Origin of the sequence: Daejeonella sp., from assembly GCF_030695525.1 — a bacterium.
Classification (GTDB): Bacteria; Bacteroidota; Bacteroidia; order Sphingobacteriales; family Sphingobacteriaceae; genus Daejeonella.
The window spans coordinates 1-48,126 of sequence record NZ_JAUYSS010000045.1 but is presented as its reverse complement, the minus strand read 5'-3'; the positions used below and the strand labels follow the sequence as shown (position 1 = coordinate 48,126).

The window sequence follows — 48,126 nt, the reverse complement described above, 5'->3', positions numbered from 1 at the left end:
AGGAAAAGTAGAGAGAAAATTATGAGATTTGATTTTTAATCTTACGATTTCAATTTCCCCGGACACTAGTGATTATCAACTCTTCATTCTCAACTGTCAACCCGATAGCTATCGTGTGTCAATTATCAATTATCAACTGACTAACCACATTCTCACACATCTCATGAGTAAGTAAGGCATCCTGCATACTGAATTGAGGGTTTGTTCCTTTCTCGAGTACCTGAAGAAAATCCTGAATAATATTTTCAAAACCTCGTTTCGACAAGGTCGATTCCCAGTCGTTAATCCCGCTTGAAATTTCGGTCTTTTGACGCATGGTACTTAGATTAGTCATATTAACAACGGTTTTCTTCACCTCGCTACTGAACACTTCTACTTTCTCCTCAAGAGTGCCCGAATCCCTGTTCATAATTCCAATTGCCGTGGCCCCATTCTCAGCAATCAGTTGAAGCACAGCATGAATCAATAATCCATCCCTTTTCATACCACTCACCAAAATTTCCTTAATTGGCACAGCAAAAAGGTAGCGCATGGTATCAATAACATGGATAAAATCATCGAAAACGAAGGTTCTTATATCACCCGGCAGAGAATGCCGATTCTTTTGAAGAATGATCATATTGGGGTTTTCAATCCGCTTCAGTTCCTGATATGCCGGAGCATACCTCCTGTTAAAGCCCGCCATCAAATTCAATCCCCTTTTTTCTGCGAGATCAAGGAGCCTTTTTGAAGAAGCATAATCATAAGTGATAGGCTTATCCACATATACATGAATATTATGCATAAGTAGCTGCACAATGATACTCTCATGTGATTCGGTAGCGGTATGTACAAAAGCTCCATTAATTCCGCTCCTAAGGATAGATTCAAGGCTGGAATGAAGATTTGAGATTCTGTATTGCCTTCCGATCCTTGCAAGACTTTCCTGATTACGGGTAAAAAGATGAATTTCAAGGTCTTTACTGCATAATATCGGCAGATATGCCTTTTGAGCTATATCTCCCAGTCCGATGATACCAATTTTTAACATGCAGGAAATTATCTTATCAATGATACAAAGAATAATGAAATTTCTGAAAGCAGGGAAACAAAAACGGATATTAATATTGCTAAAAGCTCTACCTTTATGAGAATACATAATAAAATTAAGAGTAAATGGAAATAACCAAAGATCTTAGGCTAGCAGTTCTCATAGATGCTGACAATGTCCCCTATGCGAATGTGAAACCCATGTTTCAGGAAATTGCAAAATATGGCACTCCAACATTTAAAAGAATTTACGCCGACTGGACAAAACCAACTGTATCAGGCTGGAAAAAGGTTTTACTGGAGAATGCCATCACCCCAATTCAGCAATACAGCTATTCAACGGGCAAAAATGCGAGCGACAGTGCGATGATCATTGATGCGATGGATATTTTATATTCGGGAAAGGTGGATGGATTTTGTATTGTTTCAAGCGACAGTGATTTTACCAGGCTTGCTACCCGCTTAAGGGAAGCTGGTATGATGGTTATTGGAATTGGAGAAAAGAAAACCTTGATACCTTTTATCACAGCATGTGATAAATTTATCTATATCGAGATCCTGAGTGCAGAAGAAAGCATAACAGAGGATCATGCATCAGATGAAACACCTTTGGCGAAACAATCAAAAAAAATCGTAAAGAAAAAAAATGCCCCACTGAGCAATATTGATAAAGAGCTAATCAAACTAATCAGCGACAGTATTTCTGATCTCGAAGATGAGAATGGATGGGCTTACCTGGGGAACCTTGGGAATTTACTACTGAAAAAGAAACCTGATTTCGACTCCAGAAATTATAATTATCCCAAGCTGCTTCCCCTGATCAAAAACCTGAATAAATTTGAATTTGATGAAAGGGTATCCGGTAAAGGGAATATCAAACACGTTTATATAAGGTTGAAAGGCGCAAATTGATAAATTAGCAAATGAGTAATGTGCAAATTAGTAAATTAGCAAATGAGCAAATTACCAGTAGTCAATTGTCAACTGTCAACTGTCAACTCAATTAATTTTTTCACCGACATTTTTACGACATTCACCGAGAAGAGCAGTAAACTCGCCTAATATGTATTTTACATCCGATCATAAGACCTTAGTTTTGAATCAAATAATATAGCCATGCAGAATTTTAACAGCTCAAATCAAAAATCAGGCAAAGCCTTAGTCGGCTTAGTTTTACTTGGACTGGGGTTCATACTTTTATTGCGCACTTTAGACATTTTCTTTATTCCATCATGGATTTTCAGCTGGCCTGTATTTCTGATACTGATAGGTGTTTTCATAGGATCTCGTCAGGGATATGATCGTCCCTCAGCGTTTATGCCTATTGCGATCGGTGCATTATTCCTGAGCAATAAGATTATTCCCGATATGGAACTTAGCAGATTTTTCTGGCCCTTTCTAATTATCGGACTTGGAACCTGGTTGGTATTTGGCCGAAAGAAGGGCTCTCATGCTGAAAATTTTATGAGTTGGGATAAAAGAGTAGACCCTGAAAATTCTGAAACAAACTTTACCGGCGAATCTCATGAGAGACCTGCTTCCGGCCCATTAACTGAAGACAAAATTGAATCCGTCTCCATTTTTGGGGGAGTAAAAAAGAATATAGTCTCTAAAGACTTCCAGGGCGGGGAAATAGTAAATTTCTTTGGAGGCTGTGAGATCAATTTGATGCAGGCTGACATCAAAGGCAGGGTAAAAATAGAAGTAGTACAGGTATTTGGAGGCACTAAAATTATTGTCCCTGCAAACTGGACCATACATTCAGAGATGGTCGCAGTTTTCGGGGGGATTGAAGACAAACGTCCTCCTCAGCTTAATGCAATACCGGATAAGATCCTTATAATAGAGGGTACATCCATATTTGGAGGAATAGATATTAAGAGCTTTTAGACTAGCAGAAGGATTTTCTGTTAAAAAAACATCTATTAACCTATAAATTATATACCTATGAACTGGTATGTCGCTAAACTTATTTTTGAACTGAGTCATCAAAAAGCACTATTGATCGGCCAAAATCAACAAACAGGTGTCACAACAACAATCTAATAGAAACCCCCATAACGGGGTTTTGTCAAGAAACAAGATCCTGCTGGTCATTGTCCAATGTATTGTTGCGAGTATTTTATCCCAATCGGCAATACTTTTATGGTTTGGATTCAGTTTTCAAACTTCATTATTGGACAGTACTGTCAGTATTTTACTGCTTGCAATCGCCTGCTATCTGATCGGAAACAATCTGAAATATTACCGGCCGGAGAAAAACAGGTATCTGCTCATGCTGATGTATTGCTCGATTCTTGCATCCCTTTGGCTGCTGGTCAATAATTGGGTACTTGACAGCATCATTTTAAATGACCCGCATTATAATGAGTTTTTATACAATTCATTACCTGTTCGATTTTTCATCGGACTCCTCATTATAGGTCTGATGGCCATGGTTAGTGTGGTATGGTATACACAGGAAGATCAGAAAGAGACAGAAAAAAGAAAACTTGAAGCTGAAACCCTGGCCAGAGATGCAGAACTCTATAACCTGAGACAGCAATTACAACCACACTTTCTATTTAACAGTCTAAACTCTATTACTGCATTAATCGGTAGCAGGCCTGAAGAAGCCAGAAAAATGATCCATCAATTATCAGATTTTCTTCGGGGAACGCTAAAAAAGGAAGATCAGCAGCCGGTTTCACTTATTGATGAACTGGAACATTTGCAATTATATCTTGACATAGAAAAAGTCAGATTTGGGCATCGTCTATCTACTGAAATATCATATAACGAGGCTTGCAAATCGAAATTACTTCCACCAATGCTGCTTCAGCCTATTGTAGAAAATGCAATAAAATTTGGTCTTTATGACACAACAGGTGTAGTTACCATCAGTATTTTTGCCGAATGCCTTGACAATGAGCTGCAAATCACCGTTCAAAACCCTTATGACCCGGATACTACACGTCCTAAACATGGAACCGGGTTCGGACTTAGCGGAGTGAAACGGAGATTGCATTTATTATTTGGAAGGACCGACCTATTGGAAACAACATCATATAGCCATATATTTACAACTATTGTAAAAATCCCTCAGGTATAAATATGCGAGTAGTTTTAATTGACGACGAGCCTCTGGCACGTTCTGTAGTGATTGAGTATCTTCAATCCTGGCCGGATCTTGAGATTGTTCAGGAATGCAGTGATGGTTTTGAAGGAGTAAAAGCAATTGCACAACATGAACCGGACCTTATTTTTCTGGATATTCAGATGCCTAAGATTAACGGATTTGAGATGCTCGAACTTATTGAACAGCCCCCTTCTGTAATATTTACAACTGCTTTTGATGAATATGCCATTAAGGCCTTTGAGGAGCATGCCGTTGATTATCTCCTGAAACCTTTTACCAAGGAACGCTTCAATAAAGCCGTTCAAAAATGGATGGATCAGCGGCAGGTAGCTGAGCCAAAGCAAAACACAAAACAACTCCTCGACAATATTCAAAACTCCAGCCTTAGAAATGAGCGTGTAGTAGTTAAAACTGGAACCAAGATCAAGATCATCCCGGTTAATGATATTCTTTTCCTGGCTGCGGATGATGATTATGTAAAAATTCATACGCCCGAGGGCTCATTTCTAAAAAACAAAACCATGGCCTATTTCGAAAAGCTATTGGGAGAAGAAGATTTCGTCAGGGTACACCGCTCTTATATTGTCAGGATTAATGAAATTACCAGAATTGACCCCTATGAAAAAGAGTCCCATCTCGCAATTCTGAAATCAGGGGAAAAGATTCCGGTTAGTAAAACGGGATACCCGAAATTGAGGCAGGTTTTGGGACTTTAATATAGTTGACAATTGATAGTTGACAATTACGAGATTACAGGCAACCTACAACAGATTTTCTTCAAACAGCAGCTTTCAAACTGTCAATTGTCCACTGTCAATTAATCAAAAGTACCTTCCAGGCCTTACTCACCTCCTTGGATTCAAGCAATTTTCTTGCATACTGATGGAGTTCCCTTTCCCTCGTTTTTGAATCACCGATTGTAGCATCAAGAATATTCCTAAGCTCCGGATCTTTCCTGTATGCATCAATTTCTTCATCAGATGGCAGGCTTTCTACATTGCCAAGTTGCCCCAGATTATTTCCGGTCAAAATTTCTGAGTTTCGGATAGAGGCAGGCAGGGAATCTACTCCAATACCGATTGTACGAACCGGTTTTGTGACCTCAAATAAATTGTCAATACCAACCCTGCAATACCAATCCCCTCCCAATCTAGCAACAAGATCAATTTTGGCCTGATCAATCTTACCGGATTCATCCAGAATATCTTCCTTAATGTGTATTCGTTTGATCTCCGCCAGAACCAGGTTACCGGCACCTGCATTTTCACCCAAAGGAATCACCTGCCTGATCAAACACTCCATTTGCACAGGAGACTCTGCAACACGGGGTGGCTTTACCAGTTCAGAAGGAAGCTGTGTAAATCCTGCTTTAACAAACTCATTTACACCTTTTGGGTACTCCACACTGGCCAGAGAAGTTTGCTGTACCATATCATAATTCACGATATTGATCACACATTCAGGCACTTCAAGAATATTTTCAAGACTATGTTTTGTGGTATTATCCCTTACCCGGCGTGAAGGTGAAAACACGCATATCGGGGGATTAATGCTGAAAATATTAAAGAAACTGAAGGGACTTAAATTAACATTCCCTAGTTGGTCAATCGTCGAAACAAAACAAATCGGCCTTGGTGCGACTGCATATTGCAGATAATTCTGAAGTTCAGCCGGCTTTAGATCGGCGGTGTTTATTGTCAGCATATATTTAACTACTAGTATGTCTTTGCGAGGAGGCCCGACGATCAGTATGGGGATTGCTTCTCTACACTCGCAATGACACCATGACTGTCATTGCGAGGAGGCCCGCCTGACCGGACGAGCAGGTACGACGAAGCAATCTTATGATATCCGCTCCTGACAGCTATGGTACGGTGACAACACCGACCACAGGGTAATGGTACGGTGACAACACCGACCACAGGGAAATCTATACTCACTATGAACTTTTCTTCTTTAATTTCAAAATAGACCAGTCTGTATTTGCTTTTCTGATTGTATTGGTTAAACGTCCTAATCCGGTAATTTCCATTTCAACAATATCCCCCGGCTGCAACCATTGCGTTTTATAGTCCGGGTCATTTAGCAAACCAGTACCATTCAATTCAAGAAAACATCCGGTTCCAACAGTTCCTGATCCGATTACATCCCCGGGCAGAATATCTACCCCATAAGAACAACGTTCAATGATCTCGGCAAAAGTCCAGTCCATATCCCCCATCGACCCCGAAGATACTTCTATCCCGTTTACCCAGCATTTCATCTCCAGCGCATAAGCATTCCCTGTATGCCCGGGTTTTGCAGGCGTTTTATATTGCTCCAATTCATCGGGAGTAACCAGCCAGGGGCCAATTACTGTCGAAAAATCCTTGCCCTTGGCAGGACCCAGATTGAGCAGCATCTCTTCCATCTGTAAGGTGCGGGCACTCAAATCGTTCATAATCATATATCCGGCGATATAAGAATCGGCTTCAGATGCACGGATATTCCGCCCCTTTTTGCCAATAACAATGGCTGCCTCCAGTTCAAAATCAAGTTTTTCAAAATGATCAGGCATACATTCAACATCACCCATTCCCTGGATAGAATTATGATTTGTAAAATAAAAAATTGGATACTGATCAAATTCAGGAATCATCTCAACCCGCCTGTTCTTTCTTGCAGAGGCAACATGCTGTCTGAAAGCATAAGCATCACGACAGGAACTGGGATGTGGTACCGGAGCCAATACTTCAAAAAATATTTCTTCCTTTGCTTTCTGTTTACCCGATTTAATTTCTTCATTTACCTTTTTGGCCCGCTCCATTAATTCCTCACCCCCACTCAAAAACTCATTCATATTGTCGGGGATAAGTTTATCGCAGGAATTCAGATTGTAAATATGTCCGTTAATGAACAAGCCAAGGTGTTCACGATCTTCAGTTTTATAGGTAATTAATTTCATGAAAGATATAATTAGGTTAGCAGCTATTCAAAACTAATGAATTTTGCTTAGCCTTTATTAATTCACCAAAAAAACAAGGAAAGATGCCATCATAAACATATTTCAGTTTCCAATAAAGAAACGCTTACTTTGTATTACCAATTATTTATACAATAAATTCTAATCTATGCCTGTTTATCATACATTAGGATCTATTCCTCATAAGCGTCATACTGCCTTCCGCAAACCAAATGGTGTGTTGTATGCTGAGGAATTGGTCTCTACTGAGGGATTTTCCAGTCTGTATTCCCTGGTTTATCATTGCCATCCTCCAACAATAGTAAAGGAACTGGGTGAACCTTATTCAGTTGAACCGAAGATTGCAAGAGCAAAACATCTTCGCCATACCAGCCTGGTTGGCTTTAAGATCAAACCCGAAGATGATTATCTGCAGAGCCGTAAGCCGGTGCTGGTGAACAGCGACCTTCATATTTCGCTTGCAGCTCCCCGCCATTCAATGACGGACTATTATTATAAGAATAGCCAGGCTGATGAGGTTATTTTCATCCACGAGGGCAGCGGAACATTGAAAACCGGTTTCGGAAAAATACCATTTCAATATGGAGACTATCTTGTGGTTCCCCGGGGTACGATTTACCAGATGGAATTCAATACTGAAGACAACAGGCTGTTTATAATCGAAAGTTTTAGTCCGATACGTACTCCAAAACGCTACCGAAATGAATGGGGACAGCTAATGGAACATTCCCCTTTTTGTGAGCGTGATATCAAACGCCCGGCCGGTCTTGAAACTCATGACGAAGCTGGAGATTTTAAAATACTGATTAAAAAACAAGGCCTGATCTATCCCTATACTTATGGTACACATCCTTTTGACTTTATAGGTTGGGATGGTTTTCATTATCCATGGGCATTTTCAATTCACGATTTTGAACCAATTACCGGAAGAATTCATCAACCGCCACCTGTTCATCAGACTTTCGAGGGACATAATTTCGTGATCTGCTCATTTTGTCCGCGAAAATATGATTATCACCCCGATGCAATTCCTGCTCCGTACAATCATAGTAATGTTGACAGTGACGAAGTGCTCTATTATGTGGATGGCGATTTTATGAGTCGTAAAAGTGTTGTTAAGGGACAGATAACCCTTCATCCCGGAGGAATTCCTCATGGTCCGCATCCGGGCACGGTTGAAAAATCAATTGGAAAAGAAAGAACTGAAGAATTGGCAGTAATGATCGATCCTTTTAAACCTTTAATGCTCACAGATTACGCACTAAGTATTGAGGATGAAGATTATCATAAAAGCTGGCAGGAGAATGTAGAGTAAGTTCAATTGGATGATTTGAAGATTTGAAGATTTGAAGATTTCAAAATTAGGTAAACAATAATTAATACCAGAAAAATGAAAACAGGAACTATAGCAGCAGATATACAGACAACAGATTTTCTTCCCCTGAAAGGAACTGATTATATAGAATTATATGTTGGAAATGCTAAACAGGCGGCACATTTTTATAAGACAGCCTTCGGTTTTCAAAGTCTGGCCTATGCCGGCCCGGAAACTGGTGTAAAAGATCGTGCATCTTACGTTCTTGTTCAAAACAAGATCAGACTGGTTCTGACCACTCCATTATTCCCCGATCATCCCATTTCTGAACAACTGACCCGCCATGGTGATGGGGTTAAAATTATTGCCCTATGGGTTGATGATGCCTATGATGCACACTATCAAACCACATCCCGGGGGGCTGAAACTTACCTTGATCCTCAAACGCTGGAAGATGATTACGGACAAGTTAGAATGAGCGGTATTTATACCTATGGCGAGACTGTACACATGTTTGTTGAACGAAAAAACTACAATGGCCTGTTCATGCCCGGATATGAAAAATGGGAAAGCACTTATAATCCGGAACCGACCGGACTGCTTTATGTGGACCATTGTGTAGGCAATGTGGGATGGAATCAGATGGATAAATGGGTAAAATTCTATGAGGATGTAATGGGCTTCAAAAATATCCTGACTTTTGATGATAAGCAGATCTCCACAGAATATTCAGCTTTAATGAGCAAAGTGATGAGTAACGGAAATGGCTATGTGAAATTTCCGATCAATGAACCTGCAGAAGGTAAAAAACGTTCACAGGTTGAAGAATATCTGGATTTTTATGGTGATGAAGGAGTTCAGCATATTGCTATTGCAACCAATGACATCGTAGACACCGTAAGCAAATTAGAGGACCGGGGGGTAGAGTTTTTAAAGGTCCCTGCAATTTACTATGATGATCTGGAAGCAAGGGTAGGTAAAATAGAAGAAGATATTGAGCCGCTTAAAAACTTAGGAATTCTGGTCGACCGGGATGAAGAAGGCTATTTACTCCAGATTTTTACGAAACCTGTTGAGGATCGGCCCACCTTATTTTTTGAGATCATTCAGCGCAAAGGAGCGAAATCATTCGGAGCCGGAAATTTCAAAGCACTTTTCGAAGCTTTGGAGAGAGAACAGGAAGCGAGGGGGAACCTTTAAGGGATTTGATGATTTGAAGATGGGATGATTTGAAGATGGGGGCAATCTAAGATTTGTCTATTGATTGTTTTTAATTACCTAATCCACCTAATCGACAACTCTCCATCATTTGCTAATTTTCAAATTTGCTAATTTGCTAATTCCTCACATGGACAAATTGACAAATTGTCTCAGATCATTTCCATAAAACCCTCAAAATAATATCTTTGTTAAAAATAAAACAATCTTGAAGAAACGTATCGCAATTTTCGCATCCGGGTCAGGGTCAAATGCTCAAAAGATTATGGAGCATTTCAAAAAACACATAGATGCTGAAGTTGTTATTGTTCTGACCAACAATCCTGAAGCTTACGTATTGCAGCGTGCCGATAATTTTGAGATTCCATCGCATATATTCGATAAGCATGAATTCTACAAAACAAACAATGTAGTTGATATTTTAAAAAACCTGCAAATAGACCTGATTGTTTTGGCAGGTTTTATGTGGCTCATTCCAGAGAACCTTTTAAAAGCATTTCCGAATAAGATTATCAATATTCACCCTGCACTGCTTCCTAAATATGGCGGAAAAGGCATGTACGGTGAGCGCGTACACCGGGCAATTCTTGAAGCCCATGAGGAAGAATCGGGTATTACCATACACTTTGTTAATGAACATTTTGATGAAGGTGAAATTATTCATCAGTCACGTTTCAGAATTGAACCAGGTGATGATCTGGAAATGGTCAAGTTCAAGGGTCAGCAACTGGAGCATTTACACTATCCGAAAGTGGTGGAGCAATTGTTAAAAAAGATGAAGTCTTAGTATACTTTCTTCAGTAATTATTCATACTCAGCTTAGATTTTTCAGCAAAATTTTCACATCAAACCAATCAAAAAAACTATCTTTGCGGCTTCAAGTATTAAATATCCATGAGCCATCCTGTCAAGATCAAAAACGCTTTAATTTCAGTCTACTATAAAGATAATTTAGAACCGCTAATTCGCCAGTTACATGAACAGGGGGTCGTTTTTTATTCGACCGGGGGTACCGAAAAATTCATTTCTGAACTTGGTATAAATGTGATTGCGGTTGAAGATCTGACTGGATACCCATCAATCTTGGGCGGACGGGTGAAAACCTTGCATCCAAAAGTTTTCGGAGGCATCCTGAACCGTCGGGAAAATAAAGAAGATAAGGCTCAGATTGGTCAATATGAAATTCCGGAAATTGATCTTGTTATTGTAGACCTCTACCCTTTTGAGGAGACCGTCAGTTCAGGAGCTTCAGATGATGATATCATCGAGAAAATTGATATTGGAGGAATATCCCTGATACGTGCTGCAGCCAAGAATTTTAATGATGTGGTTATTATTGCTTCTAAAGATGATTATAAAACTTTAGGTGATATTTTAGCTGAAAACGGAGGCTATACCACACTTAGTCACCGTAAGGCTTTTGCACGTCAGGCATTTAACGTTTCATCGCACTATGATACTGCGATTTTTAAATATTTTAATCAGGAAGATCCTTTAAAAGTTTTTAAATACAGTGAACAAAAGTCCAGTACGCTTCGATATGGCGAAAATCCACATCAGAATGGTGTTTTCTATGGAGATTTGGATAAAATGTTCAACAAGCTAAATGGTAAAGAACTCTCTTATAATAATCTAGTTGATGTAGACGCTGCAGTTGCCCTGATTGATGAGTTTGATGAACCTACTTTTGCAATACTTAAGCATACCAATGCCTGTGGAATTGCAAGTAAGGAATCTATACTTGAGTCATGGAAAGCAGCACTAGCCTGTGATCCCGTTTCTGCTTTTGGTGGAGTTTTGATCTGCAATAGGGAAATTGATGAAGAAACAGCTACTGAAATCAACAATCTGTTTTTTGAAGTGCTTATTGCCCCTTCATTTGCAGAGCACGCGAAACAAATATTAACTACGAAGAAGAATCGAATCCTACTTAAAAGAAATGATGTTAAACTTCCTTCTAAACAATTTAAAACATTGTTGAACGGAGTAATTGAACAGGATAAAGATATGCTGATGGAAACCACAGCAGAGATGAAACCTGTAACTGACCGTAAACCAACAGAACAACAATTAAAAGACCTGGTGTTTGCTAATAAGATTGTAAAACATACCAAATCAAATACGATTGTACTTGCCAGAAATGCTTGTCTGATTGCAAGTGGTGTTGGCCAGACCTCCCGTGTTGATGCACTTCAGCAAGCAATTGTGAAGGCAAAGGCCTTTCATTTTGATCTAGAAGGAAGTGTCATGGCTTCTGATGCCTTTTTCCCTTTCCCTGACTGTGTTGAAATTGCTGCTGACGCAGGAGTTGTGATGATTTTACAGCCCGGAGGATCAATTAAAGATCAGGAATCCATTGATATGGCGAATGCCAAGGGAGTGGGCATGGTTACAACAGGCATCAGACACTTTAAACATTAATAAAACGCTTTCGATAAAATCATATGGTTTTATACTACCATGATTGATAAAAGAGTTTAACTTAGTAAATACATTTTCAACACGATAAGAAATAAAATGGGATTATTTAATTGGTTTACACAAGAGATTGCAATTGACCTGGGTACAGCAAATACTCTGATAATACATAACGATAAAGTTGTAGTTGATGAGCCTTCAATTGTGGCTTTTGACCGTACTACAAATAAAGTTATTGCTATCGGGCGACAGGCTATGCAGATGGAGGGTAAAACCCATGATAATATCCGTACAGTTCGACCATTAAAAGACGGAGTAATTGCCGACTTTAATGCCGCAGAATATATGATCAGGGGGATGATTAAAATGATTAACAATGGCAAAGGCTGGTTTTTCCCATCCCTTCGAATGGTAATTTGTATTCCCTCAGGCATTACTGAAGTTGAAAAACGCGCGGTTCGCGATTCTGCCGAGATTGCGGGGGCTAAAGAAGTTTACCTGATCCATGAGCCGATGGCAGCAGCGGTGGGTATTGGTATTGATGTGGAAGAACCGATGGGAAATATGATCATCGATATTGGTGGCGGAACTACCGAGATTGCGGTTATTGCACTTTCCGGAATTGTTTGCGACCAGTCTATCCGTGTAGCCGGGGATAATTTTGACAGTGATATTGTTCAATACATCCGGAGACAGCATAATATCATGATCGGTGACCGTACAGCAGAGAAGATTAAAATTGAAGTAGGTGCCGCACTACCTGAACTTAGCGATCCACCTGCAGACTATGCAGTACAGGGTCGTGATCTGATGACCGGTGTTCCTAAACAAATTACAGTTTCATATACTGAAATCGCTCATTGCCTTGACAAATCGATTTCGAAAATCGAGGAAGCGATATTGAAAGCATTAGAGATCACTCCACCTGAACTTTCTGCAGATATTTATCAGACTGGTATTTATTTAACAGGCGGCGGTGCATTATTGCGTGGATTGGATAAGCGTATTGGTGCAAAAACCAAACTTCCAGTTCACGTAGCTGAAGATCCTTTGCGTGCAGTAGTCAGGGGAACCGGTATCGCTCTGAAGAATATCGGGAATTTTAAATTTTTAATGCAATAAGTGGTAAGTAATATGTTATAAATTGTAAGTTATAGGTTTAGTTTATTTCTACAATTACTAATACAATACATATTAATGTTAACCTTTCCATTAAAATGACCCCAAATTTTAGCTATTTAGTTTGAAGTATGAATGAATTTCCATTTAAAACTTACGACTTAATACTTATAACTTATAACTTGGAGTATGCGTAACCTCTGGCTTTTCATCAGTAAGTACAACGCATTTTTTTTGCTGGTAATCTTCTTCACTATTTCCTTAATCCTGCTGGTCAATAATAATTCATACCAGCGTGCCAGTGTGTGGAATTCATCTAATCAGTTAGCAGGTGCTGCATATGAACGGGTAAATGAGTTTAGCAGCTACCTTGTTCTGGGGAAGACCAACGATAGCCTGGCGGCAGAGAATGCCCGACTCAGAAACCTGCTCAAATCATCCTTTTATAGTGACAGTATCAGCCAGAAAACAGTTCAGGATAGCCTACTTAAACAACAATACACCTATACCGTTGCCAGGGTAATCAATAATTCGGTACACCAAAAGAATAATTATTTAACAATCAACAGGGGCAGCAGGCATGGGATAAAGAAAGGAATGGGTGTTATTGCGTCCAGCGGCGTTGTTGGCATTATTTTAAATGTTTCCGCGAATTTTTCAACTGTGCGTTCCCTGCTGCACACTGAAACAAAAATCAGTGCAAGTGTAGAAGGAAATATTGGCTCTCTGGTCTGGGGAGAAGGGAATTATGATTCGCGATTTGCCCTTCTGAAAGATATCCAAAGCCATTTGACTATTAAAAAAGGGGCAAGGGTAATCACTTCGGAGTTCTCGCTTTTCCCGCCGGGCACCAATGTTGGTTATGTAACCGAGTCGGATACAAGGGATGGAAATAGTGCCCTGAACATTCAGGTAAAACTGGATACCGATTTTGCAAAATTACAATACGTTTATGTAATCATTAATCTGCTTTCAGAAGAACAGTTGAATTTGGAAGCCCAAAATAAAGTTGAATAATGGGACGGGCACTGATCATAAATAGTATCCGTTTTATTGTGCTCATTGCAGCTCAGGTATTTCTGTTTAAAAATCTTGGTTATTATAATCTGAGTATTCCTTATCTCTATATCCTGTTTATTCTCCTCCTCCCATTCGGAATACCAAATACACTGCTATTTATGCTGGCCTTCTTTGCAGGCATTACTGTTGATGTGTTTTACGATACTCTTGGTCTGAATGCAATTGCCTGTACGGTAATGGCATTTGTCAGAATTGTATTTATTTCTGTAACCGTACAGCGCGATGGTTTTGATAATGAACCTGAACCCAGTCTGGGGATAATGGGATTCAGATGGTTTGTCTTTTACGCAATTATCCTAACCTTTTTTCATCATCTGATCTTATTCAGTTTTGAAACCTTTAAATTTTCGGAACTGGGTTTCACCCTGCTTCGCGTTATTCTGAGTACTTTTTTTACCGTGTTCCTGATTCTGATCACTGAATTTGCCTTTTTCCGTAAGAAGGTTAGGTAATTTATTTGAATTTCTTGATTCCTTATCGGTAAAATAAGGGGAATATTGACTAAAGCCGGATTTCATGATGCTGCAGAATTAGAATTTTTACCTGAAGTTAATCTGCAGGAACAAGTATAAATAATTAGAAAGGGCTTATGCCTCCAGTATAAATTCTTTCTTACTTTTACGGTTTAATATAAACAGCTAAAAAGAAAATTTTCCGGGTATTTGGTTTATTGAAATTATGCTATTGAGAAGGAAAAAATCTTTATTTGATCAGAATTAATGAATAGTTTTTTTGCGAGAAAGTTTGTGGTTCAGGGAATTTTTATTTCCATAACCATTATACTGCTCATGCGTCTGTTTTATATTCAGGTAATCAGCGATGAGTACATTCTCTCTGCAGAGAACAATGTGATCAGAAGATTACCTATTTATCCCGCACGTGGGGTTATCCTTGACAGAAATAAAAATATATTGGTACAAAATGAGCCGGTCTATGATCTGATGGTTATTCCCAGGGAAGTGAAGCCATTCGATACGATTGAATTCTGCAATCTTATCGGGATTGATAAAACAGGATTTGACAGAAGATTTAAAAGAGCCAGTTCCTATTCACCATACAAAGCCTCTATTTTTGAAAAACAGCTTTCTGTACAGGTATACGCCTCGTTTCAGGAGAAGCTTAGCAATTTTTCCGGATTTTTTGTGCAAAACAGAACTGTAAGAAGGTACCCCGATAGTATTGCTGCCCATTTTCTCGGTTATATCGGGGAGGTCAATCAAAAGGTTATAGAAAACTCCAAAGGCTTTTACACACAAGGAGACTATCACGGAATTACAGGTGTAGAACGATCTTATGAAGAATTATTAAGAGGTCAGCGGGGAGTACAAAACCTAATGGTAGATGCGTTAAACCGTCCGAAAGGGAACTATGCAGACGGAAAATATGATACGGTTGCAGTTGCGGGTGAACATATGATTTCCTCGCTTGATAAGGATTTGCAAAAACTGGGAGAGCAATTGATGAAGAACAAGATCGGCAGTATTGTTGCCATCGAACCTTCCACAGGCGAGATATTATCATTCGTCAGCAGCCCGGGTTATGATCCAAACCTGATGGTTGGCCGTCAGCGTGGCAATAATTATATGGCTTTGCTCAATGATACGTACAAACCAATGTTTGTTCGCCCGATACAGGCAGAATATCCTCCCGGCTCAATTTTTAAGGTTGTCAATGCCCTTGTCGCCCAGCAGTTCGGATCAATTAATGAGAATACTTATTTCTTTTGCCCGGGTGGCTACCGTTATGGACGCCAGGGTTTTATGGGCTGCACGCATGTTCATGGTTCAATTGGGCTAAAAGGTTCAATTACAGAATCATGCAATACCTACTATGGCTATACTTATGCCAGAATGATTGACCAGGCAGGTATGCGACCTGTAAATGCCTATAAAAAATGGCGTACAGCCGTTTCAGCATTTGGCATCGGGACTGCCCTGGGAATTGACTTGCCAGGAGAACGCAATGGACTCCTGCCTGAGGCCGAATACTATACCAAACGCTTCAAGAACGACAAATGGGGTTCTCCATTTACGATATCCTTGTCTATTGGTCAGGGAGAATTGGGAATAACCCCGCTACAAATGGCAAATGTGATGGCTATTGTAGCTAACCGCGGCTTTTTTTATAAGCCACACCTGATTAAGGCAATCGGGGATAAAAATGTAATCAAAGAAGAATACCTGAAAAAGAACAGTGCCGGCATCGATCCCCAATATTTTGATGTGATTATAGATGGGATGAGTGCCGTGGTAAACCAGCCAAGCGGTACAGCCTGGTATTCAAGAATTCCGGAAATTGAAATGTGCGGTAAAACAGGTACAGTTCAAAATCCGCATGGAAAGGATCACTCTGTTTTTGTTGCATTTGCACCCCGGGAGAATCCTAAAATAGCCATTGCTGTAGTTGTTGAGAATGCTGGGTTCGGATCAACCTGGTCGGCACCAATTGCGAGCCTGATGGTTGAAAAATACATTAATAAAAAAATCAACAGACCAAAAGCCTATATGGATCGGCTAATGGACGCAAACCTGCTGCCGGGTTCAGCCAAAGTGATCAGGAAACCTGATAAAGACAGTACCAACAATAAAACGGTTTTAACAGAAGCAAAGGTGAAATCAAATGAATAATCAACGCAGCCTCTTTTTTAATGTAGACTGGTTTATCATATTAACCTATGTGACCTTGTGCATTATTGGTTGGTTCAACATCCATGCAGCTGTTTATGACCCAATGAATCCAAGTATAATTGATCTGGATACCAATTATGGCAAACAACTGATCTTCATTATTTCAGCATTCATAATTGGCTTTGCTATCCTGCTGTTTGACAACAAGTTTTTCAATACCTTTTCTCCGGTCTTCTATGGCATTACCATTTTGCTTCTTATCCTAGTTCTGATCATCGGTCGTAATGTGGGAGGAAATCAGGCCTGGATCCCTATCGGCAGTTTCAGGCTTCAACCATCAGAATTTGCCAAATTTGCCACCTGTTTATTACTGGCAAGATATCTAAGCTCTGGTACAATTAAGGTGCAGGATATCAGAACACAGATAACTGCGGCATTCATTATTCTATTGCCTACAGCACTTATTTTGTTGCAGCCTGATGCCGGTTCCGCATTGACCTTCAGTTCCCTGATTCTGGTATTATATCGGGAGGGGCTTTCAGGCTATTTTCTCATCATCGAAGGGCTCTCTATCCTACTCTTTATACTGACGGTTTTATACAATAAATACATTGTACTTGTTGGTGTTATTGCACTGGCAGGTATCCTGATTTATTTTTATCGCAAAAGCAGGAAATCCTTAACCATCATTGGTTCAGGATTTCTTTTTTCTGTTTTATTTATATTTTCTGTTGATTTTGCCTATAACAAGATCCTGAAACCCCATCAAAAGAACCGGATTGATGTCATCCTGGGAAAGGTAAATGACCCACGTGGAATAGGATATAATTTAAATCAATCCAAAATTGCTATCGGCTCAGGTGGCTTATGGGGTAAGGGATATCTTCAGGGTACACAAACCAAATATAACTTCGTTCCTGAACAAAGTACCGACTTCATTTTCTGTACGGTTGGTGAAGAATGGGGCTTTGCAGGTTGTTTCCTTGTGATCTGCTTATACCTCTTCCTGTTAATTAGAATTGTAAATATTGCAGAACGACAGCGATCCTCTTTTGCGAGAATCTATGGTTATGGAGTAGCTTCGATCTTGTTCTTCCACATTTTCATAAATATTGGGATGACCATTGGATTAATTCCGGTGATTGGCATCCCTCTCCCCTTCTTAAGTTATGGCGGGTCTTCCCTGTGGAGTTTTACGATCCTGCTATTTATACTGCTTAAATTTGATTCTAACCGAATGGGAATTATTTAGAAAAGCGTTTGTTCAAAATTTCATAGAATTTATCGGCAACGATCTGTTTTTCAGCCCAATTATTCTTCGAAGAATAGTTTTGCTTCAGAAAATTATCAGCAGACTCAAAACTTTCAAAGCGATTCAAAATTTCTATAGCTTCACTATAGGCAAGACTGTAGCCATTGAAAAGATCCCTTACAAATAATAATTTATCATTCAGATTAATCAGACTTTTAAGGTCTTTTACCTGGCGGTGGACAAACTGGCTGGAAACCGTACCTTGAGAAGATTGAGAGGCAAGTATCTCATTAATTGTGCGGGGCTTTTCTTCAGCTTCAGACCCTGCGGTACTGGTGGCCGGTTCTTCCAAATTATTTTCTTCAAAGATTTTAAACTCCGGACTTAATTCTGTCTTGGAAAACTCTTCTTTAACCGGTTCAGGCTCTATTGATTCCTCAATTTTCATTTCAAAATCACTTCCAGTCTGAGCTTTCAACTGCGTTTTCTGCTCGATTACCTCTATTTCTTCGACTGTGAGCGGCCGATCAAATAAATCCTGCGCAGCCTTCTCTTCAAAGTCGAATGATTGTATAGATTCATCCTTAATCTCAAATTTCCATTCAGGAATAGTATTCACTGATTCTTCTTCAATTATAAGGTTTTCAGCAGGTTTCTCCTGTATTCGTGTCTCCGGGCTTATGGTCACAGGAGGAATAGAAGGCTCTGGTTCCAGGCTATGCGGTTTCGAGTTCTGATTAAGCTTCCGAAGAATTGTAATATGATCACATAAAAAATCTGCATTGGCAGCAAAAAGCTCAAGTTCAAGTTCATTCAGATTTTCGGGATCCTGGGATAGATAATCATATTGCTCATTCAATTCTGCAATAATTCCGGCAACTTTCTTAAAGATTTCTTTCTTATTCATTCTAGTTCGAATATGGGGGCTGTGTAGGTTGAATCAGCCCGAAAATAGCAACAAGGCAAAAAGCCACACCCAAATATAAGCACATTTATCAAATGTATTGACTAAATAGTGATCAGTGCTTAGCTTTTCTATACTCTTAAATCCATTAAAAATCGGATATTAGTACCCAGAAAAAAGAGGAAGGATCGAGCAGAATGTTATTCAGCGAACACAACTTTAAACGAAGGAAAGAGCTTAGCGGAAGTATCGAAGTCATCTGCGGATCAATGTTTTCAGGCAAAACAGAAGAACTGATCAGAAGACTTCGAAGAGCCCAGATTGCTAAACTGAACGTCGAAATATTTAAACCCAAAACAGATACCCGGTATGATGAAAACTCAGTGGTTTCACATGACCTGAACTCCATCCAATCTACCCCGGTTGAAAATGCAGCGTCGATCCTGCTCTTGAGTTCAAATACAGAAGTTGTTGGAATAGATGAAGCGCAGTTCTTTGATGATCAATTGCCGGACGTATGCAATACGCTGGCTAACAGAGGGATACGGGTGATTATTGCTGGGTTGGATATGGACTTTCAGGGTAAACCTTTTGGACCAATGCCCGAACTTATGTCCATTGCAGAAGTAGTCAATAAGGTTCATGCCGTTTGTTTACAATGTGGCGGACCTGCAAGTTATTCATACCGTACTGTTCCAAACGAATCGAAGATTTTACTGGGTGAAAAAGAAAGTTATGAACCCCGTTGCAGGATTTGCTACAATTCCTAATCCTTTTTTCTCCTGAGCTATTTCCTTCATTAATAATTCTCACATCCCAAAAGCTTCTTCCCGGAAGATTAGATATTATAAATCAGACTTATGAAGGCTTATTTCTTAACAGATTTTTTGAGGCTATTTTGTAACCAGTAATTTCAAGGTCTTTTCTTTGCCTTCAAATTGCATCTTGTAAAGGTAAATACCGGACTGAAGATCAGAAAGATCAACATTAATTCGGTAAGTGCCCCTTGCAAGGTTATCTCTGATTAACTCCCTTACCGCTTGCCCGGCTGCATTATATAAGATCAAATTGGTCAGACCGGGCCGGGTCAGGCTAAAATCAATAACAGTTTGATCGAGTCCAGGATTAGGAAAATTTTGACTGAGCACAAATCCGTCTTCAATATCCGTATTTTCGTATTTAATTAATTCATCATACTTTTTTTGAGCTGCTACAGCGCTGGCTTGCAGATCACTCAGGGAATCTCCTCCAATTAATGCAAAAGCTACTTTAACAATTCCATTTATCGGGATAGTAAATGGCCCATAACCACTCACCAGTAATATATCGTAACCATCAGCAGAATTTTCACCCAAACCTGCGGATTTAACTCCGGCAGAGAGTGTTTGATATTTTTCTGCTAAACTAAACTCCGAATCAGCAAAAATTGGATCTGCGGAAACCTGATTGGCCAGGGGATAGTAAACAGCCTGCCCGGTCCTGCTGAGCAGCTTAACACCTGCAAAATAGGTACCACCATGCCTGCCATATACATAAGCCATTCTGTTGATAGGATCATACTTTGTCACATCGCGGCCAATCGGATCAATATCCCAATCAGTAAATAAGCCTGCATAGACACCGCTTAAAGCGGATAGTCCGTCATTACGGATCTCATATTCCGAAATAATATACTTATCGTCAGGCCCGGTTGAATAGGCGGTCTGGCTATGCTTGACATACAGATTCAAAGGATTTGGATTTCCTGAATCATCAAATTCTGAACGACCCAGGAATGCGGCCTGGGTATCGTCATCATTAAATACCCTCAGCTTTTTAACGAAATGTTCATCCGATGTTCCAAAACCCGACCTGGTGTTATTTGAAACCCGGGAAGCAGAGTTTCCGATCATCAAAGATGCCTCAACCAGTAAAGGATCAGATTTATAAATAAATCCCAAACCATCATCTCCACTGCTATTGGCATAGCCGATACGGCCATTACTGCTTATAGTAGAACTTACCTGATTCACAGTAATATTCATAAAATCACGGGCAACTCGTACCTGAAATTGTTCTGTACTCTTATAATTGCTACCTGAGGCATAATGTATGCTGAAATTGACAGTTTCATTATCTGGTGTACCAGCCCTGACATATACCCGAAAAGGACCAATCAAAGTCTTTATTTCCATAGTGCCGATGTTGTTAAGTATATATTGCGGATTAATTATCTGAATATTCGGATTGCTGGTCTGCAGGTTGATCGCAAGTCCGGAGGCCGGTGATAAAAAATTCTTAATATCCAAAAAAATAGCTAGGGTATCACCGGCAGGTATTGATCCATCACCTTTATCGTTAAGTGTAATCTTCTGATATTTAATGGATGGTAATGTCTCGGTTAAGGCTCTGAACACATTTAAGCGTCCATGTCCCAGCTGACCTGAAAAGCCAGGATTAAGCTGATCAATATTATCTGAGCTAACTTTCAATTGCTCAGCTACCTGGAACATATCAAAAGCCGGGAATCTCGCCCTGACCAATGCTGCTGCACTTGATACCATTGGAGTTGAAAAAGAAGTTCCTGCAACCCATCCATATTTATTGGCATTTTTGGTAGAATAAACCAATCCGGGGGCCGAGAGTGAGATATGGCCGCCATAACTGGAAAAATCATTCTTCTTATCATTCAGATCCACTGCTGATACAGCTAGCACACCTTTATAAGCTGCCGGGTATTCGGGTGCAGAACTATTTGAATTCCCTGCACAAGCAATAATCAGGCTCCCCTTAGCTATGGCATAGTTCACAATATCCTGGCCAAATGAAGAAGCCATTGGCCCGCTGAAGGAACAATTAATAATATGAGCACCGTTATCAGCGGCATATTTAATCCCTTCGTAGCCCTTATAAATAAGTGAGGCATTATTATCGGCACATGCCTTAACAATCATTAATTTTGCATTATAAGCGATACTGGCTATTCCAAGTCCATTATCAGAAACAGCCGAAGCAATGCCGCTAACACTAACCCCATGATCTGTGGAATCACTTGTAACATCGGGATCGTAATCGACCTTCGGGTTTAAACCACTAAGCCCGACAAGGTCTATCCCTGGAAGCATAATATTTGCTTTCAGATCAACATGATCCATATCAGTCCCTGTATCAACAATAGCAATGATGGTATTGGAAGAATTTCTGATCAGATCCCAGGATTCCTCTGCCTTCACCTGTTTAAGCTGGCTTTGAAAACCCAGGTAAAGCGGATCATTGGGTGTATAGGAAACATAATGAACGTAGCTTGGCTCAGCATAATCAATATTGGGATTTCTTAACAATTCATTAATTACTTTCTCAATTCCTTGCTTTGAGCTGAACCTCAATTCATAAATCCTGTCAATCCCAATGGTATCTTTGATAGCCATTCGCTGAATAGCCTCAACACTGCTTGCTTTTAGTGAGTTTTTGAAAAGCTGATTTAGATTAAGATCTGATTCCTTAATATTAAGGTTCCTTAAGCTTGAAGCAGAACTTGCTGAACGTATCTGAGCTGCAGTACTCCCCTTTCTGAACTTAACAATAATCACATCCGGTAAATAGTCTTTTTGACTTATTCCCTGAGGCAACTTAAATGACGTCCTTCTATCAATTACAGAACCATTCTGTCCATACGCTGTAAAAGCGATGAAACACCAAAACATCAATAACAGTCTCTTCATAGATAGGGTTTACCAAAAATAGCAAAATCAGTAAAGAATGAACCTAAGGGTATCAATTATTATGTTCAGTTATATGTGAGACCCAACAAATGGAGTAAAGTATCAACATATATGAAACTTTCCCCTGTACAATTACGTAAACTAAAGCAGAATATTTAAATATTTTAGAATATGCCTAACACACAATTAAAAAAAGTCCTTTGTATCAATGATAATGAAGTTACATTGTGGATTCAAAAGCAGATTCTGAATAAATCGAAATTTTCGGAAGAGGTTATCACCGCGACAAATGGTTCTGAAGGCCTCGAATACTTTTATAAACTGATTAATGAAAATTCAAGTATTCAGAATGACTTTCCAGGCCTGATTCTGCTTGATTTGCATATGCCGGTTATGGACGGATGGGCGTTTCTTGACAGATTTTCCTCAGAAATATATCCATATTGTAAGAACACCAAGATCGTCATTACTTCCTATTCGGTTGATGAAATAGATTCAGAGCGGGCTAAGAAATATCCATTCGTTGTTGACTTCCTTACAACCTTACTAACTGTTGATTATCTTGAAAGTCTGCCCAGGTCAGTATTATCGGATGAGTTGGTTTAAGCTATCAAATCTGTAATTGTTTAGTCTGAAAAATATCTTTTCCATTAACCTGAAACAATTAACACAACCTGATTTGCAAATACATTATCGAAAATAAATTATTGTTTGATTAATACGATAATTATTTTCTATTAACGTAAATGATTGTAAAATTATAATTAGGGAAACATTTGCGTCTATTTTTCGTAAAACAATGTTTTTAGTAAACACTTAGGTATTGTTTCATGAAATTGCAATCGCAAAATGATACAAATTTTACGAAGATTATTATTTTTTCTTTTAATCTCATTTGGAGGGTATTCAAAACTATTCGGTCAGTGTGAACCGAACAATATTGAATTTAAGGGAGTAGATAAAATCTACAATACGGCATGTGGAGATGTAAGTTATCAGGATATTCGTGCTACTACACCATCGGGTTACGGCCTTACTTATTTTTGGGAGGTATCTTTTAAAGGAGAGAATTATACAGTTGTCAGAAATGGAATTAGCCCAATTGTAACTGCGGAATTAGCTAAAAGTGATATTACCAATCATATTATAGTCCCAAATTCCAATGCCTCCGGTGATTATAGAATCCGAAGAGTGGTTAGTAGCACTTCCGGATGTTCAAATTCTTCGGAACCTGTGTATTTATATTATGCACAAAACGCTGCCAGTTTATCGGGAGGAACAATTAGCGGAACCACGGTAACTTGTATTTCTACCAGCGGTACTTTGAGCTTAAGTGGTCATACAGGCCCTATTTTGAGATGGGAGCGTGCTCCGGTTAGCACCGGAATATGGGAGATTATAGATAATACCACAAGTGCCTATACCTACACAAATCTTTCCGAATCATATTGTTACAGAGCACTGGTAGATAATATCTGTGATAAAAATGGAACAGATCTATATTCAAGTGTCCTATGTGTAACCGCAAATTCCACACCGATTGTTACCACGGCTCCTCAAAGTCAATCTGTTTGTATAGGTTCATCCTTAAATTTGAGTGTTACAGCTTCAAGTGTCCTGGCGCCTTCTTATCAATGGAGAAGGAACGGAATTAATATTAATGGTGCGACCCTGGCTTCCTTAAACATCCCTACTGTAGATGATACTGATGCCGGATCATATGATGTAGTAGTAAACAATGATTGCGGATCTGCTACTTCAGCAGCTGCAGTAATTACGATCAGTCCTTTGCCTACAGCAACCGTGCCAGGCAATTCTACTTTATGTGCAGGCGCTTCAACAGCCGAAACATCCTTTAGCAGCAGTCCGACCGGAGCCACGTATAACTGGACAAACTCGAATACGGGAATTGGTTTGGCAGCCAGCGGAACTGGAAATGTACCAGCCTTTACTGCCCTGAATTCAGGAAGTACAACTATCAGCTCAACGATAACTGTTACTCCTGTATTGAATGGATGTGCGGGGCCTTCATCCTCGTATATAATTACTGTCAAACCACTGCCTGTAGCTATTGTTCCAGGTAGTTTTAGTGTATGTTCAGGCGCCACCGTTTCATCATCCAGCTTTAGCAGCCTTCCGGCAGGAGCAACATACACCTGGACCAATTCAAATACTTCTATAGGACTAGCTGCATCAGGCAACAATAATGTACCCAGTTTTACGGCTGTTAATAATACCGCTTCACCTGTTTCTGCAACAATATCTATAACACCGACTTTAAATGGATGTACAGGAACTCCCAGCACTTATACTATCACAGTAAATCCGCTTCCGGTTATAACTTCCGCTACCCCACAAAACGAAAGCAACTGTGACTTGAGTGACGGTAAAATTACCATTGTGGCAAGCGGCGAAGCACCACTTCAATATTCAATTGATGGAGGAGCGACGTTCAGTAACGGAAATTTATTTGAGAATTTAGAGGCAGGCAGTTATACTGTTGCGGTAAGAAGTGGGTATGGCTGTATAGTATTAGGGCAAACTGTAACTGTAGCAAGTCCGGGAGCACCCGCCCCACCTGTTATCAATGACTTTCTTTACCCAGTTTGTGAAAGTTCAAACCTGGTACTGAGTGTACAGAATGCAGATGAGTCACTGGTATATACCTGGACAGGGCCATCCCAGTTTTCAGCGACAGGCCCTATAGTTACTATACCAAATGTCACTCCTTCCAATGCAGGTAGCTATGCAGTAACTGCAACCAGCGGTGCATGTGTAGGTACCGCGCAAGTTTTTGAAGTAGCAGTTTCCCCTCTACCAACCGTTACCGTTCCCCCAAATTTGACTTTCTGTGAAGGATCCACAATTCCCGAAGGTGTTTTTTTAAGTACTCCGGCCGGGGCAACATATACCTGGACTAACTCGAATACGGCGATAGGTCTGGTTTCATCCGGGATGAACAACATACCATCATTTACGGCTACTAATAATACAAATGCACCAATAACAGCAACAATAACCGTAATACCAACTTTAAACAACTGCCCCGGTCCTGCGGCATCTTTTACAATTACTGTTAATCCCAGGCCTGCTGTAATCTTGCCTGCAGATTTCGCGGTTTGTAGTGGAGTTTCTGTACCAATTAGTAACTTCAGCAATAATATTTCAGGAGCTACCTATAGCTGGACAAACTCGAATTCCTCTATTGGCCTGGCATCAAACGGAAATGGCAATTTACCTGCATTCTCCGCAGTTAATAACAGCAATTCCCCCATTTCTTCAACCATTACTGTAACTCCTTATTTTGATGGTTGTGCCGGAACATCCTCAAGTTTTACAATCACAGTCAACCCTTTGCCCAATGTTAATGTACCGGCCAATTCTATAGTATGTTCAGGAACAAGTACTCCCGCCTCCAGTTTCAGCAGCGGTCTGCCGGGAACTACTTTTAACTGGACAAATTCAAACACTTCAATTGGTCTGTCTGCCAGTGGAAGTGGAACTGTGCCGGCATTCATAGCTACCAATGCCAGCTCAGAAATTATTACAGCAAACATCACTGTGACTCCTATTCTAAATGGGTGTGCCGGCCCAAGTTCGGTTTATTCGATAACAGTGAGACCATTACCCGTCATTACTGTTCCTGCCAATATCATTGCATGTTCGGGAACCACTATCCCGGCTTCGATATTTAGCAGCATCCCGGCTGGCAGTACTTATACATGGACCAATTCAAATACCGCTATCGGACTCGCGGGAAGCGGGATTGGGAACATTTCAGCTTTTACCGCAATAAACAACACCCAATCTCCTATTACTTCCACCATTACTGTTACACCTACAAACAATGTCTGTACCGGACCCGTTTCAAGCTTTACCATTACAGTCAATCCATTGCCTGTAATGGCTCAACCGGCAGATTTGATAGTTTGTGCGGGAGTAACGATAGCTGCAAGTAATTTTTCCAGTAATGTTTCAGGTACAACATATAGTTGGACAAATTCAAACCCAGATATCGGACTTGCAGCCATTGGGAACGGAAATATCCCAAGCTTTGCAGCAATAAACTCTACCATATCAGCTATTTCAGCTACAATTACAGTAATTCCTATTTCAAATGGTTGCCCTGGTCAGCCGATAATCTTTACCATAACGGTTAATCCCCTACCGGTGATTTTATCGGCAATAGCAACCCCCGAATCACAATGTAATATCGATGATGGAACAATTACAATAACGGCCAGTGGTCTTCAGCCCTTAGAATACTCGATCAATGGCGGAAACACATTTGTTCAGAATAATGGGAACTTCACAAACCTGGCAGCAGGAAGCTACTCAATAGTCGTCCGCAATTCAAGCGGCTGCATCATTACAGGGCCAGTCCTATCTGTAACCAGTCCCAGCGCACCTCCACAACCTGAGATTAATGCCTATGTAAGTCCTGTCTGCGAGGGAGAACCTTTAATTCTCTCCATTATGAACCCAAACCCAATGGCAACCTACACCTGGACTGGTCCATCGGGATTTACTGCAAGCGGTGCATCAATAATCCGCTCAAATTCAGATCCTTCCATGTCCGGAACCTATGCTGTAACTGCTACTGTTAACTCGTGTGTCAGCGCTTCTAAGACCTTTAATATTCAGGTTGACCCGAAGCCAACATTAATTGCTCCCATGAATCAAAATTATTGCAAAGGCAATGTTGTTCCTGAGCATATTTTTAACAGTACTCCACCGGGAGCCACCATTAGCTGGACAAATTCAAATCCCGCAATCGGTCTTCCAGCTAGCGGAACCGGGAATATTGCTTCATTTACAGCAGCCAATAATACAAATACTGCCATCACAGCAAGTATTAGTGTAACTCCAAGTCTGAACGGGTGTCCCGGTCAGACATATACGTATACAATTACAGTTAATCCATTACCATTAGTTACCGGTCCCGGAAATTCTGTTGTGTGTGCAGGAGAAACTATTTCGGCAGGAAATTTAATAAGCAATATACCTGGAACAAGTTATAGCTGGACCAATTCAAATACCGCTATTGGACTTCCGGCGAGTGGAACAGGAAATATTCCGAGTTTCATCGCAACAAATTCATCCGGCACTACTATTTCAGCTACAATTACCATAATACCATCAATGAATGGATGTGTGGGCAACACAATAAGTTACACAATCATAGTTCAGCCCTTGCCGGTAATTACAGCAGCTTTAGCCACAAATGAAACAGCTTGTAATCTAAGTAACGGAATAATCACAATTACAGCAGTTGGGACACAACCCCTTGAATACTCTATTAATGGAGGAATTACCTTTGTACAAAACGGAGGTAATTTCACAGGTGTAAGAGCAGGAAGTTATTCTGTTGTGGTAAAAAATGCCAATGGATGTCTATTTATAGGACCCACATTGTCGGTATCAAGTCCGGGGGCTCCCCCTCAACCGGATATAAATCCCTATGTGAGTCCGGTTTGCCAGGGCGAACCATTAATTCTTTCCATTCTCAATCCTGATCCTCTTTTCACCTATACATGGACTGGGCCAATGGGTTTTACCGAAACCGGTCAATCTGTAACCCGTTCAAATTCAAACCTTTCCATGTCAGGAACTTATGCTGTAACGGCTACCCTTAACTCCTGTGTCAGCGTATCAAAAATCTTTGAACTGAAAATAAACCAACTGCCCCTATTAGTAGTACCAGAGAATCAAATTTATTGTAAAGGGCTTACGGTGCCGCAAAGTATTTTTAACAGTACTCCACCCGGTGCCACAATAAGCTGGACAAATTCAAATCCAGCAATCGGATTAGCCGCCAGCGGAAGTGGCAATGTACCCGCTTTTACTGCTGTAAATAATACCACAGAACCTATCACTGCTACAATCACTGTGATTCTAAGTTTAAACGGATGTATTGGGCTACCCAATACCTATACGATAACTATCAACCCTGAACCCATTGTAACTGTACCATTAAGCTTTACCATATGTTCCGGAACACTGGTTTCTGCTACTTCATTTGGAGCAAATATTGCAGGTGTAACTTATAAATGGACTAATTCAAATCCATCAATCGGACTAGCAGCCAGCGGAAATGGGAATGTTCCTTCATTTACGGCTATTAATAACACCAGTTCAGCAATTCAGGCATTGATTACTGTATTTCCAACATTAAACGGTTGCGCCGCACCTTCTTCAAGTTATATTATTACCATAAAGCCACTTCCTAAGCTTAGCAATTCATCTTTGACCCAAATGTTATGTACCCAATCCAGTTCAAAAGTGGTCGAACTTACTTCCAATATTCCCGGAACTACTTTCACCTGGACGGCGAGCGCCCCGGCTTCAGTTTCAGGATACGCCACGAGCGGCACAAATATTATCCCTGTTCAATTTCTTACCAACAGCAGCTCAACACCAGAGTTTGTAACCTATACGATTATTCCAGGTAATAATGGTTGTACCGGGCCTGAAAGTAAATACACCATTATTGTAAACCCGCTTCCCACGGCAACACTTAGTGGAGGAAAAATGGCCTGTTTTGGTGCGATTAGTACATTGAGTGTCAAACTGACGGGAAAAGCTCCCTGGACAATAAGCTACACTGATGGATTTAACTCAAACACAATTAGTGGAATTGGAAGTAGTAATTATACATTCAACGTCAGTTCTGATACCACCAGAACTTATAGAATTACCTCAGTAAGTGATGCAAATTCATGTTCGAATTCAGGTAGTGGAGGTGCTATAATTATTCAGCCTCTGGCAGCCATAAAAGCCAGTGCATCAATTATTAATGTCAACTGCTATGGTTCGAACACAGGATCTATTCAGATTGAAACTGTTTCAGGGGGCTTCGGAACCTATGAATACAGTATAAATCGAGGAATCAGCTGGCAAAGCGGTAAAATATTTAACGGCCTTTTAGCAGGAAGCTACCAATTATATGTAAGGGATGCCGGAAGTCCGGAATGTATTACTGTAATATCTCCTGACTATACTATTTCACAGCCTGCAGCACCTCTGGGCTTAAGCTTCATCCGGACTGATGTTTCATGTTTTGCAGGAAACAACGGGTCACTTAAAGTTACAGCAAGCGGAGGAACCGCTCCATACATCTATCGCTGGCAAGGTGGACAGATCACAAAAGACTTAAATGGGCTCATTGCAGGTTCTTACTCCATCACAATTACAGACTCAAAAGGATGTGAATACACTGAATCTATACCCATCAGGCAACCTGCCGCACCTCTCAAGATTAATTTTACTAAGATTGATGCAAGCTGCTTTGGAGCAAGGGATGGCAGTATAGACGTAAGTGTTTCAGGAGGAACCTCACCATATACTTATAAATGGTCTAATAATGAAAGTACAAAAAATCTGCAGAACCTAGCACCAAATATCAATTATTCTCTTTCGGTGATTGATGCGAGCGGATGTTCTGAAACAATTAGTATTCCGATATCTGAACCTGAAATCCTTAAGGCAGCACTCACTGTAAAAAACACGGTTTGTAAAACTTCAATTGATGGGATGATTTCAGCGACAATCACTGGCGGTACAAAACCATATGATCTGACCTGGAAAGGTAGCCCCATTAAAAATGATATCTTGGATAATCTTGCACCCGGAATCTATGAGCTTTTTATAAAAGATGCCAGAGGATGCACCCTGATGGTTTCAGCTGAAGTGCTGCGCGGAAGTTGTCCTCCGATCGCGATAGATGATAGTTTCAAAACCGATGAAGAAATACCTGTTTCTGGCAGTGTTGCACTGAATGATTATGACCGTCAGGGAGAAAATATTAGTTTTTCACTTACATCAGCTGCAAAAAATGGGACAATTACTTTTAGTCCTGATGGAAAATTCAACTATACCCCCAATGTTGGATTCTGGGGACTGGAAATCATAACCTACCGGGTGTGCAATACTTCGGGAATGTGTGCCACTGCCTCATTAATTATTGAAGTTATCCCTTTTACAATTGTTAGTCTGGCACCAGCAATAAGCCATGTTTCGGAAGGCAAGAAAACAGCTGTTACTGCCAGACTTATGAGACCATTCAGGGATGATGTAACTATCAGGATCAATTATCAGGGCAGGGCAAAGAATGACCTTGATTATATACTTCTCGATCAATATCTCGATATCAAAATCCCACGCGGGAAAACCTTTACTACTCAAAAGGTTACATTGGCTGCTTTAACAGATGATGAACAGGAAGGTGATGAAGATGTTATTCTTAGTATCTTATCAACATCCGACCCTTTGGTAAGAATTGGTAACGGTGCTACGGTGATCATTAATGATATCTATCCACCCTCACCTACTATTCCAATAACCACAAAAAATGACCCTCCTTTAAACCCGGATATCATCCCCGATCCTTTGGTATCCCCTAATAATGATGGATTGGGTAACGAATTTTTTAGAGTAGAGAACATAGTATCTTTCCCGGATAACGAGGTTTTGATCTTCAATCGCTGGGGGAATGAAGTCTTTCGAATGAATGGATATAATGAAAGTGACCGGGTATTTTCGGGGTTCGCCAATACCGGATTACTTTCAAATATCAACTCACCGCTGAGTGATGGTGTTTATTACTACCTGATCACTACACACCGGACATTAAGGGGGCAGAGAGTTTCAGCACTAAATAAAGGTTACCTGATCCTGAAGCGATAAATCTGATTTATATTAGCTTAAATCTCAGCTGTTTATCATCTTCCCAGAAACAAATTGCTTTCCCATTGTCCAGAGTGTAAACTTTCGGAGAAACACCGGAGCCAAGCACGGTAACCTTTTTTGTATTCAAATTCATTACACTCACAATTTTTTTATCCTGCCAGGCGATATATGTTTCTTTATTATTTTGAGCCATACTAACATCCCGGCCTGAATCAAGTTTGATTTCCGCCTGATTTTCCGACCAGTAATAAACATCTCCGTTTCTTCTCCAGGCCGCTGAAACCATTCCCGAAGAATTAACCGCTAAACTACCTCCATCCATTGGACAGGCATTTAACTTCCATGTTCCTGTTCCTGATTTTTGAGCGGCAGAAAAGGATTTCCCCTTATCATTGGAAACTGTATAATAAATATCCCTTGAACCCATTAACCAGTTACGGAATCCAATGACAATTTTTCGATTGGCTACGACAATATTTGGCTTACAGCATTCGCAAACATGCTTATCCGGTGATTTATAAACCAGGGAATTAGCGTTCCATTTAACAGATTTACCATTGATTGAAGAAAAATATACATTATTTGTCTTCCCCTCCCTGATGTCAAGCCACGTAGCGTAAAAATTATCCTCTTTATCGGCAGCGATTGCCATTAACCCTTCGGGAGCCGAAGCTTTTTTGTCATTAATTTCTGTCACCAGTATCCATTTTCCTATTGAATGGTTTAATCTGTAAGAATGGATATTTCCTCCCTTATCCATCGCACTAATCATGGAAAAATTTTTAGAAGAGGCAATTTGGGGGCCTCTGGTATTCCCTAAATGCATACCGGGAAGTTCAGCCACCAGTACTGCAGAAGAAAAACTAATTCCATTATTGGTTGAAGTTAAACAATAGATCTTTTCACCGTTCCCGTATGTGACGCGAATAACTCCTTTAGTATCAATTGAAAGATTTGGTTGCTGCCCCTGAATTGTTGTTTCAGGAAGGAGTGAATAACATGGAATCGAAATACTAAAAAATACAAATAAAAAAAACACTTTCATATCCTGAGTTCATTCTTAATGAATCACAAGATATGGAAGTGTTCAGTATAAACCTGAAAGGTTTATAAAACTATTATAATTGCACTATAATATTTACATCAGAATCAAGCCTGTTCCGGGTTAAAGCCAATTGATTTTCGAGATCTGTTACATTATTCTGAAGATCCAGAATAAGTCCTTCACGGCGTTGAACTTCCTGAGTACTAAGATTTACCCTGCTGGTATTCAGATTTGTTTTTACTCCTAAAAGTTTCTCCATTGCATACTTTAAAAGTGCTTCACTATAAGACATAGTCTCATAGGTTTGTTCATAGTTAGTATAAACAGTCTCACGTGATTGGATGTATTTTGAAGACCAGCGATCTGAATAATTAGTTGTACAATTCCCAATGATATCACCATGGTTTAAATGTGCCTGAACTGCATTTTCGGAGATATTGATAGTTACCGAATTGCCCGAATCATTACCGGCTGGATTATGGCAGATGCTAACTTTCTTTTGATTTTTCGGATGTTTACGCTGTGCCCAATTATTAATTCCCCAGTCAATATCGATATCCCTTTTGCCATTCATCACTTTACTATTTCCCTTACCTCTTTTAATCTCCCAATTTCCGCCATCAGTATTTCCTTTGTTTTTGCCGGACTTGCCCTTATCGTCATTATACTTCTCATTCTTTCCCTGCTCTCTCTTATCACCACGATCATCATTATCCTGTCTTTGGTTTTTATCATCCCGGTAGTCCTTATCCTTTTTGTCATCCTTTCCCTGGTTTTTATCAGACTGGTTCTTTCCCTTGTCTTTTCCATTTGCATCGTTTTCTTTACCTTCTGATTTTCCCTGTCCGTTATTACCCTTTTGCGGATCTGCCAGGGCCAATAGTGTTATGACAATAAATGGAAGGATGCTGATCCTTAAAATGTTATTTCTTTTCATAATATCTTTTATTTAGCGGTTTCAAATTCTTTGTCAACTGTTTCTAAGGAAGCCTCAAGTTTTGCATTTTTATCTTCAAGCTCTTTGGTAGCTTGTTCAAGATCCTTTGAAACAGAATCCATTACAAATACTTCTGACTCATCAGATTTTGTAGCGTTATTAGTACAAGAGCCCATTGAGAAAAGCCCGAAGGCCAATAAAGGAACAGCTGCATAGTTAATTAATCTTTTCATATTGATTTTCATTTAGTTACGATCTATACAACATAAATCAAGCCAGTTTATCTCCAAATACAAAATGGAGTGGCACGGCAATTGGTTTACAATGAATATCTAGTAAACACCTAAAAAAATATATCATGAAAAAATTAATGATCATTGGCTGTATAGGCCTTGCAATAGGATTGACAGCCTGTAAGAAGAACAATGAAGACGGGATGACCAGAATGAATGTTAAGATCACTGATAGCCCCGGTGCTTATGAAGCAATATATTTAAGTGTTAAGGAAATTCAGATTCTTACATCTGATGGAACAAGCACGCTTGCGGTTGGTCCTACCCCTTTCAATATTCTTAATTTCAGAATGGGTAAGGATACCCTTATTGCTTCTCAGGATATCCCTTCAGGAAAGATACAGGAAATTAGACTTGTATTAAACACCACAGGAAATCAGGTTAAGATTAATGGAGTGACTTATCCTCTGACCACACCAAGCGGACAGAGTTCAGGTGTGAAATTAAAGGTACAGGAAACTCTTGAAGCAGGCATTGCATATACCCTTTTGCTTGACTTTGATGCAGCAAAATCTGTTGTTCAGACAGGAAATGACAAATACATCTTAAAACCTGTAATCAGAGCTATTCCTAATTCAGTTTCAGGAGCCATTACAGGTATAATTACACCTTCAGCTTCTAATCCTAAGATCTATGCAATTGCAGGAACTGATACTCTGGGGACTATTAGTGATGCGACCGGTAAATTTTGGTTCCCTGGTGTAGCTGCCGGAACTTATAAAGTTGAAATTCAACCTGTAAGTCCGTACATAAATAAAACTATTGAGAATGTTGCTGTAGTTACAGGCTCCGTAAAAGATCTGGGAACGATCACAATTTCCCAATAAATTCCTTCTAAATATTAAAAAAAGGGGTACAATTTCGTACCCCTTTTTTGCTTTTCAAATCCTTTCGGCTGTATATCCTGCCTTTTTCACAGAAGCAATAATTTCAGCTTCATGAAGATCTCCCTCAACAGTTAGTGTTTTATCACTTGAATCCAGATCCACCTTCCAGTTATTCTCACCGGCAGTCTCGTTCAATGCCGGACCAACCTGAGCCAGACATCCTGTACATTTGATATTCGTTTTAAATTTAATTGTTTCCATTATTTCTGATTTTTTGATATTATTTATTTAATTAGACCTGAGTTTTAAAGCTTTTAATCTGAGGCTGTTACTAACTACAGAAACTGAACTGAGTGCCATTGCTGCCCCTGCGATCATTGGATCAAGTAAAAAACCATTGTAGCTGTACAAAACACCTGCCGCAAGCGGAATCCCGATAATATTATAAATAAAGGCCCAGAACAGGTTTTGACGAATAGTTTGAACGGTCCTTTTTGAAAGTTTCAATGCCATGGGAATAGACTGCAGGTTAGAGGTGATTAGAGTAATCTTGGCAACATCCATGGCGATGTCTGAACCCTTTCCCATCGCAATACTAACATCAGCCTGTGCCAGGGCATGAGAATCGTTGATCCCATCTCCCACCATAGCAACAACCTTTCCCTCAGACTGTAGCTGCTTAATGAAATCGGCTTTATCAGATGGCAAAACCTCAGCCCTGTAACTTTTAATTCCCACTTCTTTTGCTACAGCAGAAGCTGTCTGTTCATTATCTCCGGTAAGCATATGAACTTCAATACCCAAATCATGCAGTTGACGGATAGCCTCAGTCGAGGAATCCTTAATTTTATCGGCAACAGAAATAATTGACAATACCTTTTTCTGATCTGCAAAGTAAATTACTGTATTAGCTTCATGTTGCCTTTTCTGTACATATTCAAACTGATCTGTATTTAAAGATATATTTTGTTCTTCCAGAAACTGATGATTCCCGACGAAAAACCCGATTCCATTATGAATACCTTTTACTCCCCGCGCTGTGATACTATCAAATGATTCTAGTTGAACACCTGAAATTCCGTCCTCTGTTAACTTCTTAACTATCGCATCAGCCAGTGGATGCTCAGAATTTATTTCCAGACTGTAAAGAACCTTAAAATATTGCTCTTTATCACTAATTTCAGGTGACCAGTTCATTGCGGTAACTACAGGCCGGCCCTCTGTGATAGTACCTGTTTTATCAAGAATGACCGCATTGACTTTATATCCCAATTCAAGGCTTTCAGCATCCTTTATAAGAATATTATTTTCAGCACCCTTACCAACTCCCACCATGATTGCTGTTGGAGTTGCAAGTCCCAAAGCACAGGGACAGGCAATGACCAGTACAGTTACCGAAGTAAGTAAAGCATGAGAAAATGCTTGCTCCCCTCCAATTAACATCCAGACTGCAAATGTCAGGATTGAAATACCAATTACAACCGGAACAAATATTCCTGCTATCTTATCCACTAGCTTTTGCACCGGAGCTTTACTTCCCTGCGCCAATTGCACCATTTTTACGATATGTGCAAGCAGGGTATCGGCACCAACCTTTTCGGCTCTAAAATGAATACTACCTTTCTGATTGATTGTGCCTGCGAATAATTTTTCGCCCGCTTCCTTCAAAACTGCGATAGGTTCACCACTGATCATGCTTTCGTCCAAATAAGATGATCCTGAAACGGCAGTGCCATCAACAGAAACCCTTTCTCCCGGTCTAAGGACTATGATCTGACCTGGAGCGACCTGCGAAACAGGAATCTCTTCTTCCTTATCATCGTTAAGAATCCGAACTGTTTTAGGCTGTAATCCCATTAATTTTTTAATGGCTGTGGTCGTGTTTGACTTAGCCTTTTCTTCCAGTAATTTTCCGAAGGAAATAAAGGCTATAATCACAGCAGCAGCTTCATAATAAACATGCGGATGTATTCCCCTGCTGTGCCAGTATTCAGGGTTGAAGGTGTTAAATGCGCTAAAAACAAAAGCTATTCCGGTGCTCAAAGCCACTAAAGTGTCCATATTCACCATCCCGTGCCTTGCCTGCTTCCAGGCGTTGATGAAGAAGTTTCTGCCAAACCAAAACAGGACGGGAGCAGTCAGTATCATAGATATCCAGGTTCCATAAGGCATGTCCATGAAAAACATCCCAATTACAAATACAGGGAAGGCAAGTATTGAAGCCCATATTGTCCGGTTTTTTAGTTCCAGGTAATTTGTAAGCTGAAAGCTCTCCTGTAGTTCTGCAGAATTCTCTGTGTCGATAATTATATCATATCCAATAGATTGAATACTCTTTTGCAGTGCCGGCGGATTTGTTTTCAGAGAATCATACTCTGCCCATGCAGTATTATTCGCAAAGTTTACCCCTGCATCAATAACTCCTGTCGTAGATTTAAGTATTGACTCAACACTGATTGCACATCCGGCGCAGGTCATGCCAGTTACCGGGAACACAGCCCTGATAGTCGTTGTGGAAGTCTCCTTTGATTGAGATTTTGGTTCTTCGTTCATAATCTTGATTTACAATACAAAATTATGATATAGAAGCGCTTAAGGCTTTACAGAATTACAGGTAAGAGTTATACAACTTTGTGTTTGTATCAGTTAAACATTATCAATTGATCTCCTCTGCACATCAGAGGCCCTGTTATTCTTAAACTGGGTAGGGGTTTGGCCAGTAACCTTTTTGAACTGGGCCGATAGATGAGCAATACTGCTGTATCCCAGTTTGTTGGCAATTTCACCAAGGTTCAATTCATCATAAAATAAGAGTTCCTTAACCCGCTCTATTTTCTGGCGAATAATGTATTGTTCAATGGTAATACCCTCGACAGAAGAAAATAATGAGCTTAAATAACTATATTCATGAAATACCTTATCAGAAATAAGACCCGACCAGTTTATTTTTTGCTCCAGAAACTCTGAATGAAATATTTTTTCAATAATGAGATTTTTGATCTGTTCAATGACCCTGCTCTTACCTTTATCCAGCAACTCAAACCCAAGGGAATTTAAATGTTTATTCAGTTCAAGAAGCTTTTGTTCATCCAACTTATCCTCCTTAAGCCTTACCATACCCATCTGGACATCTATGGGATGCAATTCAAGTTTGAACAGCACATTTTGAACTGCCGTGATGCACCTGTTACATACCATATTTTTGATATATAATTCCATTTAAAGACTACGTTTTAATAACTGAGCATTAATAGCCACAATTATCGTACTAATACTCATCAAAACAGCCCCTGCTGCCGGGCTAAGCAAAAAACCCGGATATAAAACTCCAGCAGCCAAAGGAATTGCAACTATGTTATAACCTACTGCCCAAAATAGATTCTGAATCATCTTTTTATAAGTTGCCCTGCCGAACCTGATAATTTTTACTATATCCCGGGGATCACTGTTAACCAGTAAAATATCTGCTGTTTCAGCAGCAACATCCGTCCCTGAACCAACTGCAATACCCACATTGGCCTGTGCAAGCGCAGGAGCGTCATTCACACCATCACCAGTCATTGCCACGATCTCACCCTTCTGCTGAAACTCTAAGACCTTTTGCTGCTTCTGATCCGGTAATACATTTGCCAGAAAGCCGTCCATTCCTAATGAATCGGAAACTGATTTAGCCACATGTTCGTTATCACCGGTTAGAAGATAAGATTTGATCCCCATTGATTTAAGCTCTTCAATGGCGGCTTTGGATGATGGTCGGATTGTATCTGAAAGAGTGATTATCCCGGCAGTTTTTCCATCAATATTTAAAAAATTAACAGTTTCTGAAGACTGGTTAATTTCTTCAGGGATTTCAGGAACCGGCATATTTTCCTTCCTGAAATAATTCGGACCTACGGCTATTACTTCTTTTCCTTTCACTTTTCCTTTAATACCGATACCCGGAAGATATTCAAATTCAGTTGATGGCCATAGTTCGAGCTTTTTAAGATCTAATGATTTCTTTACACCTTGAGCGATATAATGCTCAGAATTTTGCTGTAAGGCTGCAGCATATTGAAGAATATCATTTTCTGAATAGATTTTATCAATAACAATGATACGTTGAATACCATGGGAGCCTTCTGTTAAAGTTCCTGTTTTATCAAAAATTACGAGACTTAGATTCCTTGAATTTTCAAATGCTGTTCTGTTTCTAATCAAAAGGCCATTAACCGCTGCCTGAGACGTTGAAATAGCAACAACCAAAGGAATTGCAACCCCGAGGGCATGAGGACATGATGTAACCATGACGGTTACCATCCTTTCCAATGCGAAGGCCATATCCCCATCCTTACTAAACCATACGATAAATGTAATTATACCGATACTCAGAGATACATATGTCAGCCATTTGGCAACTTTATTAGCCAGATTTTGTGTTCTCGATTTGATAGCCTGAGCACCCTGAACCATATTAATTACCTTATTAAGATAACTTTGCTCACCGGTTCCGGTAACGAGTACTTTTATAGATCCATCGCCGTTGATCGAACCACCTATAACCAGATCTTCTTTTTGCTTCCTGACCGGCAAACTTTCTCCGGTAAGCATACTTTCATTAACAAAAGAATGTCCACTAATGATCTTCCCATCGGCAGGAATTTTTTCACCGGGTTTGATGAGAATAATATCTTGATTGCGTAGTTCTTTCAATGGTAGATCAACAACTACTCCCTTGCGCTCTACATGAACATCTGAAGGAAGCAATGCAACCAATGATTCAAGAGCCCGGGATGCGGCATGCTGGGAACGCATCTCAAAATAATGTCCCAGCAACATAATATCTATCAGGGTAGCAAGCTCCCAAAAGAAATCCATACCCTTCAAGCCAAAAATAACGGAAGTACTGTAAACGAATGCAACAAGTATTGCAACTCCAATCAAGGTCATCATGCCTGGATTTGATTGCTTTATTTCACGTAGCATCCCTATCAGGAAGGGCTTGCCTCCATAAATAAATAAGATTAAGCTAAGCCCTAACAATACAAACTTGTCACCCGGGAATGCAATATGAAATCCAAACCAATGCTGGATCATTTCTGACAATAGAAGAACGGGGATAGTAAGAATGAGACTTATCCAGAATCTTTTTAAAAAATCCGAAGTTTGATGGCCTGCATGCTCATCAACCACATGAGAATTTGGATGTTCATTCATCAAACCTGCATGATTATTACCATGCTCCCCATGGGGATGTATATGTCCGTGCTGATGATGATCCATATCTATAAATTTATTATAAATTATTAATAATCAAATAATTAGTCTTGCATCTTACTCATATCATGACCCAGCATTGGATCTGTCCCCTTTTTCAAAATAAATTCACTGGATAATAAATATGCCCCGCTTACAACCACCTCTTTCACATTTTCAAGCCCTGAAAGGATAATGATCCGATCCGTATCTTCCTCACCCGTGAGTACCATCCTTGGAGAGTAGGTATTTTTTGCCGTTTTGATCCATACATGTGCGCCCTTCTCATCGCGTACCACTGCATCCAATGGCAAACTCATAGCATCTGATATTTCTGCCAGGGGTAGAAACACAGTTGCCTGCATCCCTGCCTGTAAATTTCCCGGGTTATTAATCGGAGCCCTTACTTTTAGTACCTGGGAGGATGGATCCATCTGCGGGGAAATAAAATCGATAGTCAGCGTCTGCTCTTTTTCGCTAATGCCATTGATCGAAGCCTGAACCTTAGTACCCAGTTTGATAATTCCCATTTCATTCGGATACACGTCCATTTCAAGCCAGAGCTGACTGAAATTTTCAAGCTTTAATATCTGACTGCCTTCCGATAAATACTGTCCTTCCGAAACATTCAGCTCAGTCACAACTCCGGACGCTGATGAATAGACGGTGAGCAATGGCGCTGCTTTTCCTGAAGCGGTCAGTACCCGGATCTGAGCATCTGAATAGCCGAACAAGCGTAGTTTATTTTTCGCAGCCTCCCGCATTGATTGATAGATCTTCTCTTCAGGAAATACCGCGACCTGCTTAAGTTGTAATAAATAATCCTGCTGCAGGGTCTGGAGTTCTTCACTATAGATCTGAAAAATCGCCTGGCCTTTTTTAACAGACCGCCCCATTTCTTTCACAAACAATTTTTCAATCCTTCCGGCATACCGACTGGAAATTACTTGAGTCTGTTCCGGATTTACAATCAAACGGCCATTTAATACTTTTGAAGTACTGAAGTCAGTACGATTGATCATCATGGTATGAATATTAGCCAACTGAATCTGGCTATCGCTAAGTGACAGCTCATTTTTACCACCCGCAGAATTTACCGGAACCAGATCCATCTTGCAGATCGGGCAAGTACCGGGGCCATTTTTAACGATCTGAGGATGCATCGGGCAGGTATATTTTTCTGCTTCTGCATGCTTTTCATGCCCCTCACTACATCCGGAGAAAATGAATCCTGAATAAAGAATGATCAGCCCTAAAATTATTTTTGTTCTCATTATAAACGCTTTGCTTTTATAAAACCTTCGCTATCTATGAGGAACCAGGCATTAATTGCCAATTCTGTGTCAGGTTCCAGACTTTCCCCTATATCAATCCATTGGTCCGCCCGATGCTTCAGCTTCACAAAAACCGGTATAAATCCTTTATCCTTTTTGATAAATACCACATATTGTGTTCCAACCTGAACAAGGGCTGTAGCGGGCAGCCAGTTCCCTTCTATTGCGGCGTCCCTGCTTACTGAGATCAACTGACCCACCTTCCAGCTTTTAGTACTGTTTGGCATATTGGCTCTGATCAGGGAATAATTGATTCCGTTACTAAAATAAGGCTGAATCAGGCTCACAGCAACTTCTGAACGCTGATCCGCAAGATCTATGGACTGAACAAGTACTCTTTTACCCGGTTTAAACTCCTGCAATTGATCCGGTCGGGCAAAGAACTCGGCCCAGACCTGATCTGTATTGATCAGATCGAATAACTTCTGACCGGCATTGATATATTGTCCTTCCCTGATTTGCAAAGATCCACCTGCAGGAATATCCGGTATTTCCGGCAGAGTAGCGGATGATGCAGTAGCATTCATAGAACTCATTCCGCCTGCGCTTCCTGAGCTGATTCTTGTTCCACCAGCCTGGTTTACCATACCTGAAGAAGTTGGGGTGTTTAAACCCAATTCAGCAACATAACCTGAATATGGACTGTAAACAGCGATTCTATCTTCTAACCTGCCTGTGCTTAGGACCCTGTTTATCTGGGTCAGACTTAAACCAAGAAGTAACAATTTCCTTTTGGCAGATTCAAGAAGTGCAGGTTCATTATTGTTTTTCAGAAAGAGCAATTCCTGCTGGGCATTTGCCAGATCAGGGCTATAAATCTCCATAATCTTTTGTCCTTTGCTAACCCGCTCATAATTATATTTCACATATAGCTTTTCAATACGGCCACTCACCCTTGCCGATACCGACCGCCAGTTATTCGTATTATAGTTTATGATCCCTTTCAGGACGATTTCAGATTTTTTAAGCCCCTTCTCTACCCTGATTGTTTTGATTCCGGATATAACCAACTCATTACTTGGTTTCACTAAGGAATTTAAACTTGTATCCGCAGCACCATGTGAATCAGCAGTATGCAGAGGAACCAGATCCATTTTACAGATAGGGCAAGTACCCGGGCCATCTTTCACTATCTGCGGATGCATTGGGCAAGTGTATTTCTGCACCTGACTGCCAGAACTAAGCTTTTTATCTTGATTACAGCTTAAAAGGAATGATCCGATAATCAGAAAATATGCGATTTTAACGTTCAATATTCTTCTCATACTCCACAATCATTTGATAATATTTCTGTAACTGATCCAGATAATTCATCTGCGACATATTGATCGATTCCCACCCATCTATCACCGTATTTAAATCGGTTTTATTTTCCTGATAGGATAACATCGAAACCTTGAGATACTTTTCCAATGAAGGCAAAATCTTGGTCTCATAATTAAATAACTGCTGCTGCATATTAACCAGATCGTTTTCCATAGACTTACTCATCCCTAAAATTTCTGTAAGCATAGCCGCTTTCTCCTGCCGCATGGCTTCCCGCTCAAAATTCATGGATTTGATCTCTGATTTATACATTTTGGAGGACCAGGGAGCAATCGGAATGGAAAGCATTCCCATCACCGTAAACTGCCTTGGCATCATTGCAGAATAATTTGACATATGATCAAACCGAATTTTAAAATCGGGCTTTGACTCCTGCCGCATCAGATCAATATTCCTTTCCATCGCATGTATATCATGTTCCATATGCAAAATATCGCTCCTTGTTCCAGCCAGATAAGCAGTGTCGAGATCTGCTTTAGGACTGAACTTAACCTGATACCCGGTTTCAATTTCAAACTCGGCATTCGCTGCTCTGTTCATCAATGCATTCAAAGCAATCTTTTTTGAACGAATCTCTGCCTCTGTCATCAGAATCATATTCTCAGATTCATAGACCCTTCCCTCAGCTTTAAAAACCTGATTTAATCCCCCCTGATTAAAGGGATAACGTATCTCTGCAAGCTTTTTCATCGTCTGCATGATCTGCTGATTCTCCTTCTGGAAGACAATACGCTTTTGAGCTACCAAAAGTCCGAAATAGAGATACTTTGCACTGGCTCTTAACTGGTTAAAACGTTCATTTCTACCCAATTCATAGGTAAGTGACTGCGTTTTGAGGTATTCCTTTTTTGCCCTGACCTTTGCGGGATTGGGAATATCCTGTTCAGCAGTGATCATGAATGCCCCACGTTCATCATCGCCAACCTTACCCTGTGCGGGGTAAGGACTCATAAAAGTTCCTGCCCCAACCATTGGAGCCATCCATGAGCCGGCGCCTTCCACTTTAGAATCCTTGCTTTGAATCCGGCTTGCATAGGACTTCAGAGAAGGATTATTGGCACTAATCTCCGCTAATATTTCCTCCAGATTCATAATCTGCTGTCCGTAGACCGTGTATGAAGTCAGGAAAGCAAACAACAAAACTATTTTCTTAATGCTGAACATCATGTACCTCCAGTTTTCCAAATTTTCGCAATTCATACTCTTTTGTCATCAGAAAGATCAATGGTGTAACCAATAAAATATGGGTGGATGAAGTGAGTACCCCTCCAATCATTGGCAGCACAATAGGCTGCATCACATCGCTTCCCACCCCACCCGACCATAAAACAGGTGTCAAACCAAATAATGCGACACAAACCGTCATGATCTTGGGTCGTAAACGTTTGGCAGCACCATTGATCACGTATTCCCTTAAATCTTCTTTGGTAATTGTTTCACTGGAATTGCCTTTCAAAGCAACCAGCTGTCTCATTGCATCATTCAAATAGATTACCATCACCACACCAGTTTCGACGGCGATCCCGAAAAGGGCAATAAATCCAACCGCTACGGCAACTGAAAGATTCACACCCCAGAAATAAACCAGGAAAGCACCCCCGATAAGGGCGAAAGGAATAGTCACGAGACTTAAAAATGCCTCTCTGATTGATTTAAAAGCCAGATACAGGGCCAGAAAGATAATAAAGATTACTACAGGCAGAATATAGATCAGGGTTTGCTGTCCCCGGATCAGATTTTCGTATTGCCCGCTCCATTCTACAAAATATCCATTTGGGAGTTTCAAATCCTTATTCAACTTATCAATAGCCTCCTGAACAGTATGCCCCAGATCGCGATCACGAACATTGAACATCACTGCACCCCGCAGGATTGCATTTTCAGAACTGATCATCGGCGGGCCATCCACAAACCGGATAGTTGTAACCGCTGATAATGGGATCGTTCCCGCATCAGGGGAAGTTAGTGGAATTCGTTTCAAGCGGTCTATACTGTTCCGGTATTCCTGACCTAGGCGCAAATGAATGTTAAAACGTTGCCGGCCTTCTACCGTAGAAGCAAAAGGAGCGCCCCCAATCGCTGATTCAACAGTGGCATTGATATCATCCACTGTTAGCCCGTAACGATCCAACTGATCGCGTCTGATTTCAATTTCCAGGTATTTACCCCCAGTAACCGGCTCAACATACAGATCTTTCACTCCTTCAATATTTTTCAGCAGGGTATGCACATCTTCAGAAATATGGCTGATCTGTCTCAGATCCTGCCCATAAACCTTGACCCCAACATCAGTACGAATGCCGGTTGAAAGCATATTGATTCGGTTGATGATGGGCTGTGTCCAGCCATTCACAACACCCGGAATCTGAAGTTTGGCATCAAGCTCATTAATGATATCCTTTTTACTGATTCCGGGCCTCCACTCGCTTTTTGGTTTCAGCGAAATGATTGTTTCAATCATGCTGATTGGTGAATTATCAGTTGCTGAACTTGCACGGCCTGCCTTGCCCAATACATGGTTGACCTCCGGCACAGACTTGATAATCTTATCCTGAACCTGTAAAATTCGCTTGATCTCCGAATTGGAAACATCAGGTAAGGTCACAGGCATAAACAAAACAGATTGCTCATCCAAAGGTGGCATGAATTCGCGCCCCAGACTCATCATCATCGGTATAGAGATAAGCAATGCAAGGATATTAACTCCAATAGTAGTTTTTCTGTTTCTGATGCAGGCACGAATCATCGGAAGGTAAACCTTCTCTAATCCTCTGTTGATCGGGTTCTCATTCTCCTGACGGAAACGACCCTTCATGAAAAATGAAATGATTACGGGAGCCAGTGTAAGTACCAGTACCGCATCGATGATAAGAATAAAGGTTTTGGTATAGGCCAGCGGATGGAATAATTTACCTTCCTGCCCTGTCAGTAAAAATACCGGCAGAAAAGATGTGATAATAATAATGGTTGAATAAAATACACCTCTTGACACCTGTTTACAGGCCTTTTCGATGATGCTCAGTCTTTCTTCAGTAGAAAGTTTAACATAATCATCATTCTTTTTAAGTTTCGATTTATTCCACATCTGCATTTCCTCCTGTTCTTTGTTCATTTAATTCAGCCTGCCTTACTGCAAGATTTTTATAAGAGTTCTCTGCCATGATGATTCCATTATCGACAATAACACCAATAGCCAGTGCGATACCGGTTAATGACATGATGTTGGATGAAATATCAAATGCATTCAATAATATAAAGCTGGCAGCTATGGTTATTGGGATCTGGATGATGATACTTATCGCGCTTCTCCAGTGAAACAGGAAAACGATCACGATCAGTGATACCACAATCATCTCTTCAATGAGGGTAGTTTTGATAGAAGATATTGATTCTGCGATCAATTCACCACGGTCATAAACAATATTAAACTTCATCCCCTGGGGTAAACCCCTGGCTACTTCCGTCATTTTTGTTTTCACCTGGCGGATCACCTCATCGGCATTCTCGCCATATCGCAATACCACAATCCCTCCTACCACTTCACCCTCACCATTATAATCGAATATGCCGAGGCGACTTTCTCCGGCCATCTGAACCGTGCCAATATCCCTGATCTTCACAGGAATAGAATTTTGAGTTCGTAAGGCCAGGTTTTCGATCTCCTCAATCGATTTAAGGTACCCACTGGTTTTAATGATATATCCGATCCCACTCATCTCAAACTTCCTTCCTCCGGCCTCATTATTATTACTCTTAACCGCCTGCATCACATCCTGGATGCTCAGTTTATAATAGCTCAGGCGATTCGGATCAATACTGATTTGATACTGCTTCTGGAAACCTCCAAATGAAGCGATCTCACTCACCCCAGCTACATTCTGAAGTGCAAATTTGATGTACCAATCCTGAACTGCCCTTTGCTCTCCGAGATCCATTCCAGGGGCATCCAGAGTGTACCATAATACATGGCCGACCCCGGTGCCATCGGGTCCAAGAGTCGGACTAACACCTTCGGGCAAAACATTCCCGATTGAATTGAGACGCTCCAATACCCGGGAACGTGCCCAGTAGACATCTACATCATCTTCAAAAATGATATAGATAAAACTCATTCCGAACATGGAATTTGCGCGCACATAGTTTACCTTGGGCAATCCCTGAAGATTGGTAACCAGAGGATAAGTGATCTGATCTTCAATGATCTGAGGACTGCGACCCATCCATTCGGTGAACACAATGACCTGATTTTCAGAAAGATCAGGAATGGCATCAATCTTACTCGTTTTGACCGAATAGACTCCCCATCCAAAAAATCCTACTGCAAAAAGCAGGACAATGAACCGGTTCCTCAATGAAAAGGCTATGATCTTTTCAACCATTGCGATTAGTGCTTATGATCGTGACTGCTACTATCAGTCATCATGCTACCCGATTCGAGATCCGAATCTTTAACCAGATCCATTTTGCAGATGGAACAGGTCCCCGGCTTATCACTCTTAATTTCAGGGTGCATTGGACAGGTATATCCTTCTCCAGCAGTTTGAGTTGCTATTGAATCAGTTGCTGCTTCTGCAGGTTTTTCTGTACTGTTACAGGCTGAACTAAATAATAAACCCAAAATTGCGATTGAATAAATTAATTTTTTCATAACGATAATATTTATTGTTAAAATTTAAATTACTGGATGAAATAGTTTATTGAATGAATAATATTCCGATGAGTCCATCAGAATAAAAAGCATGCGAAATCAGTCCGAATGGAAATCAGACGAGGAGGAAATAAAAATCAGATACGGAAATTACAGTTTCGAATGAAAACAGCTGTTTTCAGTGTTCGTGGAGGAGCATTACTCTCCGGAATCAGATCCGTAGGAGCAGTTAATAAAATTTGAGTAAAATCAGGATAAGTAACTGGTGCTAAAGCAAAAACTAAGGGATGAAAGTTGTTAAGCGGAGTTTTTTGAGATTCTTTTAGTTTAAATTCCTGCTTTTGGTCTTTACAACAATCTTCAGAAAAGCCCTTCTTCATGCCACAATTACTGCAATCAGCTGCTTTTTCTGAATTGTCATTTGAAAGCCCCCATTCCATCAGCTCTCCCATACAATAATGGAAATGCACAGTCGCCCCGGATGAAACACTCAGGTAGAAGACAGCTAAAACGGTGATTAAAAGCTTTTTCATGTTATTACATACAAAGATTGGGATAATATTTTGATATATTTTATATAATTTTTTGAAATGTTTATAGAATTTGGTGCGGGGAGATTCAGACTTACGAATTTACCTATGCTCCATACAAGGTAAATTCGTAAGTCGCTTATGTTATGAAATCAAAACCGCTCTGTCCATAGAGTTTCCAGTGATTACGAAAATTAATTTTTCAGTACAACATTCATTAGCAGTTGTACAGTTTTCCATCGATTACCATGATTGTCTTTTTCCCGATAATATCCAGCGTCCACTTAATATGTTCAAGATTTGAACAGGATTATTTGTATTCCTCAGGAATTGATTAGTATGAAAATGGGAAAGGTTTGATTGATATTGTTCTAATATAGTTAAGAGGAGTCGGGAGACTCCTCACCATTGGACAATCCGTAGAGACGCTGCTGGAAAACTGTACAACAGCGATTTAGTGGTGTACAAAAAATCAAATTTGATAACCGCAGGAAACTTTCCGGACTTTGAGAAGTTCCAA

The 48,126-nt window shown here is 40.2% G+C and carries 36 protein-coding genes; 17 read left to right on the top strand and 19 right to left on the bottom strand.

The annotated features are described in order from the left end of the window. Positions 1-118: 118 nt before the first annotated feature. Positions 119-1,138 (bottom strand): Gfo/Idh/MocA family protein, encoded by a 1,020-nt coding sequence (locus Q8S11_RS09745; RefSeq protein WP_305661902.1) that lies wholly within the window; start codon positions 1,136-1,138, stop codon positions 119-121. A gap of 17 nt (positions 1,139-1,155) precedes the next feature. Between Q8S11_RS09745 and Q8S11_RS09740 the strand changes: the two genes are divergently transcribed. The 4 genes from Q8S11_RS09740 to Q8S11_RS09725 all read left to right on the top strand — a co-directional run bounded on the left by Q8S11_RS09740 (position 1,156) and on the right by Q8S11_RS09725 (position 4,863). Further along, positions 1,156-1,941: an NYN domain-containing protein gene (locus Q8S11_RS09740; protein WP_305661901.1), complete on the top strand. Its 786-nt coding sequence runs from the start codon at positions 1,156-1,158 to the stop codon at positions 1,939-1,941. 204 nt (positions 1,942-2,145) lie between these two features. After that, on the top strand, positions 2,146-2,919 hold the full coding sequence (locus Q8S11_RS09735; RefSeq protein ID WP_305661900.1) for a LiaI-LiaF-like domain-containing protein: 774 nt from the start codon (positions 2,146-2,148) through the stop codon (positions 2,917-2,919). Positions 2,920-3,097: 178 nt separating this feature from the next. Next, on the top strand, positions 3,098-4,120 hold the full coding sequence (locus tag Q8S11_RS09730) for a sensor histidine kinase (RefSeq protein WP_305661899.1): 1,023 nt from the start codon (positions 3,098-3,100) through the stop codon (positions 4,118-4,120). Between the two features lie 2 nt (positions 4,121-4,122). Next, on the top strand, positions 4,123-4,863 hold the full coding sequence (locus Q8S11_RS09725) for a LytTR family DNA-binding domain-containing protein (RefSeq protein ID WP_305661898.1): 741 nt from the start codon (positions 4,123-4,125) through the stop codon (positions 4,861-4,863). Between the two features lie 97 nt (positions 4,864-4,960). Here the strand turns inward: Q8S11_RS09725 and Q8S11_RS09720 are convergent, their stop codons facing one another. Further along, on the bottom strand, positions 4,961-5,851 hold the full coding sequence (locus Q8S11_RS09720; RefSeq protein ID WP_305661897.1) for a flavin reductase family protein: 891 nt from the start codon (positions 5,849-5,851) through the stop codon (positions 4,961-4,963). A gap of 235 nt (positions 5,852-6,086) precedes the next feature. Continuing rightward, on the bottom strand, positions 6,087-7,091 hold the full coding sequence (locus Q8S11_RS09715; RefSeq protein WP_305661896.1) for a fumarylacetoacetate hydrolase family protein: 1,005 nt from the start codon (positions 7,089-7,091) through the stop codon (positions 6,087-6,089). Between the two features lie 166 nt (positions 7,092-7,257). On the opposite strand from Q8S11_RS09715, the gene Q8S11_RS09710 reads away from it, so the two are divergent. The 9 genes from Q8S11_RS09710 (at position 7,258) to rodA (ending at position 18,138) form a co-directional block, all read left to right on the top strand. Further along, the gene (locus tag Q8S11_RS09710; protein ID WP_305661895.1) at positions 7,258-8,424 is read left to right on the top strand and encodes a homogentisate 1,2-dioxygenase; all 1,167 of its coding nucleotides are present in this window, start codon (positions 7,258-7,260) and stop codon (positions 8,422-8,424) included. A 75-nt stretch (positions 8,425-8,499) separates the two neighbouring features. After that, on the top strand, positions 8,500-9,624 hold the full coding sequence (gene hppD, locus Q8S11_RS09705) for a 4-hydroxyphenylpyruvate dioxygenase (RefSeq protein ID WP_305661894.1): 1,125 nt from the start codon (positions 8,500-8,502) through the stop codon (positions 9,622-9,624). A gap of 226 nt (positions 9,625-9,850) precedes the next feature. After that, positions 9,851-10,429 (top strand): phosphoribosylglycinamide formyltransferase, encoded by a 579-nt coding sequence (gene purN, locus Q8S11_RS09700; RefSeq protein ID WP_305661893.1) that lies wholly within the window; start codon positions 9,851-9,853, stop codon positions 10,427-10,429. 107 nt (positions 10,430-10,536) lie between these two features. Then, entirely contained in the window at positions 10,537-12,063 is a 1,527-nt protein-coding gene (purH, locus tag Q8S11_RS09695) for a bifunctional phosphoribosylaminoimidazolecarboxamide formyltransferase/IMP cyclohydrolase (protein WP_305661892.1), read from the top strand. Between the two features lie 96 nt (positions 12,064-12,159). Then, positions 12,160-13,182 carry a rod shape-determining protein gene (locus Q8S11_RS09690; protein WP_305365637.1) on the top strand — a complete coding sequence of 341 codons (1,023 nt, stop codon included), beginning with the start codon at positions 12,160-12,162 and terminating at the stop codon, positions 13,180-13,182. A gap of 186 nt (positions 13,183-13,368) precedes the next feature. Next, a complete protein-coding gene (mreC, locus tag Q8S11_RS09685) occupies positions 13,369-14,196 on the top strand; it encodes a rod shape-determining protein MreC (protein WP_305661891.1) in 828 nt (275 codons plus the stop codon). Beyond that, positions 14,196-14,711 (top strand): rod shape-determining protein MreD, encoded by a 516-nt coding sequence (locus Q8S11_RS09680; protein WP_305661890.1) that lies wholly within the window; start codon positions 14,196-14,198, stop codon positions 14,709-14,711. The genes mreC and Q8S11_RS09680 overlap by 1 nt, the downstream gene beginning before the upstream one ends. A 267-nt stretch (positions 14,712-14,978) precedes the next feature. Next, on the top strand, positions 14,979-16,886 hold the full coding sequence (gene mrdA / locus Q8S11_RS09675; RefSeq protein WP_305661889.1) for a penicillin-binding protein 2: 1,908 nt from the start codon (positions 14,979-14,981) through the stop codon (positions 16,884-16,886). Then, positions 16,879-18,138 (top strand): rod shape-determining protein RodA, encoded by a 1,260-nt coding sequence (rodA, locus tag Q8S11_RS09670; protein WP_305661888.1) that lies wholly within the window; start codon positions 16,879-16,881, stop codon positions 18,136-18,138. The genes mrdA and rodA overlap by 8 nt, the downstream gene beginning before the upstream one ends. Here the strand turns inward: rodA and Q8S11_RS09665 are convergent. Continuing rightward, positions 18,131-19,045, bottom strand: a complete 915-nt coding sequence (locus Q8S11_RS09665) for a hypothetical protein (RefSeq protein WP_305661887.1) — start codon at positions 19,043-19,045, stop codon at positions 18,131-18,133. The genes rodA and Q8S11_RS09665 overlap by 8 nt on opposite strands. Positions 19,046-19,239: 194 nt before the next feature. Here Q8S11_RS09665 and Q8S11_RS09660 point away from each other — a divergent pair, with 194 nt between their 5' ends. Next, positions 19,240-19,812 carry a thymidine kinase gene (locus Q8S11_RS09660; RefSeq protein ID WP_305661886.1) on the top strand — a complete coding sequence of 191 codons (573 nt, stop codon included), beginning with the start codon at positions 19,240-19,242 and terminating at the stop codon, positions 19,810-19,812. Positions 19,813-19,935: 123 nt separating this feature from the next. Here Q8S11_RS09660 and Q8S11_RS09655 read toward each other — a convergent pair whose 3' ends face one another. After that, the gene (locus Q8S11_RS09655) at positions 19,936-22,743 is read right to left on the bottom strand and encodes a S8 family serine peptidase (protein WP_305661885.1); all 2,808 of its coding nucleotides are present in this window, start codon (positions 22,741-22,743) and stop codon (positions 19,936-19,938) included. A 171-nt stretch (positions 22,744-22,914) separates the two neighbouring features. On the opposite strand from Q8S11_RS09655, the gene Q8S11_RS09650 reads away from it, so the two are divergent. Then, entirely contained in the window at positions 22,915-23,349 is a 435-nt protein-coding gene (locus Q8S11_RS09650) for a two-component system response regulator (RefSeq protein WP_305661884.1), read from the top strand. A gap of 243 nt (positions 23,350-23,592) precedes the next feature. Continuing rightward, complete coding sequence (locus Q8S11_RS09645; protein WP_305661883.1) at positions 23,593-31,428, top strand: PKD-like domain-containing protein; 7,836 nt, start codon at positions 23,593-23,595, stop codon at positions 31,426-31,428. Between the two features lie 7 nt (positions 31,429-31,435). Here the strand turns inward: Q8S11_RS09645 and Q8S11_RS09640 are convergent, their stop codons facing one another. From Q8S11_RS09640 to Q8S11_RS09630, 3 genes are all read right to left on the bottom strand, one after another. Continuing rightward, complete coding sequence (locus Q8S11_RS09640; RefSeq protein WP_305661882.1) at positions 31,436-32,476, bottom strand: hypothetical protein; 1,041 nt, start codon at positions 32,474-32,476, stop codon at positions 31,436-31,438. A 73-nt stretch (positions 32,477-32,549) separates the two neighbouring features. Then, on the bottom strand, positions 32,550-33,413 hold the full coding sequence (locus Q8S11_RS09635; RefSeq protein ID WP_305661881.1) for a hypothetical protein: 864 nt from the start codon (positions 33,411-33,413) through the stop codon (positions 32,550-32,552). 8 nt (positions 33,414-33,421) lie between these two features. After that, positions 33,422-33,646 carry a hypothetical protein gene (locus Q8S11_RS09630; protein WP_305661880.1) on the bottom strand — a complete coding sequence of 75 codons (225 nt, stop codon included), beginning with the start codon at positions 33,644-33,646 and terminating at the stop codon, positions 33,422-33,424. A gap of 125 nt (positions 33,647-33,771) precedes the next feature. Between Q8S11_RS09630 and Q8S11_RS09625 the strand changes: the two genes are divergently transcribed. Continuing rightward, complete coding sequence (locus Q8S11_RS09625; protein WP_305661879.1) at positions 33,772-34,533, top strand: DUF4382 domain-containing protein; 762 nt, start codon at positions 33,772-33,774, stop codon at positions 34,531-34,533. A 54-nt stretch (positions 34,534-34,587) separates the two neighbouring features. Here the strand turns inward: Q8S11_RS09625 and Q8S11_RS09620 are convergent, their stop codons facing one another. The 11 genes from Q8S11_RS09620 to Q8S11_RS09570 form a co-directional block, all read right to left on the bottom strand. After that, positions 34,588-34,794, bottom strand: coding sequence for a heavy-metal-associated domain-containing protein (locus Q8S11_RS09620; protein ID WP_305661878.1), 207 nt, complete (start codon positions 34,792-34,794; stop codon positions 34,588-34,590). 27 nt (positions 34,795-34,821) lie between these two features. Continuing rightward, on the bottom strand, positions 34,822-37,086 hold the full coding sequence (locus tag Q8S11_RS09615; protein ID WP_305661877.1) for a cation-translocating P-type ATPase: 2,265 nt from the start codon (positions 37,084-37,086) through the stop codon (positions 34,822-34,824). Between the two features lie 93 nt (positions 37,087-37,179). Then, the gene (locus Q8S11_RS09610) at positions 37,180-37,752 is read right to left on the bottom strand and encodes an AraC family transcriptional regulator (protein WP_305661876.1); all 573 of its coding nucleotides are present in this window, start codon (positions 37,750-37,752) and stop codon (positions 37,180-37,182) included. Then, positions 37,753-39,795, bottom strand: a complete 2,043-nt coding sequence (locus Q8S11_RS09605) for a copper-translocating P-type ATPase (protein WP_305661875.1) — start codon at positions 39,793-39,795, stop codon at positions 37,753-37,755. A 38-nt stretch (positions 39,796-39,833) separates the two neighbouring features. Next, positions 39,834-41,042 (bottom strand): efflux RND transporter periplasmic adaptor subunit, encoded by a 1,209-nt coding sequence (locus Q8S11_RS09600; RefSeq protein ID WP_305661874.1) that lies wholly within the window; start codon positions 41,040-41,042, stop codon positions 39,834-39,836. Continuing rightward, positions 41,042-42,367, bottom strand: a complete 1,326-nt coding sequence (locus tag Q8S11_RS09595) for an efflux RND transporter periplasmic adaptor subunit (protein ID WP_305661873.1) — start codon at positions 42,365-42,367, stop codon at positions 41,042-41,044. Before Q8S11_RS09595 ends, Q8S11_RS09600 begins: the two co-directional genes overlap by 1 nt. Further along, on the bottom strand, positions 42,345-43,595 hold the full coding sequence (locus Q8S11_RS09590) for a TolC family protein (RefSeq protein WP_305661872.1): 1,251 nt from the start codon (positions 43,593-43,595) through the stop codon (positions 42,345-42,347). The genes Q8S11_RS09595 and Q8S11_RS09590 overlap by 23 nt, the downstream gene beginning before the upstream one ends. Further along, complete coding sequence (locus Q8S11_RS09585; protein WP_305661903.1) at positions 43,579-45,519, bottom strand: efflux RND transporter permease subunit; 1,941 nt, start codon at positions 45,517-45,519, stop codon at positions 43,579-43,581. Before Q8S11_RS09585 ends, Q8S11_RS09590 begins: the two co-directional genes overlap by 17 nt. Continuing rightward, positions 45,503-46,807: an efflux RND transporter permease subunit gene (locus tag Q8S11_RS09580; RefSeq protein ID WP_305661871.1), complete on the bottom strand. Its 1,305-nt coding sequence runs from the start codon at positions 46,805-46,807 to the stop codon at positions 45,503-45,505. Before Q8S11_RS09580 ends, Q8S11_RS09585 begins: the two co-directional genes overlap by 17 nt. 5 nt (positions 46,808-46,812) lie before the next feature. Further along, positions 46,813-47,076 carry a heavy metal-binding domain-containing protein gene (locus Q8S11_RS09575; protein ID WP_305661870.1) on the bottom strand — a complete coding sequence of 88 codons (264 nt, stop codon included), beginning with the start codon at positions 47,074-47,076 and terminating at the stop codon, positions 46,813-46,815. Positions 47,077-47,213: 137 nt separating this feature from the next. Next, the gene (locus tag Q8S11_RS09570) at positions 47,214-47,609 is read right to left on the bottom strand and encodes a hypothetical protein (protein ID WP_305661869.1); all 396 of its coding nucleotides are present in this window, start codon (positions 47,607-47,609) and stop codon (positions 47,214-47,216) included. Between the last annotated feature and the right edge of the window lie 517 nt (positions 47,610-48,126).

What these genes read in the sequence shown, in the direction of transcription:
- Q8S11_RS09745 (WP_305661902.1), bottom strand. Translation starts at nt 1,138, where the DNA reads ATGTATTCTCATAAAGGTAGAGCTTTTAGCAATATTAATATCCGTTTT.
- Q8S11_RS09740 (WP_305661901.1), top strand. Translation starts at nt 1,156, where the DNA reads ATGGAAATAACCAAAGATCTTAGGCTAGCAGTTCTCATAGATGCTGAC.
- Q8S11_RS09735 (WP_305661900.1), top strand. Translation starts at nt 2,146, where the DNA reads ATGCAGAATTTTAACAGCTCAAATCAAAAATCAGGCAAAGCCTTAGTC.
- Q8S11_RS09725 (WP_305661898.1), top strand. Translation starts at nt 4,123, where the DNA reads ATGCGAGTAGTTTTAATTGACGACGAGCCTCTGGCACGTTCTGTAGTG.
- Q8S11_RS09720 (WP_305661897.1), bottom strand. Translation starts at nt 5,851, where the DNA reads ATGCTGACAATAAACACCGCCGATCTAAAGCCGGCTGAACTTCAGAAT.
- Q8S11_RS09715 (WP_305661896.1), bottom strand. Translation starts at nt 7,091, where the DNA reads ATGAAATTAATTACCTATAAAACTGAAGATCGTGAACACCTTGGCTTG.
- Q8S11_RS09710 (WP_305661895.1), top strand. Translation starts at nt 7,258, where the DNA reads ATGCCTGTTTATCATACATTAGGATCTATTCCTCATAAGCGTCATACT.
- hppD (WP_305661894.1), top strand. Translation starts at nt 8,500, where the DNA reads ATGAAAACAGGAACTATAGCAGCAGATATACAGACAACAGATTTTCTT.
- purH (WP_305661892.1), top strand. Translation starts at nt 10,537, where the DNA reads ATGAGCCATCCTGTCAAGATCAAAAACGCTTTAATTTCAGTCTACTAT.
- Q8S11_RS09690 (WP_305365637.1), top strand. Translation starts at nt 12,160, where the DNA reads ATGGGATTATTTAATTGGTTTACACAAGAGATTGCAATTGACCTGGGT.
- mreC (WP_305661891.1), top strand. Translation starts at nt 13,369, where the DNA reads ATGCGTAACCTCTGGCTTTTCATCAGTAAGTACAACGCATTTTTTTTG.
- Q8S11_RS09680 (WP_305661890.1), top strand. Translation starts at nt 14,196, where the DNA reads ATGGGACGGGCACTGATCATAAATAGTATCCGTTTTATTGTGCTCATT.
- mrdA (WP_305661889.1), top strand. Translation starts at nt 14,979, where the DNA reads ATGAATAGTTTTTTTGCGAGAAAGTTTGTGGTTCAGGGAATTTTTATT.
- rodA (WP_305661888.1), top strand. Translation starts at nt 16,879, where the DNA reads ATGAATAATCAACGCAGCCTCTTTTTTAATGTAGACTGGTTTATCATA.
- Q8S11_RS09665 (WP_305661887.1), bottom strand. Translation starts at nt 19,045, where the DNA reads ATGAATAAGAAAGAAATCTTTAAGAAAGTTGCCGGAATTATTGCAGAA.
- Q8S11_RS09660 (WP_305661886.1), top strand. Translation starts at nt 19,240, where the DNA reads ATGTTATTCAGCGAACACAACTTTAAACGAAGGAAAGAGCTTAGCGGA.
- Q8S11_RS09655 (WP_305661885.1), bottom strand. Translation starts at nt 22,743, where the DNA reads ATGAAGAGACTGTTATTGATGTTTTGGTGTTTCATCGCTTTTACAGCG.
- Q8S11_RS09650 (WP_305661884.1), top strand. Translation starts at nt 22,915, where the DNA reads ATGCCTAACACACAATTAAAAAAAGTCCTTTGTATCAATGATAATGAA.
- Q8S11_RS09645 (WP_305661883.1), top strand. Translation starts at nt 23,593, where the DNA reads ATGATACAAATTTTACGAAGATTATTATTTTTTCTTTTAATCTCATTT.
- Q8S11_RS09640 (WP_305661882.1), bottom strand. Translation starts at nt 32,476, where the DNA reads ATGAAAGTGTTTTTTTTATTTGTATTTTTTAGTATTTCGATTCCATGT.
- Q8S11_RS09635 (WP_305661881.1), bottom strand. Translation starts at nt 33,413, where the DNA reads ATGAAAAGAAATAACATTTTAAGGATCAGCATCCTTCCATTTATTGTC.
- Q8S11_RS09630 (WP_305661880.1), bottom strand. Translation starts at nt 33,646, where the DNA reads ATGAAAAGATTAATTAACTATGCAGCTGTTCCTTTATTGGCCTTCGGG.
- Q8S11_RS09625 (WP_305661879.1), top strand. Translation starts at nt 33,772, where the DNA reads ATGAAAAAATTAATGATCATTGGCTGTATAGGCCTTGCAATAGGATTG.
- Q8S11_RS09620 (WP_305661878.1), bottom strand. Translation starts at nt 34,794, where the DNA reads ATGGAAACAATTAAATTTAAAACGAATATCAAATGTACAGGATGTCTG.
- Q8S11_RS09615 (WP_305661877.1), bottom strand. Translation starts at nt 37,086, where the DNA reads ATGAACGAAGAACCAAAATCTCAATCAAAGGAGACTTCCACAACGACT.
- Q8S11_RS09610 (WP_305661876.1), bottom strand. Translation starts at nt 37,752, where the DNA reads ATGGAATTATATATCAAAAATATGGTATGTAACAGGTGCATCACGGCA.
- Q8S11_RS09605 (WP_305661875.1), bottom strand. Translation starts at nt 39,795, where the DNA reads ATGGATCATCATCAGCACGGACATATACATCCCCATGGGGAGCATGGT.
- Q8S11_RS09600 (WP_305661874.1), bottom strand. Translation starts at nt 41,042, where the DNA reads ATGAGAACAAAAATAATTTTAGGGCTGATCATTCTTTATTCAGGATTC.
- Q8S11_RS09595 (WP_305661873.1), bottom strand. Translation starts at nt 42,367, where the DNA reads ATGAGAAGAATATTGAACGTTAAAATCGCATATTTTCTGATTATCGGA.
- Q8S11_RS09590 (WP_305661872.1), bottom strand. Translation starts at nt 43,595, where the DNA reads ATGATGTTCAGCATTAAGAAAATAGTTTTGTTGTTTGCTTTCCTGACT.
- Q8S11_RS09585 (WP_305661903.1), bottom strand. Translation starts at nt 45,519, where the DNA reads ATGCAGATGTGGAATAAATCGAAACTTAAAAAGAATGATGATTATGTT.
- Q8S11_RS09580 (WP_305661871.1), bottom strand. Translation starts at nt 46,807, where the DNA reads ATGGTTGAAAAGATCATAGCCTTTTCATTGAGGAACCGGTTCATTGTC.
- Q8S11_RS09575 (WP_305661870.1), bottom strand. Translation starts at nt 47,076, where the DNA reads ATGAAAAAATTAATTTATTCAATCGCAATTTTGGGTTTATTATTTAGT.
- Q8S11_RS09570 (WP_305661869.1), bottom strand. Translation starts at nt 47,609, where the DNA reads ATGAAAAAGCTTTTAATCACCGTTTTAGCTGTCTTCTACCTGAGTGTT.